This is a genomic window from Sinobaca sp. H24, from assembly GCF_023845525.1.
This window is the reverse complement of sequence record NZ_JALBWT010000001.1, coordinates 399425-457095: the sequence shown is the minus strand read 5'-3', so window position 1 is coordinate 457095 and position 57671 is coordinate 399425. Positions and strand designations below refer to the sequence as shown.

Annotated in this window: 50 protein-coding genes and 8 pseudogenes (2 of these 58 running past the window's edge); 46 read left to right on the top strand and 12 right to left on the bottom strand. The window is 44.2% G+C overall.

Going from position 1 to position 57671, the window contains the following annotated elements; translation table 11 throughout:
* The 11 genes and pseudogenes from sigW to MMY81_RS02480 all read left to right on the top strand — a co-directional run.
* Positions 1-365, top strand: a pseudogene (gene sigW, locus MMY81_RS02525) (RNA polymerase sigma factor SigW); it begins 201 nt to the left of the window's first position.
* A 21-nt stretch (positions 366-386) separates the two neighbouring features.
* Positions 387-452, top strand: a pseudogene (locus tag MMY81_RS34870) (hypothetical protein); the annotation flags it as partial.
* 114 nt (positions 453-566) lie between these two features.
* Entirely contained in the window at positions 567-1010 is a 444-nt protein-coding gene (locus MMY81_RS02520; protein WP_252311519.1) for a polymer-forming cytoskeletal protein, read from the top strand.
* A gap of 174 nt (positions 1011-1184) precedes the next feature.
* Complete coding sequence (gene cdaA, locus MMY81_RS02515) at positions 1185-1997, top strand: diadenylate cyclase CdaA (protein WP_252311518.1); 813 nt, start codon at positions 1185-1187, stop codon at positions 1995-1997.
* Between the two features lie 2 nt (positions 1998-1999).
* Positions 2000-3556, top strand: coding sequence for a CdaR family protein (locus tag MMY81_RS02510; RefSeq protein ID WP_252311517.1), 1557 nt, complete (start codon positions 2000-2002; stop codon positions 3554-3556).
* Positions 3549-4897 (top strand): annotated as a pseudogene (gene glmM, locus MMY81_RS02505) (phosphoglucosamine mutase). Before MMY81_RS02510 ends, glmM begins: the two are co-directional and overlap by 8 nt.
* A 143-nt stretch (positions 4898-5040) precedes the next feature.
* Positions 5041-5850, top strand: coding sequence for a zinc transporter ZupT (zupT, locus tag MMY81_RS02500; RefSeq protein ID WP_252311516.1), 810 nt, complete (start codon positions 5041-5043; stop codon positions 5848-5850).
* A 25-nt stretch (positions 5851-5875) separates the two neighbouring features.
* A complete protein-coding gene (locus tag MMY81_RS02495) occupies positions 5876-6688 on the top strand; it encodes an undecaprenyl-diphosphate phosphatase (protein ID WP_252311515.1) in 813 nt (270 codons plus the stop codon).
* Positions 6689-6927: 239 nt separating this feature from the next.
* Entirely contained in the window at positions 6928-8385 is a 1458-nt protein-coding gene (locus MMY81_RS02490) for an alpha-amylase (protein WP_252311514.1), read from the top strand.
* 429 nt (positions 8386-8814) lie between these two features.
* Positions 8815-10617 carry a glutamine--fructose-6-phosphate transaminase (isomerizing) gene (glmS, locus tag MMY81_RS02485; RefSeq protein ID WP_252311513.1) on the top strand — a complete coding sequence of 601 codons (1803 nt, stop codon included), beginning with the start codon at positions 8815-8817 and terminating at the stop codon, positions 10615-10617.
* A gap of 287 nt (positions 10618-10904) precedes the next feature.
* Positions 10905-12037: pseudogene (locus MMY81_RS02480) on the top strand (NADH-dependent flavin oxidoreductase).
* A 108-nt stretch (positions 12038-12145) separates the two neighbouring features.
* On the opposite strand, the pseudogene MMY81_RS02475 reads toward MMY81_RS02480, so the two are convergent.
* Positions 12146-12715: pseudogene (locus MMY81_RS02475) on the bottom strand (YdeI/OmpD-associated family protein).
* Between the two features lie 43 nt (positions 12716-12758).
* Here MMY81_RS02475 and MMY81_RS33245 point away from each other — a divergent pair.
* The 5 genes from MMY81_RS33245 (at position 12759) to MMY81_RS02455 (ending at position 14831) form a co-directional block, all read left to right on the top strand.
* Positions 12759-12893, top strand: coding sequence for a hypothetical protein (locus MMY81_RS33245; protein WP_256497840.1), 135 nt, complete (start codon positions 12759-12761; stop codon positions 12891-12893).
* 105 nt (positions 12894-12998) lie between these two features.
* Positions 12999-13328, top strand: coding sequence for a hypothetical protein (locus MMY81_RS02470; protein ID WP_252311512.1), 330 nt, complete (start codon positions 12999-13001; stop codon positions 13326-13328).
* On the top strand, positions 13325-13516 hold the full coding sequence (locus tag MMY81_RS02465) for a hypothetical protein (RefSeq protein ID WP_252311511.1): 192 nt from the start codon (positions 13325-13327) through the stop codon (positions 13514-13516). Before MMY81_RS02470 ends, MMY81_RS02465 begins: the two co-directional genes overlap by 4 nt.
* 507 nt (positions 13517-14023) lie before the next feature.
* Positions 14024-14323, top strand: a complete 300-nt coding sequence (locus MMY81_RS02460; protein WP_252311510.1) for an ABC transporter substrate-binding protein — start codon at positions 14024-14026, stop codon at positions 14321-14323.
* A gap of 142 nt (positions 14324-14465) precedes the next feature.
* Positions 14466-14831, top strand: coding sequence for a TroA family protein (locus MMY81_RS02455; RefSeq protein ID WP_252311509.1), 366 nt, complete (start codon positions 14466-14468; stop codon positions 14829-14831).
* A gap of 69 nt (positions 14832-14900) precedes the next feature.
* Here the strand turns inward: MMY81_RS02455 and katG are convergent.
* Positions 14901-17094: pseudogene (katG, locus tag MMY81_RS02450) on the bottom strand (catalase/peroxidase HPI).
* Positions 17095-17436: 342 nt separating this feature from the next.
* Positions 17437-18345, bottom strand: coding sequence for an alpha/beta hydrolase (locus MMY81_RS02445; RefSeq protein WP_252311508.1), 909 nt, complete (start codon positions 18343-18345; stop codon positions 17437-17439).
* A 145-nt stretch (positions 18346-18490) separates the two neighbouring features.
* Between MMY81_RS02445 and MMY81_RS02440 the strand changes: the two genes are divergently transcribed.
* Both MMY81_RS02440 and MMY81_RS02435 read left to right on the top strand, forming a co-directional pair.
* A complete protein-coding gene (locus tag MMY81_RS02440) occupies positions 18491-19297 on the top strand; it encodes an alpha/beta hydrolase (RefSeq protein WP_252311507.1) in 807 nt (268 codons plus the stop codon).
* 36 nt (positions 19298-19333) lie between these two features.
* The gene (locus MMY81_RS02435; RefSeq protein ID WP_252311506.1) at positions 19334-20560 is read left to right on the top strand and encodes an NADH:flavin oxidoreductase/NADH oxidase family protein; all 1227 of its coding nucleotides are present in this window, start codon (positions 19334-19336) and stop codon (positions 20558-20560) included.
* Positions 20561-20640: 80 nt separating this feature from the next.
* On the opposite strand, the gene MMY81_RS02430 is transcribed toward MMY81_RS02435, so the two are convergent.
* Both MMY81_RS02430 and hisD read right to left on the bottom strand, forming a co-directional pair.
* Positions 20641-21960 carry a GntP family permease gene (locus MMY81_RS02430; RefSeq protein WP_252311505.1) on the bottom strand — a complete coding sequence of 440 codons (1320 nt, stop codon included), beginning with the start codon at positions 21958-21960 and terminating at the stop codon, positions 20641-20643.
* Positions 21961-22033: 73 nt separating this feature from the next.
* Positions 22034-23311, bottom strand: a complete 1278-nt coding sequence (gene hisD / locus MMY81_RS02425; protein ID WP_252311504.1) for a histidinol dehydrogenase — start codon at positions 23309-23311, stop codon at positions 22034-22036.
* Between the two features lie 254 nt (positions 23312-23565).
* Here hisD and MMY81_RS02420 point away from each other — a divergent pair, with 254 nt between their 5' ends.
* The 6 genes from MMY81_RS02420 to MMY81_RS02395 all read left to right on the top strand — a co-directional run bounded on the left by MMY81_RS02420 (position 23566) and on the right by MMY81_RS02395 (position 30363).
* On the top strand, positions 23566-24567 hold the full coding sequence (locus MMY81_RS02420) for a LacI family DNA-binding transcriptional regulator (protein ID WP_252311503.1): 1002 nt from the start codon (positions 23566-23568) through the stop codon (positions 24565-24567).
* Positions 24568-24710: 143 nt separating this feature from the next.
* Entirely contained in the window at positions 24711-26117 is a 1407-nt protein-coding gene (gene glcD, locus MMY81_RS02415; RefSeq protein WP_252311502.1) for a glycolate oxidase subunit GlcD, read from the top strand.
* Positions 26114-27457 (top strand): (Fe-S)-binding protein, encoded by a 1344-nt coding sequence (locus MMY81_RS02410; protein ID WP_252311501.1) that lies wholly within the window; start codon positions 26114-26116, stop codon positions 27455-27457. The genes glcD and MMY81_RS02410 overlap by 4 nt, the downstream gene beginning before the upstream one ends.
* 25 nt (positions 27458-27482) lie before the next feature.
* Positions 27483-28592, top strand: a complete 1110-nt coding sequence (locus MMY81_RS02405; protein ID WP_252311500.1) for a CdaR family transcriptional regulator — start codon at positions 27483-27485, stop codon at positions 28590-28592.
* Between the two features lie 92 nt (positions 28593-28684).
* Positions 28685-29011, top strand: a complete 327-nt coding sequence (locus MMY81_RS02400) for an ArsR/SmtB family transcription factor (RefSeq protein ID WP_252311499.1) — start codon at positions 28685-28687, stop codon at positions 29009-29011.
* Positions 29012-29064: 53 nt separating this feature from the next.
* Positions 29065-30363, top strand: coding sequence for an NAD(P)-binding domain-containing protein (locus tag MMY81_RS02395; protein ID WP_252311498.1), 1299 nt, complete (start codon positions 29065-29067; stop codon positions 30361-30363).
* Positions 30364-30399: 36 nt separating this feature from the next.
* Here MMY81_RS02395 and MMY81_RS02390 read toward each other — a convergent pair whose 3' ends face one another.
* The gene (locus MMY81_RS02390) at positions 30400-30741 is read right to left on the bottom strand and encodes a YflT domain-containing protein (protein ID WP_252311497.1); all 342 of its coding nucleotides are present in this window, start codon (positions 30739-30741) and stop codon (positions 30400-30402) included.
* Positions 30742-30875: 134 nt separating this feature from the next.
* Here MMY81_RS02390 and MMY81_RS02385 point away from each other — a divergent pair, with 134 nt between their 5' ends.
* From MMY81_RS02385 to MMY81_RS02375, 3 genes and pseudogenes are all read left to right on the top strand, one after another.
* On the top strand, positions 30876-31190 hold the full coding sequence (locus MMY81_RS02385) for an ArsR/SmtB family transcription factor (RefSeq protein WP_252311496.1): 315 nt from the start codon (positions 30876-30878) through the stop codon (positions 31188-31190).
* A gap of 71 nt (positions 31191-31261) precedes the next feature.
* Positions 31262-31689 (top strand): annotated as a pseudogene (locus MMY81_RS02380) (DMT family transporter).
* Positions 31690-31702: 13 nt separating this feature from the next.
* Positions 31703-32170, top strand: a complete 468-nt coding sequence (locus MMY81_RS02375; RefSeq protein ID WP_252311495.1) for a DMT family transporter — start codon at positions 31703-31705, stop codon at positions 32168-32170.
* A gap of 50 nt (positions 32171-32220) precedes the next feature.
* Here the strand turns inward: MMY81_RS02375 and MMY81_RS02370 are convergent, their stop codons facing one another.
* Entirely contained in the window at positions 32221-32574 is a 354-nt protein-coding gene (locus tag MMY81_RS02370) for a carboxymuconolactone decarboxylase family protein (RefSeq protein WP_252311494.1), read from the bottom strand.
* 138 nt (positions 32575-32712) lie between these two features.
* Here MMY81_RS02370 and MMY81_RS02365 point away from each other — a divergent pair, with 138 nt between their 5' ends.
* On the top strand, positions 32713-33762 hold the full coding sequence (locus MMY81_RS02365) for a class I fructose-bisphosphate aldolase (RefSeq protein WP_252311493.1): 1050 nt from the start codon (positions 32713-32715) through the stop codon (positions 33760-33762).
* 63 nt (positions 33763-33825) lie between these two features.
* Positions 33826-34296, top strand: a complete 471-nt coding sequence (locus MMY81_RS02360; RefSeq protein ID WP_252311492.1) for a hypothetical protein — start codon at positions 33826-33828, stop codon at positions 34294-34296.
* A 43-nt stretch (positions 34297-34339) separates the two neighbouring features.
* Here the strand turns inward: MMY81_RS02360 and MMY81_RS02355 are convergent, their stop codons facing one another.
* Positions 34340-35194, bottom strand: coding sequence for an STAS domain-containing protein (locus tag MMY81_RS02355; protein ID WP_252311491.1), 855 nt, complete (start codon positions 35192-35194; stop codon positions 34340-34342).
* Between the two features lie 93 nt (positions 35195-35287).
* Entirely contained in the window at positions 35288-35737 is a 450-nt protein-coding gene (locus MMY81_RS02350; RefSeq protein ID WP_252311490.1) for a hypothetical protein, read from the bottom strand.
* 98 nt (positions 35738-35835) lie between these two features.
* Between MMY81_RS02350 and MMY81_RS02345 the strand changes: the two genes are divergently transcribed.
* Both MMY81_RS02345 and MMY81_RS02340 read left to right on the top strand, forming a co-directional pair.
* Positions 35836-36852 carry a serine hydrolase domain-containing protein gene (locus MMY81_RS02345; protein WP_252311489.1) on the top strand — a complete coding sequence of 339 codons (1017 nt, stop codon included), beginning with the start codon at positions 35836-35838 and terminating at the stop codon, positions 36850-36852.
* 100 nt (positions 36853-36952) lie between these two features.
* Positions 36953-38287 carry a solute carrier family 23 protein gene (locus MMY81_RS02340; RefSeq protein WP_252311488.1) on the top strand — a complete coding sequence of 445 codons (1335 nt, stop codon included), beginning with the start codon at positions 36953-36955 and terminating at the stop codon, positions 38285-38287.
* Positions 38288-38321: 34 nt separating this feature from the next.
* Here MMY81_RS02340 and MMY81_RS02335 read toward each other — a convergent pair whose 3' ends face one another.
* Entirely contained in the window at positions 38322-38765 is a 444-nt protein-coding gene (locus tag MMY81_RS02335) for a hypothetical protein (protein ID WP_252311487.1), read from the bottom strand.
* A gap of 145 nt (positions 38766-38910) precedes the next feature.
* Here MMY81_RS02335 and MMY81_RS02330 point away from each other — a divergent pair, with 145 nt between their 5' ends.
* Positions 38911-39813, top strand: coding sequence for a DUF5996 family protein (locus tag MMY81_RS02330; RefSeq protein ID WP_252311486.1), 903 nt, complete (start codon positions 38911-38913; stop codon positions 39811-39813).
* 41 nt (positions 39814-39854) lie between these two features.
* On the opposite strand, the gene MMY81_RS02325 is transcribed toward MMY81_RS02330, so the two are convergent.
* The gene (locus tag MMY81_RS02325; RefSeq protein ID WP_252311485.1) at positions 39855-40244 is read right to left on the bottom strand and encodes a tautomerase family protein; all 390 of its coding nucleotides are present in this window, start codon (positions 40242-40244) and stop codon (positions 39855-39857) included.
* 246 nt (positions 40245-40490) lie between these two features.
* Here MMY81_RS02325 and MMY81_RS02320 point away from each other — a divergent pair, with 246 nt between their 5' ends.
* From MMY81_RS02320 to MMY81_RS02270, 11 genes and pseudogenes are all read left to right on the top strand, one after another.
* The gene (locus MMY81_RS02320; RefSeq protein ID WP_374561187.1) at positions 40491-41855 is read left to right on the top strand and encodes an aminotransferase; all 1365 of its coding nucleotides are present in this window, start codon (positions 40491-40493) and stop codon (positions 41853-41855) included.
* Between the two features lie 226 nt (positions 41856-42081).
* Positions 42082-42972, top strand: a complete 891-nt coding sequence (locus tag MMY81_RS02315) for a nitrilase-related carbon-nitrogen hydrolase (protein WP_252311484.1) — start codon at positions 42082-42084, stop codon at positions 42970-42972.
* Positions 42973-42991: 19 nt separating this feature from the next.
* Entirely contained in the window at positions 42992-44368 is a 1377-nt protein-coding gene (locus MMY81_RS02310; RefSeq protein WP_252311483.1) for an NAD(P)-dependent oxidoreductase, read from the top strand.
* 27 nt (positions 44369-44395) lie between these two features.
* Positions 44396-45669, top strand: a pseudogene (preA, locus tag MMY81_RS02305) (NAD-dependent dihydropyrimidine dehydrogenase subunit PreA).
* Between the two features lie 15 nt (positions 45670-45684).
* The gene (hydA, locus tag MMY81_RS02300; RefSeq protein ID WP_252311482.1) at positions 45685-47103 is read left to right on the top strand and encodes a dihydropyrimidinase; all 1419 of its coding nucleotides are present in this window, start codon (positions 45685-45687) and stop codon (positions 47101-47103) included.
* A 46-nt stretch (positions 47104-47149) separates the two neighbouring features.
* Positions 47150-48619, top strand: a complete 1470-nt coding sequence (locus MMY81_RS02295) for an NCS1 family transporter (protein WP_252311481.1) — start codon at positions 47150-47152, stop codon at positions 48617-48619.
* A gap of 15 nt (positions 48620-48634) precedes the next feature.
* A complete protein-coding gene (locus MMY81_RS02290; RefSeq protein ID WP_252311480.1) occupies positions 48635-48853 on the top strand; it encodes a hypothetical protein in 219 nt (72 codons plus the stop codon).
* A 510-nt stretch (positions 48854-49363) separates the two neighbouring features.
* A complete protein-coding gene (locus MMY81_RS02285) occupies positions 49364-49915 on the top strand; it encodes an HTH domain-containing protein (RefSeq protein WP_252311479.1) in 552 nt (183 codons plus the stop codon).
* Positions 49916-50026: 111 nt separating this feature from the next.
* The gene (locus MMY81_RS02280) at positions 50027-51229 is read left to right on the top strand and encodes a BglG family transcription antiterminator (protein ID WP_252311478.1); all 1203 of its coding nucleotides are present in this window, start codon (positions 50027-50029) and stop codon (positions 51227-51229) included.
* A gap of 12 nt (positions 51230-51241) precedes the next feature.
* Positions 51242-52144, top strand: a complete 903-nt coding sequence (locus MMY81_RS02275) for a ketose-bisphosphate aldolase (RefSeq protein ID WP_252311477.1) — start codon at positions 51242-51244, stop codon at positions 52142-52144.
* Positions 52132-54093, top strand: a complete 1962-nt coding sequence (locus tag MMY81_RS02270) for a PTS fructose transporter subunit IIABC (protein ID WP_308215184.1) — start codon at positions 52132-52134, stop codon at positions 54091-54093. The genes MMY81_RS02275 and MMY81_RS02270 overlap by 13 nt, the downstream gene beginning before the upstream one ends.
* Before the next feature lie 108 nt (positions 54094-54201).
* Here MMY81_RS02270 and MMY81_RS02265 read toward each other — a convergent pair whose 3' ends face one another.
* The gene (locus MMY81_RS02265) at positions 54202-55812 is read right to left on the bottom strand and encodes a PucR family transcriptional regulator (protein WP_252311476.1); all 1611 of its coding nucleotides are present in this window, start codon (positions 55810-55812) and stop codon (positions 54202-54204) included.
* Positions 55813-56084: 272 nt separating this feature from the next.
* On the opposite strand from MMY81_RS02265, the gene MMY81_RS02260 reads away from it, so the two are divergent.
* The 3 genes from MMY81_RS02260 to MMY81_RS02250 all read left to right on the top strand — a co-directional run.
* Positions 56085-57164, top strand: a complete 1080-nt coding sequence (locus MMY81_RS02260; RefSeq protein WP_252311475.1) for an amidohydrolase family protein — start codon at positions 56085-56087, stop codon at positions 57162-57164.
* Positions 57164-57547, top strand: coding sequence for a Rieske (2Fe-2S) protein (locus tag MMY81_RS02255; RefSeq protein WP_252311474.1), 384 nt, complete (start codon positions 57164-57166; stop codon positions 57545-57547). Before MMY81_RS02260 ends, MMY81_RS02255 begins: the two co-directional genes overlap by 1 nt.
* Positions 57548-57660: 113 nt before the next feature.
* A protein-coding gene (locus MMY81_RS02250) for a CynX/NimT family MFS transporter (protein ID WP_252311473.1) crosses the window boundary here: on the top strand, positions 57661-57671 show its start. Its footprint extends 1192 nt past the window's final position; the window shows 11 of its 1203 coding nt (coding positions 1-11); the start codon lies at positions 57661-57663; the stop codon falls past the right edge of the window.

Sequence of the window (57671 nt, the reverse complement as noted above, 5' to 3'; positions counted from 1 at the left end):
AGAAAATTTTCAACCTGGCTTTTTCGAATTACCACTAACCTCTGCATAGACCGGCTCCGAAAGAAAAAACCGGACTATTCCCTTGATGCGGAGATTAAGGGAACCGAGGGACTGAGCGGCTATTCCCAGCTTTCTTCAGAAGATATTCTTCCAGAAGAGCAGGTGGTAGCTTTTGAAATGCAGGAATGGGTACAGGCTGAAATTGCAAAACTTCCTCCCAAATACCGCTCCGCCATTATTCTTCGGTATATTGAAGATCTATCGATAAAGGAAATCGGTGAAATTCTTGATCTTCCAGATAATACAGTTAAAACAACATTCATCGCGGAAGAGAAGCCCTGCGTAAGCGGCTTAAAAATATTTAAGAGGGGAGGGACTGTTATGGCCTGCCAAATAAAAGAAGAAAACGAATCGACCAGTATATAGACGGTGAACTAAATGCCGACGAACGAAAAGAGCTGTTAACCCATTTTGAAGAGTGCCCGGACTGTGCGGCACATTACCGGGAACTGAATAGAACCGTAATGTTTGTTCAGAGCACGTCCCATTTAGAGGCTCCTTCCCGCATGACAGATCAGATCATGCAGAACCTTCCTTCCAGAAAAAAGAAGCCCGGATGGAAAAAATGGGGCAGAGAGCACCCTATCATGGCAGCGGCAGCTATTTTTCTACTATTGATGTCTTCAAGCATGATGTCTATCTGGAATGATCAAAGCGGCGGGCAGATTGCAGTAGCCGGAGGAGAAAACGTAGAAATTGATCATGAAAACGGCAAGGTGATTGTGCCCGAAGGAGAAGTGGTTCATGGGGATCTGATGGTCCGCAACGGAGAGGTAGAAGTGCATGGAGAAATACAGGGGGATCTTACAGTTATCAATGGGGAGCCTTATTTAGCTTCAGCTGGCAGCGTAGCCGGTGATATTGAGGATGTGGACCAGGCTTTGGAGTGGATGTGGTACTACGCTAAGAAATTCACGACGGAAGCATTTACCTGGAATACGGAAGAATAAAATCGCATGTGCTATTTTTTCGTCGACAGTGAAACAAAAAAGGAACAAAGAACGTCTATACACACTTCAGAAAAGAAAAGACCACTGTCGTTTTCAAGAAGAACAATAGAGAACTTATGCTATAATGGATCTGTTGTTTTCTTTTTTCGTTAGACAAAAATGGAGGAAAAGCGCATGTTTTTTGGAGAGGATTTTAACCTGTTGCGAACCCTTGGCGCAGTAGTGGACATTGTGCTTGTTGCCTACGTAGTATATAAATTGATTACAGTAATCCGGGGAACAAGAGCAGTTCAGCTCGTTAAAGGGATCTTATTTATTCTTATTATATGGTTTTTAAGCAGTGTATTTGGTCTGAGAACATTGCAGTGGATTATGTCCCAAGCCGTTACATATGGGCTTCTGGCCATTATTATTATTTTCCAGCCGGAGCTTCGAAGAGCGCTTGAACAGCTTGGAAGGGGCAGGTTATTTGGCCGTGCTCTAATGGCTACAGAAGAGAGTTCACGGAAAACGGTGGATGCGATTACGAAATCTGTACGTTATATGTCCAAGCGTCGGATTGGGGCGTTGATTTCCATTGAAAAAGGGACGGGACTGAATGATTATGTAGAAACAGGTATTCCGATGAATGCCACGGTTACCTCGGAACTGCTCATTAATATTTTTATTCCAAACGCTCCTTTGCATGATGGTGCCCTGATTATGCGCAATAATGAAATTGCAGCAGCGGCCTGCTACCTGCCGCTGTCGGAAAATCCTTTTATCTCGAAAGAACTGGGAACCAGGCACAGAGCAGCTCTTGGCATTAGTGAAGTAACAGACTGCCTGACGGTAGTGGTTTCAGAGGAAACCGGCAGCGTGTCGGTAACCAAAAATGGAGAGCTTCACCGTAATTTAGACGAAGAAACGCTTCTCGCCATGCTGGAAAAAGAATTAATCTCCGATGATCGTAACAGCAGTGGTTTGTGGCAGTGGGGGAGGTCCTAATTATGATGGATAACATGTTTAGTAATAAATGGTTTGTCCGTTTCATATCCTTGTGCATTGCTATTATGCTGTTTATGATGATCAATATGAATAATAATGTGAGTAATCAGGCAAGCGTACTGCCTGATCAGGAAGACAGCACATTTGAACTAGAAGACGTAGAGCTTATCGTGGATTACGATGAGGAGAATTATTCTGCTACAGCTACGACGCCGGATGAGCTTGTCGTGCAGCTCTCCGGCTCTCAGACCTCCCTTACGCTGTTCCAGCTCTCCAATACTTCCTATGAAGTATATGTGGACGTAGAAGGACTTGGACCGGGGGAGCACCAGGTGCCTATCGAAAACAGAAATTTCCCGGCTGATCTTGAAGTCGCCGTCTCACCGGAGTATGCTACGGTAGTGGTCGAAGACCTGGAGAGCGTTTCTTACCCGGTAGAAATAGAACTGACCAATGAAGACGAAGCGGAAGAAACTTATCAGGCGGATGATTTTACAGTTACTCCCGCCAATGTTACTGTTCAGGCCGGCTCCAGCGTACATGAAAGTATAAATGAAGTTTCCGCATTCGTTGATGTATCAGGAGCTGCAGGTACGATTGAAGGCGAGAAGGATGTAGTCGCCTATGATAACCAGGGAAACGAAATGAATGTCCAAATCGAACCAGAGGCAGTAAATGTATCAATGGGAGAAGAAGGCACGTCAGCTGAAGTACCTATCACGTTAACGCGAGAAGGAACACCTCAGGACGGAGTGAGTGTTGCAGCTCTCAATCCTTCTCAGGAGGAAGCGCTGGTTTCGGCACCACAGGATGTTCTGGATAATCTGGATACTATAGAAGCACCTGTCGATTTATCAGGTATCGGCGAAGAAGGCGGGACGATTGAAGTAACTCTTCCAGTTCCTGAAGGAGCCGATGCTGTACAGCCGGAAACAATCGAAGTAGAAGTTGAAATTGGAGAAGGCGGGGCAACTTCCTTTTCCAATATTCCTATAAATATTGAAAATGTTCCAGAAGGACAAACAGTGCAGTGGGAGTCTCCGGCAGACGGAGCCATGAACGTATCAGTAGAAGGAGCGGCTGATTCGCTTGAAGGCCTTGATGCCGGGGATATTTCTTTGAGTGCGGACTGGCAGGAGGGCGGAAACACCGCTCCCGGAACAGCCAAAACCCTCACCCTGCAGGCGTCCGGCCCGGATAATATAAATGTTTCCCCAGCCTCATCTGAGGTGACCGTATCTACTGTAGAAAACGAAGCAGAATCAGGAGGAGCAGCTGAAGAATCGGAAGGTCCGGATGAAGCCCCGACAGCCCCTGAAACAGAGGAGGACGGGCAGGGAACTCCGGAAAACCCGGAGGAACCTTCGCCTGAGCCTTCCCCTGAACAGCCGGAAGAAGAAACGCCGGTGGAAGAATCCCCTGCAGAACCCGATAATACAGAAGAGCCGGACAATGATCCAAACGGTGTAGAGAGCAGTGAGAATGAGGAAGATACCACTGGAAGCGTGCAGACAAATCAAACAGATAATGAAAATGAAGGAGAGATAGATAATGGGTAAATATTTTGGAACGGATGGTGTTAGAGGTGTTGCCAATACGGAGCTTTCTCCTGAACTGGCATTTCGAATCGGCCGAGCCGGCGGGTACGTACTTACGAAAGAAACAGAAAACCCTAAAGTGCTTATTGGAAGAGATACGCGTATTTCAGGTGAAATGCTTGAGGGAGCACTCGTAGCGGGACTTCTTTCTATTGGAGCAGAAGTCATGAGGCTTGGCGTTGTGTCTACACCGGGAGTTGCTTATTTAACAAAAGCCTTAAGTGCTCAGGCTGGTGTAATGATTTCAGCTTCCCACAACCCGGTAGAAGACAATGGAATTAAATTCTTTGGTTCCGATGGTTTTAAGCTGACGGATGCTCAGGAAGCAGAGATCGAAGTGCTGCTGGACGGGGAAGACACCCTTCCGCGGCCAACTGGAAAAAGCCTCGGCGTCGTAAACGATTATTTTGAAGGCGGTCAGAAATATATTCATTTTCTCAAGCAGACGATTAACGAAGATTTTGCCGGTCTGCACGTAGCGCTTGACTGCGCACACGGAGCTGCTTCAGCACTTGCACCACATCTATTTGCAGACCTGGAAGCAGATATTTCTACGATGGGAAAAATCCGGACGGCTTGAATATCAATGATAATGTAGGGTCTACCCACCCTGAAGGTCTTGCTGCTTTCGTAAAAGAAAAAGGAGCAGACATCGGACTTGCATTTGACGGAGATGCCGATCGTTTAATCGCTGTTGATGAAAAAGGAACGCTTGTAGACGGGGACCAGATAATGTATATCTGTGCCAAGCACCTTAAACAGGAAAACAGACTTACCGATAACACGCTGGTTACGACAGTAATGAGTAATCTCGGCTTATATAAAGCATTAGAAAAAATTGGTATAGAAACGAAAAAGACAGCAGTTGGAGACCGTTATGTGATGGAGGAAATGCGGAAAAATGGCTTCACGCTTGGAGGCGAGCAGTCCGGCCATCTAATTTTCCTTGATCACATTACCACAGGGGACGGCATGCTTTCTGCGCTTCAGCTGGTTGATATCATGAAATCGACTGGAAAGAAACTGTCTGATCTGGCTTCTGAAATGGAAATTTTTCCTCAGAAACTTGTCAATGTGAGGGTGCACAATAAACATGAAGTAGCTTCCAATCCTCATGTAAAAGAAGCTATTGATAGAGCAGAAGAAGAAATGGCCGGCAACGGACGCATCCTGGTACGCCCTTCCGGAACGGAATCGCTTGTACGGGTTATGGCAGAAGCGGAAACAAAAGAACTGTGTAATCGTTACGTAGAGGAAATAGCAAGTGTAGTAGAAGAACACATGGGAACCCAAAGAGCATAAGCGCGTCTCTTCGAGCATCTTGGGCCTAATTGCCTGAGATGCTTTTTTTAGATTGGATTTCTTTTGTTGTGCCATTGTGTACTCCGTCCGTTTCTTGTTAATTGCTGGAAAGTCATATTTCACTTTTAAAGGAGGAACTGCATGTGCCGGAAAATGTTCTTTTTGCCCTTGCATTGACTCTTATGGCAGGTCTGGCTACCGGAATAGGAAGCTTTTTGGCTTTCTTTACTTCTACGACTAATACTAAATTTCTCTCCGTCTCGCTTGGGTTTTCAGCAGGCGTGATGATTTATATTTCAATGATCGAAATATACGTAAAAGCCCAGGAGTCTCTCGTAAGTGCTCTTGGGAATGCGGGAGGCCAGTGGTCGACGGCCGGTGGGTTTTTTGGGGGTATGCTTTTGATTGCGGCGATCGACAGGCTGATCCCAAAACAGGGGAATCCCCATGAATTAAAACGTGTGGAAGATATGGCTGTGGTCAACCGCTCCAGACAGGAGCCTGATTTGCTGAAAATGGGAACATTCACAGCGCTCGCGATTGCGATCCACAATTTTCCGGAAGGGATCGCGACGTTTGCTTCGGCTCTTGAAGATCCAACGCTCGGTGTGGCCATTGCTGTCGCGATTGCAATTCATAACATTCCGGAAGGCATTGCCGTCTCGGTGCCTATATATTTTGCCACCGGAAGCAAACGCAAAGCATTTAAGCTTTCGTTTCTATCCGGCTTATCTGAGCCGCTTGGTGCGATTATCGCTTTTTTATTTTTAATGCCCTTTTTAAACGATGTTACATTTGGTGTTATGTTTGCCGGAGTTGCAGGTATTATGGTGTTTATTTCACTTGATGAACTTCTGCCTGCTGCGAAGCGGTATGACGAAACTCATCTTCCTATTTACGGATTGATTGCCGGAATGGCGGTAATGGCTGTCAGCCTGCTTTTATTTATCTAATAACCTACAAAGGATGTTTAAAGACATGCAGGATATATGGACGCTTCTCAAATATTTGTTTTTAGGGCTTTTCCAGGGAATTACAGAACCCATCCCGATTTCTTCCAGCGGACACCTCGTTATTGTTCAGGAACTAATCGGTCTTGGCAATACAGGTCTCGAATTTCTGGTTCTCGTCAATTTTGGTTCGCTGATTGCAGTACTGGTTGTTTATTGGAATGATATTGTGAAGCTTGCCGGAAACGGGATCAGTTATGTTACGACGAGAAAAGAATCTGCGCGCGGGGATTTTGATTTTATTTTATACTTAGTAATCGCGACGATACCGGCAGGTGTTATCGGCTTGACGCTTGGAGACTTTATAGAGGCAGAGCTTGATAAAGTGTGGATTGTTGGAGCTACGCTTATCGTTACGGGATTTGCATTATGGATTATCCGTAATCTGCGAGGCAGCAGAAACGACGGCCAGCTGAACTGGAAAGATGCTGTTATTATCGGCCTTGCACAGGCTGTCGCGTTAATTCCAGGAATCAGCCGCTCCGGAGCCACGATTGTGGCCGCCATGCTGCTGGGAACAAAGCAGGAAACGGCACTTCGTTTTTCATTTCTGCTGTATATTCCTATAAGCATCGGTACAACTGTTCTATCTTTAGATACGATTTTAGGAGAAAATCTTCCGGATATGTGGGTGAATTATCTGGTGGCATTCATAGCTTCCATTATCGCTTCCTATATTTCTCTAAAGTGGTTTATGAACATCATGGCAAAAGGAAACTTGAAGTATTTTGCCATCTACTGTTTTATCGTTGGGGCCCTTGTTCTTATTTTTATCGGATAATTGATAGAAAATATACCAGAGAAAATGCCTGTAAGCACATGCTCACGGGCATTTTTTATCTGAGAGAGGTTTCGGAAGGCGCTGAATTAGGGTAATCTATAAAGATAGAATCATTTTTTTCTATTAAAACGGCAGCTGAAGCCGATGTCTGGTTTCAGCCCGTTTTATGGAGATGGATTCTTTTTTTAAAGGATTCAATAAGCTGTCTAATGGAAAAATTACTCATAGGAGAAGTGAACATGAAGAAAAATCACACAATGATGCAGTATTTTGAATGGCACCTGGAAGCAGACGGTGCTCATTGGAACAGGCTTAAAGAAATGGCTTCTATGCTGAAGGAAAAAGGAATCGATTCAGTTTGGATTCCACCGGCAGCTAAATCCGAAACACCTGACGATAATGGTTATGGAGTATATGACTTATATGACCTTGGGGAATTTGACCAAAAAGGATCTATCCCAACGAAATACGGCACGAAAGAAGAGCTTCTGGAAGCGATTGCCGCCTGCCATGAAAATGATGTCTGCGTTTATGCGGATGTAGTCATGAATCATAAAGCAGCGGCTGATGAAAAAGAAACATTTGAAGTGGTACGGGTGAACGAAGAAAACCGCCATGAAGACATAGGAGAGCCTTTTGAAATGGAAGGCTGGACGAAATTTACGTTCCCTGGACGCGGCGATACCCATTCAGATTTTAAGTGGAATCACACTCATTTTAACGGTACTGATTACAATGCGACCGATGATGAAGAAGGTATTTTCCGTATTCTGGGAGAAGATAAGGCCTGGAATGAAAATGTGGCAGATGAATTCGGGAATTACGATTTTCTGATGTTTGCAAACTATGATTATAACAACCCTGAAGTGAAGGAAGAAATGATTTCCTGGAGTCAATGGTTTACAGACACACTAGGAGTCGACGGCTTCCGTCTGGATGCTATTAAACATATAAACTATGATTTTGTGAAGGAATTTGCTGAGCAGGCGATGGAGCACGGCGGCGAAGATTTTTATATTGTCGGGGAGTTCTGGCTCTCTGATCTAAAAGAATGCCAGGCATTTCTGGATAACGTCGACTATAAAATTGACTTGTTTGATGTATCGCTCCATTTTAATCTGCATAATGCTTCCAATGCCGGTGCAGACTATGACCTGCGGGAAATATTCGATGACACGCTCGTTCAGTCGCATCCAATGCATGCGGTAACGTTTGTGGACAATCATGATTCCCAGCCCGAGGAATCATTGGAATCGTGGGTGGAAGAGCCTTTCAAGCAAAGCGCCTACGCGTTAATTCTGCTGAGAGAAGACGGCTACCCCTGCGTGTTTTACGGAGATTATTTCGGCATCAACGGACCTGCTCCGGAAGAAGGGAAAGCAGAAGAAATCGATCCGCTTTTGTATGTTCGTAAAAACAAAGCCTACGGCGAACAAGAAGATTATTTCGCAGAAGCTAACCTGATCGGCTGGGTCCGGCGTGGAATAGAAGAAATGAAGGGCTCCGGCTGTGCCGTTGTTATTTCCAATGAAGGGGATAACAGTTTAACAATGAATGTCGGAGAAGAGCATGCCGGCGAGGCATGGGTTGATTATACTCGTAACTGCAAAGACGAAATCATCATCGAAGAAGACGGCACGGCTTCTTTTCCTGTTATGGGAGAAAGCGTAAGCGTATGGGCAACACCTGACGAGTAAAAAGCAGAAGAATCCGGGAAAATTGCAGGAAACTGTAACCCGGATTCTTTTTTCACGTCTAATATAATGGGTTGTCATTACTTTACTTATTACTTCTTTTTAAAAAGATATTGCATTATATGGGAAAAGATAGTAAGATAACCATGATTCTATTTAAAGAACAGGAGGACGGAGAAAACCACATATACAGCGCCTGAACTGTTCCGTACGGAGAACAAACGAACAGTTGACGAGGAGGAGGTTCATCGAGCATCGGCGGATGCCTCCCGGTTGTCCGGTACAATCGTCAGCAGCAGGATTAAAACAAGGAGGCAACTCTTTGCACAACGTCCTTCTGCAAGCCGCTAAACTAATAAAAAGAAAAGAGCGGGGCACAGCTTGCAGCCCCGAGGCACATGCTGTGGCCCCGTCTTAGGAGGTCATGATTATATGTGTGGAATAGTAGGATATATAGGAAATGAACAGGCAGCAGATATTCTTTTAAAGGGCTTAAAGAAGCTGGAATACCGCGGGTACGACTCGGCTGGTATCGCTCTGGTAGGAAATGAAGGCATCGATTTATATAAGGAGCAGGGACGTATTGCTGTTCTGGAAGAGTCGGTCGGAACGAAAGCTCCCGGCACAATCGGCATCGGCCATACCCGCTGGGCAACCCACGGACCGCCAAGCCGTCTGAATGCCCACCCGCACCAGAGCACTTCTGAGCGTTTTACCATTGTTCACAATGGCGTTATTGAAAACTATAACGAACTTAAAAAAGAATTTCTGCAGGGTGTAACACTGGTAAGTGATACGGATACAGAAGTTATCGTACAGATCGTTGAATATTTTGTAAACGAAGGCTTGTCTACGGAAGATGCTTTCCGCCGTACTCTTTCTGTTCTTGAAGGCTCTTATGCAACGGCATTGATTGATAACGATGATTCCGATGTGATCTACGTTGGAAAAAACAAAAGCCCGCTTCTTATCGGAGTAGGAAATGGCGTAAACGTTATCGCGTCTGATGCAATGGCTATGCTTCATGTAACAAAAGAATTCATGGAAATCATGGACGGGGAAATTGTCGTGCTGACGCAGAACAGTGTGAAAGTAAAAACATTGGATGGTCAGCCGGTCAGCCGTGACACCTTCACAACAGATATCGACGAAAGCGATACTGAAAAAGGCACCTACTCGCATTTCATGCTCAAAGAAATCGATGAGCAGCCTTTTGTTATCCGTAACATTATCCAGAAGTACCAGGATGAATCCGGAGATATTAAGCTTGATGAAAATATCCGTGCCGCTATCAATGATACAGACCGTATTTATGTAATTGCTGCAGGCACAAGCTATCATGCCGGCCTGGTCGGAAAAGAAATGCTGGAAAAAGTAGCAAAAAAACCAGTAGAAGTCCATATTGCCAGTGAATTTCTCTATAATGAACCATTACTATCCAACAATCCGCTCTTTATCTTTATTTCACAAAGCGGTGAAACTGCAGATTCCCGCGGCGTTCTGGTGAATGCTAAGAAAAACGGGTATCGTTCGATCACGATTACAAACGTGCCGGGCTCTACGCTTTCCCGTGAGGCAGATTTCACGCTTCATACGTATGCAGGTCCGGAAATTGCTGTAGCGTCTACAAAGGCCTATACAGCTCAAATGGCGGTATTCTCTATTCTTGCCATGGACAGTGCACGTGCCCAGGGGATCCAGACGGACTTCAATGCGATCCAGGAGCTCAGCCTTATTGCAAACGCGATGGAAGTCCTGTGTGACCAGAAGGATGTCATGGAGCAGATCGCCCGTGATTATCTGCTGGAAACACGCAACTGCTTCTTTATCGGACGCTCTATGGACTACAGCGTCGTTCAGGAAGGTGCTTTAAAGCTTAAAGAGATCTCTTATATTCAGGCAGAAGGATTTGCCGGAGGAGAGCTTAAGCACGGAACGATTGCTCTTATTGAAGAAGGTACGCCGGTTATTGCGGTAACTACGCAGAAAGCCACAAATCTAAACATCCGCGGCAATGTTCGTGAAGTAGAAGCACGAGGCGCCAATGCGTGCATTATCAGCACCGAAGACACGAAGCAGGACGGCGATCGTATTGTTCTCCCAACAATCAACGAGCTGATGACACCGCTTGTGTCTGTTATTCCGCTTCAGCTGATTTCCTATTATGCAGCCCTTCACAGAGGCTGCGACGTGGATAAGCCAAGAAACCTGGCGAAAAGTGTAACAGTGGAATAAGAATGTAAATGAATTAAAATAATCTTTTGGATAAATAGTGAACCCCAAACGTTAGAGTAATATCTAATGTTTGGGTTTTTTTTCTTTGATAGAATAAAGTCATTTGTTCAGAAGTATCTCCAAACACCTTGTGGATACAGACGATTGGCTCAGAAATATGGGTTAACGTTGATGCACCTCATCTAAGCACTTTGGTTTGACATAGGAGGATACACCTTTAATTTGTATATATGCAACTTGCATATAATCGGCGAGGATACATGTAAATTACAGGAGGCATTACAGCAATGGATAAGAAATTCGCACCATTATTTGAAAAAGTAACGTTACCTAATAAAGTAGAATTAAGAAATAGATTTGTCTTAGCACCACTCACTCATGTATCTTCCAATGACGATGGTACCATTTCTGATGTGGAAATTAACTATGTGGAACAACGTTCTAAAGATGTAGGATTAGCTATTTCTGCAGCTAGTAATGTGACTGATTTAGGAAAAGCATTTCCCGGACAGCCGTCGGTTGCACATGATTCGGACCTTGATGGTTTAAAACGCTTAGCTGAAGCGATGAAGAAAAATGGAGCAAAAGCAATTGTACAAATTCATCATGGCGGGGCCCAGTCACTGCCGCGTTTAACACCAAACGGAGATGCAGCTGCTCCAAGCCCTATCACTTTGCAAAGCTTCGACGAAAAAGAAGAACATCATGCCCGGGAAATGACGAACGAAGAAATTGAACAGACCATTACAGCATTTGGTGAAGCAACACGTCGAGTAATCGAAGCAGGATTTGATGGTGTAGAAATTCATGGCGCCAACCATTATCTAATACAGCAATTTGTTTCACCATATTATAATCGTCGTAAGGATGAATGGGGAGAAAATAGATTAAAATTCCCAATCAAAGTCGTAGATGAGGTTGTTCATACGGTTAAAGCTTATGCAGATGAGAAATTTATCGTTGGTTATAGATTTTCACCAGAAGAAGCAGAAACTCCAGGTATAAGTATGGAAATTACAGAAGAATTGGTGAAACATTTAATTGAAAAACCGTTGGATTATTTACATGTTTCCCTAATGGATGTTGACGCTGAAACTCGTGAAGGCAAGTATCAAGGCGAAGGAAGAGTAAAATTACTTCATCAATGGATTGATGGCCGTATGCCGTTAGTTGTGATCGGATCCATATTTACTGCGAACAAGCACTGGAAGCTGTAGAATCAAAAAATGTTGAATTATTAGCTTTAGGCAGGGAAATTCTGCTGGATCATCATTTTATTAATAAAATTCAACATGGTAAAGAGGACGATATTATTTCGAAATTTGATCCTGACAGCGAAGAAAAACACGATTTACCCCCCAACTTGTGGAAACAATTTAATGAGGGTTTCTATCCACTGCCAAGAACGGATAGTAAGTAATACTGTAAAGCAAACGCCAAAAAACGGTGAGTCCTCTTTGTCTAACTATAGACAGAGGGGTTTTTTACATAAAAATATACATGATAAACTTAAAAATAAGCTGCGTTTTTAATAATCAGTCAGCCGGCCATTGTCATTCCACTGCCCGTACATTTTATTTTCTCTCGTGTTTTCAACAAACTTATCCAATCGTTTATAAAAAAGCGCAGGGTCCTTTTTAATACTTTGGATGGTGTCAATTCGAATTCTTCGGTACAGTTCAGGGAAATGAATGAAGTTTTGATATACCTGTGTCTCTTCTTTGAGGCGGCTTTCGATCTCTTCTTCAATCGTAAAAGATTCCGGCCGCATGTCGGGGAGAACCCTGCGTCCTTCTTTTTCATTAATCCAGCTTATCCAGTCTTCTTACTCTTTCTTTATTTAATTCCGTCCAATTGCTTTTCTTCCTTCGCGGAGAGAGCCTCTGTGCTGTTTCACCGGTATCCGGGAGTTTCTTTACGATACCGTCTATCCAGCCAAAACACAGGGCTTCCTCGACGGCATCCAGGTACAGAATGGCGTTGCTTTTTTACTCCTGCTTACAATGATCCAGCAGCAAGTTTCTTTAGTTGAATATTCTTCAAGCCACTTTCTTAATTCCGGTCTTGTTTTGACCTTGATTAAGTTCTCGACTTCCATGGAACACCTCCTTATATAGAGTTGTACAAGAAAGGATTTGTATATGAATAATAATGATGCATTAAAAGACAATATTCAATTTCAATTAGTATTTCCAGAAGCTTCTGGAATACCACCTTTCTTCGCTGGAACAGGAAGAATATATGTGGCAGCCGTCGAAAAGCAGTTTGTATATTAAAGAACAGATGGAATATGGTATGCAGAACTGCCTGAAACAGAGTCTTACGATATTGGTCCGCCAAGTATTGCTTGGACTTTATGGCACATTACTTTTTGGTGGGAAATGGTTTTTGATCATTCTTTTGGAAGTGGAAATTTAACAAAAGAGGATATAGAGGTCACGGCTGATGCTGCAAAAATAAAAAAGCATCTGCACAACCTGGCCGATAGATGGGAGGAAAAGCTGTCGCAGCTAACGGAGGAGGAGTGGACCAGCAGCCAGCTGAGTGCATTCCCTTTTAATAAAGAAGTGGAATTTCATAAATTAGCCTCATGGTTGAACCTGGAACTGATGAAAAATGCTTCTGAAATTGGATACGCCAGGTTCGATTACGCGGCTGATGTGGAGCGGTTAAATGCAAATACCAAAGCAGCAAAGGGGTCTGACTTATGAAAGATATATGGATTGTTCCGTTAGTAGTGTTTATTTCAGTAGCTGCTGCTTCATTAATTATGAGCTACGCGGCTCCTGGCATAGGCGGGGGTATTCGTACCATTATAATTGTTACTGTCGCTGCTCTATCTGCTTTCCTGGCACAGCGGATTTTTAATAAAAAACAAAACGCTGCTCAAGGAAAATAAACGGTTCGCTTTTTCGAGACCATGTGTTATATAGAAAACGTATAAAAAGCTCTGCACTGGGTGTGTCCGGTTCAGAGCTTTTACGTATGATACTAATGTTCTATTTCACGAAGGAAGCGTTCATCTTAAAAGAATCATTGACTAAAAGAAAGATATAGAGATAAAATGATAATGATTATCAATATCATTTGATTGTATGTTTTTATTATACATATGATGCTTTGGAAATGGAAAGGTCTCTAATAAAACGTAAAAAGGAGGTAATCAGCAAAAGCGATCTATAAAGCGATAGAAACAACCCCTTATTAATTTTGTTTATTGAAAACTGGAGGACAGTCATGCAAACGTTAAGATCCCATTCGTTTTTTTCCATATTCGCTCATAATAAGTGCACTTATTTTAGTACTATTCATAGCTGGATGCAGTACAAATACAGCTGAGGAAACAAACGCTGAATCTGAATCTGCTGAAGGTGCAGAGGAGAACTATCATGAAATCACCCATGAAATGGGCGTAACAGAAGTACCGGATGAGCCCAAAAGAATAGCGGTGCTTAGTCCTAACTATGTTGATAATTTGTATGTATATGATGTAATTCCTGTGCTGGCAGCTGAATCCTCGCTCACGAATGAAAAGGTATCGTCACATCTGCCTCAGGAATTATATGAAGATGTTCAGTTTATTGGAGGAGATGATTTTAACTTAGAAGCAATCCTGGAAGCTGAGCCGGATTTGATTATTGGCCAGGATAAAGCCGGGAACTTACGACGACTTTCCAGTATTGCTCCTACAGTTATTGGGAAATGATGAATGGCGTGAAACACACGCTGCATTTGGAGAAATTTTAGGTATGGAAGAAGAATCTAAGTTTGGCTCGATCAATATGAAGATAAAGCGACAGAAGCCAAACAAAGATTACTGCATCTCTTGGAGGGAGACAGTTGCTTTCATGAGGGTACTTCCAAAAGAATTCCGCATTCATGGTACAACAGATCAGCGGTTCATTGACGGTACGCTTTATCAGGATTTAGGACTGAATCCATCTGAAGGAGTGCCGGAGGAAAGAAAAGCGATCTCGCTTGAAGGAATAGCCACAGTTAACGCTGATCATTTTCTCCTTGAATACAATACAGCGTCCCAGCAGGATAACCAGGCAGAAGAGAGGTATCATGCGTTAATGGAAAGTGGTGTCTGGCAGCAGATGAAAGCAGTGAAACAGGATAATGTCCATACTGTCCTGATTGGTTTATTCAGGTTGGTCACATATGCCAGAACAATGGCCATTGATTACGTAACAGAAACATTAGTAGAGTAATAACACAATCCTAATGCTTTGTACAAAAAAACAGGCTCTCCTGCAATAACAGGAAGCCCGGTTCTATTTTTATTTATTTTTTAACATCGAACGGTCTGCGTCCATGATCTTAACCCAGGCCTTAATAAAGTCTTTAACAAATTTCTCTTCGTTGTCGTCCTGCGCATACACTTCAGAGTGAGCGCGGAGAACGGAATGAGAACCGAAGACAAGGTCTACTCTTGATCCTGTGCGGACAAGTTCACCTGTTTTGCGGTCATATGCTTCATAGATGCCGTTGTCGGTTTCTGACGGCTTCCAGTCTACACTCATATCCATAAGGTTCACGAAGAATCGTTGCTTAGAACGCCGGGACGGTCTGTATAGACGCCGTGCTTCGTACCTTTGTAGTTTGCGTCAAGAGCGCGCATACCGCCGACTAATACAGTCATTTCATGAGCGGAAAGCCCAAGAAGCTGTGCTTTATCGACAAGAAGCTCTTCAAAAGAAACAGTATACTCTTTCTTTTGATAGTTGCGGAAGCCATCTGTTTCCGGCTCAAGCGCTTCAAAGTTTTCTACATCTGTCTGCTCCTGCGTCGCGTCGCCGCGGCCGGAGTAAATGGTACTTTCACGTCAAAGCCTGCTTCTTTCGCAGACTTTTCAATAGCCGCGCTTCCGCCAAGGACAATCAGATCAGCGATGCTGACGTTCTTGTCGAGGCCTTTTTGAACTTCTTCCAATTTGCTGAGCACTTTGGAAAGTTCTTCCGGCTCATTTACTTCCCAGTCTTTTTGTGGAGAAAGACGGATACGTGCACCATTTGCACCACCGCGCTTATCGGACTGGCGGAATGTGCTCGCAGAAGCCCATGCCGTTTTAACAAGCTGGCTTACAGAAAGGCCGGAGTCAAGAAGCTTTCCTTTAAGCTCTTCAATTTCTGTTTCGTTGAGTTCGTAATCTACTTCTGGTACAGGATCCTGCCAATAAATACTTCTTCCGGTACTTCCGGTCCAAGGTATCTGTCGCGTGGTCCCATATCACGGTGAAGAAGTTTGAACCAGGCGCGTGCGAATGCATCAGCAAACTCGTCCGGGTTTGCATAGAAGCGGCGGCAGATCTTTTCATATTCCGGATCTACACGCATAGCCATATCAGCTGTTGTCATCATTGTTTTTACTTTCTTATCAGAATCACCAGCGTCTGGCGCAAGGTGGTCTTCATCAGGAGAAACAGGCTCCCACTGATAAGCACCGGCCGGACTCTTTGTTAATTCCCACTCATAGCCGAACAGCATATCAAAATAGCTGAGGTCCCATGTCGGGAGTAGGCGTCCAGGCACCTTCAATACCGCTTGTGATCGTGTAAGGACCGTTTCCGCTTTCATACGTGCTCTTCCAGCCAAGGCCCTGGTTCTCTAGCTGAGATCCTTCTGGATCAGCACTTACGTGAGATGGGTCACCTGCGCCGTGGGCTTTACCAAACGTGTGGCCGCCGGCAGTAAGGGCTGCTGTTTCTTCATCGTTCATTCCCATTCTTTTAAACGTTTCACGGATATCACGTGCGCTTCCTGCAGGATCCGGCTTGCCGTTTGGACCTTCAGGGTTTACATAAACTAAGCCCATCTGCACAGCAGCTAAAGGATTCTCAAGCTCGCGCTCGCCGGAATACCGCTCATCGCCGAGCCAGTCTTTCTCCGGTCCCCAGTTTACATCTTCTTCCGGGCTCCAGATATCAGGACGTCCGGCACCAAATCCAATGGTTTTTCCTCCCATAGATTCAATGGCTACGTTTCCTGCGAGCACTAGAAGATCAGCCCAGGAAATTTTGTTTCCGTATTTCTGCTTGATTGGCCATAAGAGGCGGCGTGCTTTATCAAGGTTACCGTTATCCGGCCAGCTGTTTAAAGGTGCAAAACGCTGAGAACCGCTTCCGCCGCCGCCGCGTCCGTCGGCTGTACGGTATGTTCCGGCTGAGTGCCATGACATACGAATGAAAAATGGACCGTAATGTCCGTAGTCTGCAGGCCACCAGTCCTGGCTGTCTGTCATGAGATCAAGAAGATCCTTCTTCATCGCGTCATAGTCCAGCTTTTTGAATTCTTCAGTGTAATCGAAATCTTCTCCAAGTGGATTGGTTTTCGCGTCGTGCTGGTGAAGTACATTCAGGTCGAGAAGACCCGGCCACCAATCTTTATTTGTTGTTCCTTTTGTTCCGCTTACTGGTTTGCTTGGAGCGCCCTCGCCCATAAATGGACACTGGCCGCCGCTGCCGTTATCTGACATATTATTACATTCCCCTTTCTATTTTAAAAAGTAAAACAGCGAAAATGTTCAGCCTCTAATGATACCTGCTGAAAATAAGAAGAGGCTATAGTAATTCTTACATTGTAATTATAATAAATTATAGCGTAAATAAAAAGTAAAAAGAAGGATTTTCAAAAAATTACTTCAAAAGCCCGAAAAAAAGCACGGTTTATTATTTGAATGCCCTGGAGATGGATTATTTAAACCAGTTGTCATAAAAGATTTGACCGACAGCGTCCTGCTTCCTATAAACCAGCCTGGAAAAGAGCGTCCGGAGCATTATAACAGGAAGAATCAAATGAGAATGTCTAAGCTGGATTATCACTTGTTTTCGCTGATAGAAGATAATAAATGAAGCCGAAGTGTCTTAATAATAAGATTCCATGCCTCATACGCGGATTCTTTTTTGCCATTATGGGTAAAAGCGTGAAAGGTGCCGGGAAACGTATGGAAAGATGCAGGGGTACCGGCTTTTCTTAAACGGGCAGCATAGTCATTCGCTTCGAGGGCGAGCGAATCAAATTCCGGCGTGAATAAAAGTGCAGGAGGAAGCTCTTCCAATGACTTTGCGTAAAGAGGCGAGATGTAAGGGTGACGGCGGTCCTGAGAGTCTTTTAGGTAGCTTGCAGCAAACAAGTCTGCCACCGCTGCAGGAATTGCACCGGAAACGGCCGGCTTGCAGCGGGGGTTCGTATGTAAATCAAGAATGGGAGAATCCAAAATCTGAACACGGGGTAAAGGCAGACCTGTGTCTCTTAGTAATAATACAGTAGCTGCCGCCAGGTTGCCGCCCGCACTGTGGCCGCCAAGCGAGTAACTTCCCATATCAAGTCCGAGTGTAGAATTGTGCTCATGCAGCCATAATAGAACATCACGGATTTCGAAAAGAGAGTCAGGGAATTGTGTTTTTGGAGCCAGGTGGTAATCTACGTTTACAACGACGCATGGGGTCTCTGCAGCAATATATTTTCCCCATTTTTCATCATCCTCAGCCTGCCCCATAAAAAATCCGCCGCCGTGAAGATTTACAAAAACGGGAAGTGAAGTATGCAGGTCTTTTTGCGGATAGTAGATATAAACAAGGGTAAACCCCGCGGTTGTTTCCAGCAGATAAGAGATATCTGCGGTGTCGGCTGAAGGCGGTTCAATATGAAAAGGAGAAAACCGGCTGAGCGGTTTTTGGAGCCCGCGAAGCAAAGCAGTATATAAATGCATTTTCCATGTATGCATATCGAGCCCTCCTTATTAGGAATAAAAATGATACATGTATTATATCAAACAGGAAAAAAGGGATAACAGCCTGCTTTCCAGAATATAGAGAATAATTGAAGAGTAAGTGGATTGATTACCCTGAAAAATAAACGGAGGAATGAAGATGGCAGAGAAACGCACGCTTATCACATTTGATGGAACAGAACTATTCAGCAAAAAGAATACGGCCGAGCAGCCAAAAGCGGCTGCAGTGATTGTCCATGGGCTGGCAGAGCATATGGATCGCTATGAGGCACTGACAGAAAAGCTGGTAGAGCATGGGATAACGGTGTACCGCTATGATCAGAGAGGGCATGCCCGTTCGGGAGGCAGACGCGTCTATTTCAGTGATTTCAATGAAATGCCGGATGATGCAAAAACGATGGTGGATACCGCGAAGGCGGAGCATCCGGAGCTGCCGGTGTTTTTAATCGGCCATAGTATGGGGGGCTTTACAGCAGCAGCTTTTGGAACAAAATATCCGGGAAGCGTGAAAGGAATTGTTTTATCAGGGGCGTTAACAAGATACAATAAAGAAATTTTTGGTCCGCTTCCTATCGACAAGCCGGATGATTTTTATTTCGATAATGAGCTTGGAGATGGGGTTTGCAGCGATCCGGAAGTCGTAAAGGCCTATGAAAATGACCCTCTGGTGGAAAAGAAAATTTCCGCCGGGCTGCTGAATGCCTTTCCTCCTGGTATTGAATGGCTGACACGCCAGGCTTCCGACTTCACGGACCCCGTTTTTGTACTTCATGGAAATGAAGACGGATTGATTGCAGAAAAAGACTCCAGGGACTTTTACTCGGATATCTCCTCAAGGGATAAAACGTTGAAAATTTATGCTTTTTTGATGCATGAAATATTCAATGAGCCTGTAAAGTACGCTATCTATAATGAAGTTATCGATTGGATCCACGATCGCGTATAATAAAATGTGAAGACAAGCCGGCAGGGAGCAAATAAAATGAACGAAGTAACGATAAACGACACCTTTTCGATCAAACAGACTGTTTTCAAAAACAGGCTCGTGAAATCAGCCATGAGTGAAGCAATGGCTGGCAGGGATCATCTGCCAACAGAAAAACTTTTTACCTTATATGAAACGTGGGCAAAAGGAGGAAGCGGTCTTGTCATAACAGGTAACGTTATGGTAGACCGTCGTGCGTTGGGAGAACCAGGGAATGTCGTGCTGGAAAATGCAGACAATCTTTCTGTTTTTCGAAAATGGGCGGAAGCCGGAACCAAACATAGCACGCAGCTGTGGATGCAGATCAATCATCCCGGCAAACAGGTCATTAAAGGAGTAGCAGAAGAAGCGGTAGCGCCTTCTGCTGTTCCTTTCGAACCCTCTCTGCAGCGATTCTTTCCCATGTGCCGGGCATTGGAGGAGAAGGAAATTCTGGAAATTATCCGTAAGTTTGCCCGCACGGCAGAGCTGGCAAAACAGGCCGGCTTTACAGGCGTTCAGATTCACGCGGCGCACGGGTATTTAATCAGTCAGTTCCTTTCGCCGCGCCACAACGAACGCACGGATCAGTGGGGAGGGCCGATAGAAAACCGTTTCCGCTTTCTCCGAGAGATATATACGGCTGCTCGTGAAAAGACAGGACCAGATTTTCCGATCGGCGTAAAGATTAACAGCGCCGACTTTATGAAAGCCGGATTTTCAGAAGATGAATCGCGCTATGTGATTGGCGAATTGGACCGGCTGGGCGTAGATTTGATTGAAATTTCGGGAGGGACATACGAGCGGCCGGAAATGACAGGAAAAGGGGTGAGAGCCTCAACGGCAGAACGGGAAGCCTATTTTCTTGAATATGCCGAAGCGCTGAAGCAAAAAAGCAATGTGCCGCTTATTGTGACGGGAGGGTTCCGGACCCTGCATGGAATGAATGAAGCCCTCCAGAAGCAGGCGACCGATTTTATCGGTATCGCCCGTCCGCTTGCGGTGTATCCGGACTATGCCAATCAGCTGCTTCTGGGCAGAGCCTCGGATTTTTCCATTAAACCGATTAAGACAGGAATCGCTTTTATCGATTCCAAAGGTATTCTGGAGCTGACCTGGTACGCACAGCAGCTGCACCGCCTCGGAAGCGGTGAAAGGACCAGGCCGTCTTTTTCGCCGCTGCTGTCGCTTGGGTTGACGGTATGGAAAAATGGAAAAGGTGTATTGATGCAGCGGCGGGCCTGATAGAATAAAAACAAACAGGGGCATCGATGCCCCTGTTTGTTTATTATTAATAGCGAAGTGTTTATAGATCGCTTACAATATTAAATACCAATTCCCATGGAAAATAAGATTATGGAAAGTACAACTCCCAAAAGCGGCACAATAACGGTAACTGCTCCTACAGCTGGATATGCTGTTTTATGCGTTTCTCCGCAGATCACACGGATAGTCGTTACAGTGTACCCGCCATGTGGAAGAGAATCTAAAGCTCCGGAGGAAAGAGCTACTATACGATGCAGTGCTTCAGCATTAACCCCTTGCTCCAAGAACTCGGGACCAATAATAGGAAGCGCTATTTCCTGGCCACCTGATGCTGAACCGGTTAGGCCTACAATGGAAAGAACAGCAATAGCCGCTCCTACTAACGGATATCCTGGTATATCTGTCATAACGCTGACAGATGTTTCAAAAGCTTGGGTCGCCTGAGCAACGGTTCCAAATCCAACTACTGCTGAAGTGTTTGCTATTGCAATCAACGCTCCAAATGTTCCGTTGGAAGCAGAAGTCCATACGTTTTCCAAATAGCGTCTGTTTAAAATCCAGGCTGTAAAAACCCCGCTGGACAGGGCAATAATAAGAGCTGACTGTTCCAGAGTATCATGGAAAATGAACGCAATAATAAGCACGACAAGCAGTGGAATGGCAGAGAGAAGAGGGTTAGGAAGCTCTCTTTCTACTTCTACTGGATCTCCTTCCCTTTCATCAAATTTTTCCCCATTTTTGACTGCACGGTTAATCATCCACTTCAGCCAAATATATCCTGTGACCATCATAAATAAAGCAACGATAAGACTAACTTCCCAACCGGCATAAGCGCTGGTGCCGAGGTGGGGAATAGGAATCCAATTCTGGATTTCCGGAGAACCGGCTGACGTCATCGTAAAAGTGACGGACCCAAAAGCCAATGCAGCTGGTATAAACCGCCGGGGAAGATCGGCCTGTTTAAATAAACTGAGAGCTAAAGGAAATACAGAAAAGCCGACAATAAATAAGCTTACGCCGCCGTAAGTTAAAATAGCACAGGCGCCAACAACTGCCATAACTGCATACTTAACTCCTAAACGGTCAACAACCCATTTAGATACACTGTCAGCAGAACGGCTGTCCTCCATCACTTTTCCAAAAATAGAACCAAGAAGAAACATTAAGAACCATGAGGCGACAAAGCCTGAAAACCCATCCATATAATCGCCTACATAGTTAGCTTCACCTTCACCAGCAAGCTGTGGGAAGATAGGAAGCCCGCTTAATACTGCAAGAAATAAAGCACTCAATGGAGCAGCTATTAATAAGTTCATTCCCCGCATTGTCAGGGTAATAAGAATAGCCAGTCCTCCGAGTAAACCAATCATACTGAGCATATAAACTCTCCTTTATCGTATCCGCTTTCATAGTAAAAGAAGGAAAAGAGCCGACAGCGGCTCTTTTCTGCAGTTACTTCTTTTCGTAGCGTCTTACTCTAAGCGAAGCCTGCTCTTTATGGCCCATAAAACCTTCCAGCTCACAAAGCCTCTCCGCGTATTTTCCGATTTCCACACTTGCTTCTTCCGTAACACGCTGATACGTGCAGTTTTTAAGAAATTTACCGACCCAGAGGCCGCCGGTGTATTTTGCTGCCTGTTTTGTAGGAAGGGTATGATTGGTGCCGATTACTTTATCTCCGTAGGCAACGTTTGTTTCCTGACCAAGAAACAGACCGCCGTAATTGGTGAGGTTCTGAAGGAAATAATCGGGATCTTCGGTAAGCACTTCGACATGTTCATATGCCAGCTTATCTGCCTCCACTACAGCTTCCTCCAGCGTATCTACTAAAAGGATAGAACCGTGGTCTCTCCATGCAACTTCCGCTATGTCGGCAGTGGAAAGCGTCTGCAGCTGTCTGGCGATTTCCTCTTCCAGTGATTCAGCTAGAGAGCGGGAGGTGGTAATAACCGCTCCCGGTGAAGTCGGTCCGTGTTCGGCCTGTCCGAGTATATCGGTAGCAACAATTTCTGCATCAGCGGTATGATCAGCAATAACGAGTGTTTCTGTGGGACCAGCAAGTAAATCAATACCGACCTTACCGAACAGCTGTCGTTTTGCTTCGGCGACAAACGCGTTTCCGGGTCCGACAATCATATCGACCGGTTCAATACTTTCTGTGCCGATTGCCATTGCCGTCATAGCCTGGACGCCACCAAGAAGATAGATTTCATCTGCTCCTGCCATGTGCATTGCGGCAATAGTTGCTGCTGGTACTTCGCCATTGCTTGGGGGCGTGCAGGCAATCACACGTTTTACTCCCGCCACTTTGGCAGTAAGGATGCTCATATGGGAGGATGCGACCATAGGGTAGCGTCCGCCGGGAATGTAACAGCCTACGCTGTTTACAGGAATATTTTTATGTCCGAGAAACACGCCGGGTCTCGTTTCCACCTCAATGTCCTGAATGGAGCCCCGCTGATGCTCTGCAAAATTTTTAATCTGATCCTGAGCGAACTGTATGTCTTCAATCACCTGCTCCGGGAGTCTCCCAATAATGGTTTGTATGTCTTCCGATGATAGAAGAAAGCTCTCCGGACTCCATTTATCAAATTTTTCGGAAAGCTCTCTAACGGCAGCGTCCCCTCGATCCTCTACGTCTTTAATAATGCCGTTTACCGCCTGCTCCACTTTTGTGCTGGCTTCCTGCTTCTGTTGATCCGACTGACCTTCTTTTATATAAACTGCCATTTTACATCCGCCCTTTACGTTTATTGTGAATACGTAGTCATTATAGAATGTAAACGCTTCTATGTAAATAGTGTTTTTATAAAAAGAAAAATGGTATATTCAAAAATTTTTTGAAAACCTGGTATTTAAGCTTTTTAAAAGAAATAAAATTATTTAGTTGGTTTATGCAGAGCGGATTTCAATTGACAAACGCAGGCATAAATTTTATTATATTTATGAATACGTATTAATTAAAATGAGCGGGGTATGTAAAAATGGCTTCTTCCAAAGATGTAGCAAAAACAGCCGGTGTTTCCCAGTCCACGGTATCGCGCGTGCTTAACGATCCGTCAAAAGTAAATGCAGATACAGTGGCAAATGTACAAAAAGCAATGAAAACATTAAATTACCGTCCTAATTTAATTGCACGCAGCTTAAAACAGCAGAAAACTAAATCGATCGCTCTCATTACGGGACACTTACATAATCCTTTTTTTGTCGATACAACGATGGCGATCGTTGAATATGCCAAGCAGCAGGGATATCATACGTTAGTATATTTTGAAGACCAGGGGGACAATGTCTCCGTGTATGAAGAGGTGTTAAAACAGCAGGTAGACGGGATTATTTTATCTTCCATCTTTTTTAAAGATCCGATATATAAAGAATTGGAGGCGTCAGGCGTTCCGTTTGTGATGTTTAACAGACGTCATGAGGCAGGAGGCAGCTTTGTAGAAATAGATAACGAAAAGGCGGGTGCACTGGCGGCAAATCATTTGCTGAAGCTCGGTCATACGAGGATAGCCTGGATTGGAGGCCAAACGTTCGCTTCGACTTTTCAAGGACGTCTGGAAGGGTATAAAAAAGCCATGAAAGCTGTCAATCATCCTGTAGACCCGGAATGGATCAAAGAAACCGAGACCACAGAAGCCTCGGTGATGGAGGCGGTCGACAGCCTTCTGCTTTTAGATAATAAACCAACAGCTATTTTTGCAGCTACAGATTCGATGGCGCTTTTCTGCCAGAACTACTTAATGAAAATGGGGTATACGATTCCCGATAACTTCAGCATCTGCGGCATGGATAATATTGATATTACGGCGCATGCAGGGATTCAAATGACGACCATTACACATGATTCAAAGAAACCGATGGGTCTTCACGCAATAGAGCATCTTATTTATATGATGGAAAAAGATCAAGAGCCTATTCAGGAAATGGCGCTGACCTTACAGCCGCAGTTAATTATTCGTCATACGACAGGTCCAAAAAGATAACCTTTCCTATAGGGAAAGGTTTTTATTGTATGTTAATATAACATTATATATGTAAACGCTTTAATTTTGTATGTTCATCTATATCTATTAGAGGCTGATCGTATTAGGATAAAGGAAACGAGCGGTGAAAGGGTGAAACAGCGATGGTGAATGAGAATATAAAAAAACGATTTATGGAAATTGTAGGGGAAGATAATTTTTTTGATTCGCCTTCGGAAATGCTGACCTATTCTTATGATGGCACCCCGGAATTTCAGTCGATGCCGGATGGAGTTATTGCGCCTAGAAGCACCGAAGAAATAGCGGCAGTTGTAAAAATCTGCAGTGAACAGGAAATTCCTATCGTTCCAAGAGGTTCCGGCACCAATCTTTCAGCCGGCACATGTCCGACTTCCGGGGGCATTGTCCTTCTTTTCAAACATCTAAACCAGATTAAAGAAATCGATGAAGATAATTTAACGGTTACCGTGGAGCCCGGAGTGATTACGCTTGATATGATTCATGCCGTTGAGGCAAAAGGGCTTTTTTATCCGCCGGATCCAAGCTCTATGAAGATTTCCACCATCGGCGGGAATGTAAGCGAAAATTCGGGAGGACTGCGCGGCCTGAAGTATGGGGTCACAAAAGACTATGTTCTCGGTATGACTGTGGTCGTAGCTAACGGAGATATTATCCACCTTGGCGGGAAGCTGACAAAAGATGTAGCGGGATATGATTTAAAGAGTCTGTTTGTAGGAGCCGAAGGAACGCTTGGAATAGTAACGGAAGTGATTTTAAAACTGATTCCAATCCCGGAAACAAAGCAGACGGTGCTTGCCGTGTACGACGATATTCAAGCCGCAGCTGATTCGGTATCAGCTATTATTTCCAATAAAATTATCCCGGCAACGCTGGAGTTTCTCGATCAAGGAACGATCCGTGTCGTGGAAGATTTTGCGCACGTCGGGCTGCCAACAGAAGCGAGCGCAATTTTATTAATTGAACAGGATGGACCGGCGGCAGTCGTAGCCTCTGATATAGAAAAAATTACGGCAGTCTGCAAAGAAAATAAAGCCGTATCGGTTCAGGCAGCGGCGACGGAAGAAGAAGCAGAGGGTCTTCGTACAGCAAGAAGATCAGCGCTTGCTGCCCTGGCACGCCTGCGACCGACTACGATTCTGGAAGATGCGACCGTTCCCCGTTCGATGGTGGCTCCGATGGTGAAAGCGATCAACGATATTGCGGAAAAGCACCAGGTAACGATCTGTACATTTGGACACGCAGGCGACGGCAACCTGCATCCTACCTGTTTGACGGATGCACGTGATAAAGAAGAGATGGAACGTGTAGAAAAAGCATTCGCTGATATTTTCCAAACGTCTATTGATATGGGAGGCACAATTACCGGCGAGCATGGGGTAGGCGAAATGAAAGCGCCATATCTTCATTTAAAACTCGGCCAGGAAGGGATTGCCGCTATGCAGGCTATCAAAACAGGCCTGGATCCTAAAAATATTATGAATCCTAAAAAGATATTCGGAGAAGTAAAGCCGAAGGAGGTGACCTCATGAGTACAGAATCCAAAAAGCAGGAAATGATTATCGACTGGCAAAAGCGGATGGATCAGGATGAAATGCTGAACTGTATGCGGTGCGGTTTCTGTCTGCCGTCCTGTCCAACGTATGAGGAATCCGGATTTCAGGAATCCCAGTCTCCGAGAGGTCGGATTGCGCTTATGAAAGGGGTCGCAGACGGGATAATAGAGCCGGATGAAAAAGTAGAGGAGTCTTTAAATCAATGTCTCGGATGCCGTGCCTGTGAACCGGTCTGTCCTTCCGGGGTCAAATACGGTCATCTGCTCGAAGAAGTACGTGATGTAGTGAACCAAAATAAAACGCACAGCCTTCCGGAGAAAGTAATTCGCCGCGGCGTATTCTATGAACTGTTTCCCCACCAGAACCGCATGAGAATGGCGGTCGGGTTTCTAGGCTTATATCAGCGCACCGGCCTGCAGAAAATCGTTCGTAAAACAAAGCTGCTGAATAGGCTTCCCGAACCAATGGGTACGATGGAAAAGGTACTTCCGCAGGTGCCGAAAATGCGGGATATGAAGAACCGCCCAATGCATTATCATATGGAAAATCCACGGAAGCGCGTGGCATTTTTTTCCGGCTGTTTAATGGATACGATGTTTATGAGCACAAATGACGCAACAGCGATGCTTCTGCAGAAAGCAGGATGCGATATTGTGATCCCGGAAAGCCAGGCTTGCTGCGGAGCCCTTCACGGCCACAGCGGCGAGAAGGAAAAAGCAAAGGCAATGGCGAAACGTAATATAGAAGCATTTGAAGAATTAAATGTGGATTATATTGTGACGAATGCCGGCGGCTGTGGGGCCTTTCTTATTGACTACGGTCATCTATTAAAAGAAGAACCAGAGTGGGCAGAAAGAGCAGAAGCATTTGCCGGCAAGCTGAAAGATATGTCGACCGTGCTGATGGAACTTGATTTTCCAGGGCAGGGCTACCGACTGCCGGAGCAGGTAATTACGTACCAGGATTCATGCCATCTTAAAAATGTTATGCATACGACAACAGAGCCGAGACAGCTGCTTCAAAGCATTCAGGGAACAGAGTATAAAGAAATGAAAGACGCCGGGCGCTGCTGCGGTTCAGCCGGTATTTATAATATTGTTGAATCAGAGATGTCGATGAAGATACTTGATTCAAAAATGATCAATGCGAAAGCAACTGCGGCGGCGACAATCGTCACAACGAACCCGGGCTGCCTCCTTCAGATGAAACTGGGAATAGAAAGAGAAGGGCTCACGGGTCAGGTCAGAGCTGTTCATCTGGCAGATCTGCTTTTAGAAGCAGTCGAATATGAAGAAAAAGAAACGTCTTCTGTATAAGGGGAAATAAGACGAGGTGGCTAATGTGAACGTGAACACAGCACTGGCAGAAAATATTGTAGAAGAAGTAAAGCGGGTTATCAAAGAAGATGTTATTTTTATTGATGATACAAGCACAATTATTGCTTCTACGGATCCAAGCCGAAAGGGTACTCTCCATGAGGGTGCCCAGCTTGTGCTGCGGACAAAGCAGAAGCTGTATATTGATGACTCCAACCTGGGGACATTAAAGGGAGTGAAACAGGGTATTACAATGCCTTTGATCAATCATGGCAGTGTTGTTGGGATTATAGGTATCACAGGGGCTCCGGAAAAAGTAGAAGCGTTCGCTGAGCTGACAAGGCGCTTAACCGAGCTGATGATACATGAAGCCTTTCTGCTGGAAGAGCAAAAATGGCAGGATCGAAGTATCGAAGTATTCTTCAACGAGTGGATTCGTTCGGAGAACGTTGATCAAGAGCTGATGAATCAAGGAATGAGACTGGGAATACCGTTGGACCGTCCGTACTTATGCTGTCTTGTAGAAGCCAAAAGCCCAAAAAGCCAGCCCGCACAGGCTGAACGCTATACGAGGTCCGCGTTTCATTCCTGTTTCCCGCGAAAGCAGAATTTCTTTGTGAGGTGGGGGGAGGATTTGTTCTTACTGATGATTGAAGTAAGCGGTCTCCGACAGCAGAAGGACCTTTCGAATAAACTGGAATCCTGCCGGAAAGAGATGGAAAAGCATTACGATGGAATGGTCCGGATTGGAATAGGTTCCAGCCAGGATAATATTGTAATGGAAGAAGCCTACAAAAACGCGAAAAAAGCACTGCAGGCAGCGACGCAGGATAAACGTTTAATTTTTTACGAAGAGCTTTCGATTGAGCTGGTGCTGAGCGATGTGTCCGGTGAAGCCAAAAGTACGTTTCTCACCCGGGTGATCGAGCCGCTTCAGCAGAAAAGAGAATTGGTGCAGACGCTTGAAATGTACCTGCACTGCAACCAATCTGTAAAAGAGACGGCTGGAATCATGCATATTCATATTAATACGCTGCATTACCGCTTAAAACAGATTAAAGAATGTACAGGTATTGATCCGAGGACGACAGAGGGTATCGTTGCCTTTTATCTTGCCCTGGAGTTTTTAAAGTAGAAAAACGATAGAGTACTTGCTTATATGTCGTTTTTCTTTTATGCTTAGTATACATCAAAAAAAATTGATATATACTAAAGGGGGAGAAAAAGATGAAGCCGATAGATTTTCGTACCGGTACAACAGCAGAGGCAGTCGACTTTACTTCGTATGAAACAAAGTTCAAGGCCCTGGCAGACAATACCCGTTTAAAAATAATGTATGAACTTAACCAAAAATCCTCAGTCTGCGTGTGTGACCTTACTGATCTGGTTGATCTTCCCCAGTCGAAGCTTTCTTATCATTTGAAAATTCTGCTGGATGCCGGTCTGATAGAAAAAGAAAAAGTAGGAACCTGGAACTATTATCATTTGAATAAAGCTGAAGTGAAAAACCTTTTGTCTGAAGAGCTTTGCTGCATTTTTTATCCTTCTTCTTAATTTTTATCCTATACATCAAAAAAAATTGATATTAAAAAAAAGGAAGATTCATTATGACAAAGCATCTGCCTGTCGTTATCGTTGGGGGAGGCCCGGTAGGACTGGCTGCCGCCGCAGAGCTGTATGAAAAAAATGAGAAGTTTGTATTAATGGAAGCCGGAAACGGGCCGGGAACAAATTTTCTGGACTACGGTCATGTGCGCCTTTTTTCTCCCTGGAAGTACAATATAAATAAAGCGGCTGAACGATTATTAAATAAGCACGAGCTGCCGCTTCCTGATCCGGAAAAGCTGCCGCTGGGAATGGATATCGTGACCGAATATTTGCAGCCGCTCGTCGATCTTCCTGAAATAAAACCGAACATTTTTTTTGGCAGCAGAGTGGTTCATATTTCGAGAAAGGGATTTGATAAAGTAAAATCAAAAGGCCGTCATAACGCTCCTTTTCAAATAATGACAGAGGGGGTCGATGGAAAGCGAAGCACAGTCGAAGCCAAAGCTGTTATTGATGCAACCGGTACGTGGAACCAACCCAATACACTCGTACCTGGTGGAGATATGGCAGCGGAAGGGAAGCTGAGCCGGCTCTCTTACAGCATTCCTGATGGAAAGAACGGCAGATCTTCTATGTATATAAATTCCAACACTGCTGTAGTAGGAAGCGGACACTCTGCGATGCAGTCGATCCTGGAATTGTTGAAGATACAGGAAGTGTATCCGAAAACGACCATTTCGTGGATTCATCGAAAGTCCAGCACAGTAGATGCGCTTGGAGGCGGCAGCCGGGACCAGCTGCCGGCAAGAGGCGATTTAGGAAGCCGAATCAAGGAAGCCTGGAACAGTGGAAAGATTATCTTATATGAAGCGTTTGATATTGAGCTGGTAAATGAGACAGAGGAGCAGCTGATTCTTTCAGGAAAACAAAATAATGAACCAAGTGAAAAAGGTCCATTTGATTACATTATCTGCAATACAGGCTCACGGCCTTCTTTTCACTTTTTGGAAGAAATCCGCTGGGACAGAGATGCAGCGCTTGAATGCGTGCCGGCCCTTGCTCCGTTGATTGATCCCAATATACACAGCTGCGGAACTGTAAGACCGCATGGAGAAAAGGAGCTGCGCCAGCCTGAGGAAAATGTATATATTATTGGAGCAAAAAGCTATGGAAGAGCCCCGACGTTTTTATTGGCAACCGGCTATGAACAGGCAAGGTCAGTAGCAGCCTATATTGCAGGAGATAAAGCAGAAGCCGCGGAAGTCCACCTCGACCTGCCGGAAACCGGGGTGTGCTCGACCGCATCAGCAGGTGCCCGCCCGCTGACGATTGCCGTCTCAAACAGCTGTTGTTCCTAACAAAAAAAGACCGGAATATTCCCGGTCTTTTTTATGTTAAAATTTCACTTTTTCCTGGTTGGTAACGATAAGTAGAATTTTTCCTTTTTCCAGTTCTACACGGAGCTTTTCTGCCTTTTCAGCGTCAAAACCAATTCTTTTAAGCTTTACTTCCACTTTTGTCTGGCGGCCCCGGAAAATATTTTTGAGTACGGTTCCGACACCCATTTCTTTTCTGCCGATTTTTTTGGCGTCTGTATTTTTTTTGTTTCGGCGGGTACGTCTGCGGTCAAAAGAAATAACGTATAAGTCCTCTCCGCTGACACCTGCTTTAGTCAGCTTGCCAACCGACTTTCCTAGTGATTCATCGTTGTGAAAAAGCTTAAACTTAGGATCCAATGTCTTTCCTCCTTTGAATGTATACAATGGTTCTATTGCATATTATCAACCTTTACCCTAAATAATGCGGGCTTAATCTTCATGATGAAATAGAATGTTTGACATATCGAATATATTCGATATACAATGTGCACATGAATAACATCGATCTTTTTAAAGCACTGTCAAACGAGACCAGATTGAATATTCTTATGTGGCTTAGGGAACCGGAGAAGCACTTTCCAAAGCAGCAGGCTCATCTTCCAAAGGAAGTAAGCCTGGAAGGCGGCGTATGTGTGGGGGACATTCAGGAAAAAGTAAATGCTTCCCAGTCTACCGTATCCCACTATTTGAATATGATGCAGAAAGCAGGGCTTTTGGAATCCATTCGTTACGGCCAGTGGACCTATTACCGCCGGAATGAGAAGACGATTAAAGAGCTTGCTTTATTTCTCGAAACAGAGATCTGAATAAAGATTTCTGTTTTTTCTTTGCTTATTAATATCGATCATTCTAGATATCTAGATTAAGGAGTGGGAACATGAAAATAATTGTATACGCCCTGGCTTTAATAGCAGGCATGTCATTAAGCCTGGAAGCAGCAATAGGAGGAGCATTAGGAGAAAATATTGGTGAACTGGAAAGCACTTATTTTATTTTTATTATTGGAGCGATGGCTACATTTCTCATAGCACTTTTTTTCGGTAAGGGAGATATTAAGCAAATAACAAATGTACCGAAATGGCAGTTGATTGGCGGCATATTGGGCGTCGTATATCTGGCTTTTCTTATTATCAGCGTCAATTTGGTTGGGTGGGAATAGCGGTCACTACTGTTATTATTGGACAGCTTGTAATGAGTATGATTGTTGATCATTTCGGCTGGCTTGGCGCCCCAAAAGCCCGGTTTAATTTAAATCGTCTTATTGCAGGGGCACTTTTGATCACATCATTATTTTTAATATTATAGGAGGATTATTCATATGCAAATAGCAAGTTTATTAATTCCATTAATGGCAGGAATAGGACTGAGTCTGCAGTCTGCGGTGAATGGAACGCTTGGCAATAAGATTGGCACGATTGAAAGCGCGTTTCTTACTTTCTTTACAGGGGCTATCATTCTAACAATTGTTATACCGTTTTTCGGCGGCGGCACCATACTTGATGTTTTTCAGGTTCCGACCTGGCAGCTCGTCTGCGCGGTATTTGGCTTCTTGTATTTATCTTTAATGGTATTCTCCGTGCCTCGCATCGGTGTTACTGTAGCTGTCGTCAATGTAATTGTCGGCCAGCTGGCAGCTAGCATGGCTATTGACCATTTTGGATGGTTTCATACGCCGGTGCAGACATTTGATCTGCAGCGTTTTATAGGCGTATTACTCCTGCTGGCTGCACTATATTTATTATTTAAAAAAGATAAAAAGAAAACAGCAGTTGAAACAACCGTTTAACTGGTATGTACAGGTAAAGAACCGGAATGGATATCTCCACTCCGGTTCTTTTATTTGTCTTCTTTCAGCTGGGCATAAGCTTCAAGACCAGCTGTCACGGCACTGCTCATGGCTGCGCCGCCGCCGAATGCAGCTGCAACCGCCATCGTTTCTTTAATCTGCTGTTCCGTACAGCCGTGGTGTATGCACTGATCCATATGATAAACAATGCACGTATCATCGGCGTCTTTAATACTGATAGCCAAAGCGCTTAGGTGCTTCTGTGCAGCGGAAATTTCGCCATCTGCAAAGCAGCTTCCTGTAAAGTGATTGTATTGGGAAGCAATTTCCGGGAATGTGCTGCTGAAGCTGTCTACGCCTTCAAGGTACTGTTTTCTGATTTCTTTTGCATCTATTCTAGCCATTACAAAAACCTCCTTATAATCTTCTAAGCAGATTCCCCTTATCCTCCTTTTTAAACATGTGGAAATATTTGTTTATGAAGTACAGCGATCAGGGAATGAGGATAAAAGAACGCTCAAATTCAGTAAGGAGGTCGTGAAATGGCAACAACAGAAGAAGTACTGGGCCGGGACGCAGAATACTTACTAGGACATGAGAGCAAAACCGTATCAAAAGAGGATCTTCATGTACCGGGGCCGGATTTCGTAGACCGTGTGTATAAGTCTACGGACCGCTCCCCGATAGTGCTGCGCAATCTGCAGAGTTTGTTTGATCATGGGCAGCTTGGAGGAACAGGGTATCTATCGATTCTTCCAGTGGACCAGGGTATTGAACACTCTGCCGGCGCTTCATTTGCACCAAATCCGATTTATTTTGATCCGGAGAATATCGTTAAGCTGGCTATTGAAAGCAGGTGCAACGCAGTCGCATCCACAATTGGCGTGCTGGGATCCATAGCGCGGGATTATGCACATAAAATCCCGTTCATCGCGAAAATTAATCATAATGAATTGTTGACGTATCCGAATACCCACGACCAGATTATGTTCGGCTCTGTAGAACAGGCGCACAAAATGGGGGCGGCAGCCGTTGGGGCTACTATTTATTTCGGCTCCGAGGAAAGCGGCCGGCAGATCCAGGAAGTAACGAAAGCCTTCGAAAGGGCGCACGAGCTTGGAATGGCGACTATTCTGTGGGCATATCTCCGTAACCCCGGTTTTAATAAAGATGGAACGGATTATCATACATCTTCCGACTTATCCAGTCAGGCCGTTCATCTATCGGCAAGCCTGCAGGCGGATATTGTAAAACAAAAGCTTCCTACGAATAACGGGGGCTATACAGCTGTCGGGTTCGGGAAAACCCACGATAAAGTCTACTCCAACCTGACAAGTGATCACCCGATTGATCTTACCCGCTATCAGGTTGTCAATTCCTTTATGGGGAGAGCCGGTCTGATTAATTCGGGCGGCGGTTCTGCAGATAATGATTTTGCCGAAGCAGTCAAGACGGCTGTTATTAATAAACGCGCCGGCGGTATGGGACTGATTATGGGACGAAAAGCGTTCCAGCGTCCGATGAAAGAAGGGGCCGAAATTATTCAGGCCGTGCAGAGCGTCTATGCTGATAAGTCAGTGACGCTGGCTTAATATAAATAAGGCGCCTGGATTTTCCAGGTGCCGTTTTATTTTTTTACATAGAAGGAGCCGTCTATGCATAATAAACCTGAAAAACCGAGCATAAAGAGAATAGCAGCTGATTTACTTGTCGTTTTGGGGGCAGGTCTTTTTTGTTATTTCCTCATTTATGAAGGAACATTTTTCCCTGGAGCTTTTAATTACGAGGAGCACGGAGAAGTGCTTTCGATTCAACAGGGCATGATGGGACAGAATGAAACCACTTTTTATTCAACCGGAAGTGATTCTTCAAAAGAGCTGGATCTGGCTATGCTGAAATTGGACATCCGCCTCCAGCAGAATATGCTTCTCACATTAAGTACCTTTCTTATTACTATGTTAGTGGCTTTTCTTACAAATCGCCGCTATAAGCAGCAAGGATCTGAGAAAAAATACATCAATCTGGCTATTTTTTTATTTTATGCCGTATCCATTGCCGTCATTTCTTTTATGTATACAGAGAAAACACAGGAAATTATGGCTGAGATTAATAGACTGACATCATAAAGAACCGGCTGCTCTTTAAGGAGCACCCGGTTCTTTACGTATTTTACTGTACAGGGACCTGATTGATACGAAGCGCCTGAGGAAGGTCCGATACGACTTGTACATGTTTAAAAGAAATGCCGAGCTGTACCGCCTGCTGAGCCATATAAGGCCGCATACCGGATAAAGTGGTATTAATACCAAGTAACTGCAGGGCTGAAATAAGCTGCTTGATTTTTTCAGCTACTAACGCATTAATATGCAGTACGCCGGATAAATCAATGTAAAGCCGATCCATTTGTTTAAGAGCACACTGCTTTAACGTGTTCTCGACAATGGCATCGCCGCGTTCTACATCGATATTGCCAACGAGCGGCAGCAGGCCGATGCGAGGCTGCAACAGAATGACAGGAGCGGTGAGCTCCAGGATCATATTCTCCTTATCTTGTATTTCTTCATCCATATGAAGAAGAGCCTGCTGCATAAAAGCACTGCTGGCATAATCAAACGCGCGGAGTGCCTTGCGCTGCCATTCCAGAACATGTTCAATTGGAACCGAATCGTTGTACTGCTTAATAAAGTACTCTATATGATCAAGAATGATTTCTCTATATCTGGTAAACTCTTCCTGGACAAGAAGAAGCGGCTTCCATATATCGCGGCTTTCCTCGACCACTTCCTCAATCTTAGCCTGGAAGCGATTATAAAAGCTGGTTTCATCATCTTGAAATACATGAAGAAGTTCTACAATAAAATGATCCTTCATTTCTTCGAGTTTCTCAGCAATAGTAGTGTTGGGCATATAAATGATGTGATTCTTTTCTTTTGAGGACTCTTTCCATGACTCTTTCATTGTGTCCAGATTTTCGGACAAGTATAGATGCAGGGACTTATTTATTTGATCTTTATCGTAATACATCCTTCATTTTCCCCCACTGTTGATAATGTAGTTCTTAATATAGTATAGAACTACGGGGGTAATAGCACAAGAAATATTGACAAAACAGGATCATCAGGCTTTTAAAACGACTTGAATTTTCTTATTTTCTGTGTAAAAGGTATCGATTTTTCCGACAGGAATATACTGCATTTGTTTGATTACTTCCATATGAAAGCCGATCAAATCTCCCTCAATGGAAAAGTAAGGCGGGCGGTTAAATAGTTTTTTATGAATCCAGGAAGCATCCAGCGGGGCTGTCCGCCTTAGTCGAAAATAGATCGTACGGTCTTCGGTGTGTGCCGGTTCTAAATAGATAGAATATTTTACAGGGACGCGCATTTTCGTAAACGTTCCATCAATACGAATCATCTGGTCCATGATACTGGCGTGGGTTACTTCGACCTGCTCGACCTTTTTTATTTGAAGCAGCTTCAAAAGCATCGTTTCGTTGATGGGTATAGTGATCCCATTTTCAGCGTATTGCTGAACTTTCTTTTTCATATCATTTAAAAAACGATCCATAGGGCATCCTCCTTTTATTTAACAGCCTTTCATTGAATATTATCGTGGTCCGGACAAATATGATACATTTCCTATAGAAGAAAGGGGATAGAATGAAAATGAATAATAAAGAAATGGAACAAATACAGGCACTGCAGAAGGAAATAACTTTTTCCGGCGCTTTTTCTGCAAGAGGAAACCATAAACAGGGAAGCGGCAGCAGCGGCTTTGCGAACCAGTCTGAAAAGCTGGAAAATCAGGTGTCGACAAGATTTAATATGGCTTCCGGCAGTCAGGTTTTTACAGCTGTAGCTGTATGTCATCTGATAGAAGAGGGAAAGCTTGAATTTGATACGTTATTAAAAGACTGCCTGGATATTACATTCCCTTATTTTGACGAAGATATTACTGTAAAACACCTGCTTCTTCATACGTCGGGCATTCCTGATTACTTTGAAGAAGAAACCGTGAGGGCATATGAAGATATGTGGATTCAGAAGCCAATGTACCGGATGAGAAAAGCGAGCGACTATCTGCCGTTATTCCAGCAGAAAAATATGGTTTCTCCGGTCGAGGCTATGTTTCATGCCAATCACGCCGGCTACATTCTGCTGGGATTAATTATTGAACAGGTATCCGGCATGGAATGCAGCGATTATATAAGCCAGCATGTATTACAAAAAGCCGGTATGAAAGACACGGGCTATTTCAAACTGGACGAGCTGCCAGAGAGAACTGCTGCCGGTTATATAGAAACAAAAGAGGGCGGCTTTAAAACGAACCAGTATTCGATACCTATTAAAGGCGGGCCGGATCGCGGAGCCTATACGACGGCGTCTGATATGGTACTTTTCTGGGAAATGCTGATGGGTTATAAACTGCTGTCAGAGGAAATGACAACGGCGTTTCTGGAGCCCCGGGTATCCCTCTCAGAATATATTTCGTACGGATATGTTGGATATATCGAAAGAAAGGAAACAGAAGTAGTAAAGTACATTTTAATGGGTTATGATCCAGGCACGAACTTCCGGTCTTTCTATAGACTCGATCAAAGCCTCGCGGTGGCTGTGTGCTCCAATAAAGAAGAAGGAGCTCACGAGATGATAAAAAAAATAGAAGAGGTTTGTATAAAATAATCAAAAGGAGAGGGAGAGTAAAACACTTCCTCTCTTTCTTGCTATATTGTGAAAGCGTGTTCATAATGATGATAAATAATTTAAAGGAGGCGATCTATTTATGCCGCTTTATAAAAGAAAAGAAGGAGAAGAACAGCCGTATTGGCCGCTGGGTCCCTTTAAAGTAAGACTTCCTTTCATCCATTATAATTTAGAAAGTGCGGAATTTATTCAGGCACTGATTATGTTTGTGGTCAGTGTAAGTATGATCCCATTGATTCAAGAATATTTAGGAGCCCCTTATGAAGTGGCTCTTGCTTTTGTCGTAGTCTGTGGTATCGGCTATCTGCTTCCGGCACTCCTTGGGACCCCGTTTATTCCCGGATGGATTACTCCGGCTATTCCTCTTGTACTGCTGTATCTCGGTGATTTCGAACCGGGACCGGAGGCTATTCAAGCGTTAGTAGCGTTGCAGTTTCTAGTTTTTCTAATCTTTTTTATTCTGGGAATCACCAGGTTAGGCAGTAAAATTGTACATAATGTTCCCAACTCTCTTAAAGCCGGCATTATTATTGGAGCAGGGCTGGCTGCATTTTTTGGAGAAATAGAAGAGGGCGGAACCGTAATGGAAACGCCCATTTCATTAATTATCGGCGGACTTCTCACCGCATACTTTATGTTTTCTTTATCGTTTCGGCAGCTCCGTGAGAAATATAGGACTGCGGCCCTCATAGCAAACTATGGAATGGTGCCGGGACTGATTATCGCTGTTATTATAGGATGGACGATAGGAGAGTACCCGCTTCCTGCAATTGAATGGGGAATTACGTCACCGGCTTTTTCGGAAATGTGGGCATACCTGCCTTTTACAGTAGGGTTTCCAAGTTTGGATATATTTCTGCTGGCCATCCCGACCGCCCTTATCGCATACATTATTGCTTACGGTGACATTATTGTAGGAACGGCATTGATTGAACGAACTGATCGCATTCGAGAAGATGAAAAAATTGATAATGACATTGACCGCGTTCATTTGATTACAGCTATCCGTAACCTGATCCACACCTTTTTCGCTCCATATCCAGGTCTTTCCGGTCCGATATGGACGGCAGTTACGGCTACTCTTGCCGAAAGATATACAAACGGAAGAAAAGCAATGGACTCCATTTATGGAGGAGCAGGAACTTTCTATATTGCGGCTTTTATCGCTTTATTTATCCTGCCGCTCGTCAGCCTGTTCGAGCCTGTACTTCCTATTGCTCTTTCGCTCACCCTGCTGGTTACAGGCTACTTATGTGTCCAGATCGGTATCCAGCAGGTCAAAACGTCTTCCGAACGGGGGGTTGCCGGGGTGACGGCGGTTGTGCTGGCAGTACATGGCGCAGCCTATGGGCTTCTTGCCGGGGTAGTGATGTATTTATTGATCGAAAAAACGTTCAAAAAGAAAGATAAATAAGAAAAGCAGCCGGCTTCGGCTGCTTTTTTGTGTATTAGAGTTTTAATTTTATGTGGACTTTCCGATTCTCAAAATAATAGGAGTCAAACTGGCCGACAGGAATATACTGCAGCTGCTTTACGGAATCGAGGTGGAAGCCGACCACTTTTCCTTTCATCGTCATCATTGGAGGCTGATGAAAGACTTTTTTCCGCAGCCATTTTGCGTTAATGGGACAGATTTTTTTAATCTTAAAAAAGATGGAACGGTCAATCGTGTAAGCGGGGCGCAGCTGGACGTTGAAATGAACGGGAATATGCATTTTCGTAAACGTCCCATCTATTCGAAGCTTACGTTTTTCTACGGTGACGTTTGTGATTTTAACATTGTCGATTTTTTTAACATTCATCAGCTTAAGAAGCATTTCTTCGGTTAATGTAATCGTCATCTTTCCCTGGGCGCCTTCTTTTACTTTGTCTTTAATAGTAGATAAATCCAAAATCGATGTCCTCCTTCAAGATCTTTCTTATCTCTTCCCTTTTATCGTGTAAAGAAAAACCTTATCCGGCAGGAAGATCAGCCGGCATGGAGAATCTACTACAATACAGGTCTTATTAATACACAATGGAAGGGAAGAACGTGCTGTGAGTATAATAAAGCATTCCGACTGGAAAGATACAAAGCGCACCCTGCACCTGCTTTCCCAGATTCTTGGGAAAATCAGGCTGGAACTGGCTGCGCAGGAACCGCAGTGGGCCCACGTTATGCTGTCGTTAACACCCGGCGGCTTTTCTACCGGTTTATTGTATCATGGCAGTCATACTGTGCAGGTGGACGTGGATATCAGACGGAATCAAGTCATTGTTCATGTGGATGATCAGCAGGAAACCACTGCCCTGGAGAACGGAAAATCAGTTAAAGAGTACTATCATTGGATTTTCCAGACCTTGGACAGACACGGTGCTTCTGTTTCTATTTATCCAAAACCGCAGGAAATGAAAATCGACGCGATGCTTCACGAAGATACTATTAACCGGACTTATCGTCAGTCAGAGGCATTAGAGGGGCTTGCCCTTTTCCAGATGGCTCTGCGCGAACAGCGGGCTTTCATCAGTTCGATGCGCTGCCGCAAAGTAATGCCGGGCTTGTTCTGGGGAACGTTCGATGTTTCCACGCTGATTGTGAGCGATATTCCTGAACCCTTTCCGGAAGACAAGCCTATTGAAAAAGCGGCATTTGATGAGCAGTTTATTGAATACGGCTTTTGGCTCGGCGACGACGCAGTAGATGTTCCTTCCTTTTTCGTACTGCCGTATCCTTTTTTAAACAAAACGCTTAAAGACAGCTCGCTGGAACCGGAACAGGCGTATTACGATAAAGAACTGAGTGAATTTTTCCTGAAGCTGGATACAGATAAACCTGCCAGTGAGCCAATTCAACGCTTTTTTCATACGACGTTCGATATTTTAACAGAAGAGCTCGGCTGGGAGGGCTGTGACTATTATAAGAAACCGCTGTTAATGAAAAAGCAGCCAACCGTTGAATAGAACGAACAAAAGACGCCTCGGAAGGCGTCTTTTTTGTGCTGTTACAGCTTTCCTGTTAAGAATTGGGCTTCCCCCATGCCAAAGCTCCAATCAGCATCGCCGTTTGACGTAATGGAAATCATAATGTCTTCTTTGGAGATGCCGCACTGTTCATGAAGTTCTTTGACGAGATGATGATAAAGTGCCTTTTTCTGTTCTTCTGTACGCTGCTTGCTTGTCACGCTGATCAGCACGACATCCTTACTGCGCGTAAATCCGAGGCCGGTGTCCTCAATGATCATTTCTTCCGGCGCGTGCTGGTGAATGATCTGGTAGCGGTCCTTTTCCGGAACCTCAAATGCGTCAACCATTCCCCGATGGGCGGCATCAAGCATTGCTCTCAGGCTTTCTTTACTTCTTCCTTCTATTACATCAAATCTCATGAGCGGCATCGTCATTCCTCCAGTAGTATAAAATCTGCTTCCGATAGAAGCGTTCAGCTACTTATTGTATAGATCCCTCTTCGCGCTGGCAAGTTATCATGTAAGCAAATGTATCAGATTATTCATCCGCCTTCTTGTCTGAGCGGTGCACTTTACTTTCTGTTAAATAGGTGAGAAATTTCCTGCACATTATGTGTAGTGAATATTCTGACAAATAGGTGCTATCATTAACACCAAACAAAGGAGGCGGAGATCATCGAAAAAATAGGACAGATTCAGGATGAAAAGCAGGAACTGCTGGAAAAAGACCGGCAGTATTTATGGCATCATATATCCCCTCACAATGAAAACCCAGTTATTTTTGAAAAAGGGCAGGGGAGCTGGATTACAGATATTGATGGAAAGGAGTATATCGATGCGATGTCGGGCCTCTGGTGTGTAAACGTTGGTCATGGCAGAGAAACGATAGCTGAAGCGGCAATGACGCAGATGAAAAAATTAGGGTACGTCCCGCTGTCGAATTCTCATGCACCGGCTGCCAATCTGGCTGCGGAATTAAACGACTGGCTCAAGGAAGAGTACCGCTTCTTTTTTTCGAATTCCGGATCGGACGCAAACGAAGTAGCCTTTAAAATGGCGAGACAGTATCACCAGCAGAAAGGCAGCTACGGTAAATATAAAATTCTTTCCCGGTACAGGGCGTATCATGGAAACTCAATGGGAGCTATGGGAGCAACCGGTCAGGCGTCGAGAAAGTTAAAGTATGAGCCGGCGGGAGAGGGCTTCAAGCATGTGCCGCCTCCTTACTGCTACCGATGTCCATTTGGAAAAGAGCCTGACAGCTGTTCGCTCGAGTGTGCCTCTGCTATAGAAAACATGATTGAATGGGAGGGAGAAGCGTCGGTGGCAGCAGTCATCGTAGAACCTGTGATTACAGGAGGCGGAATGATCGTGCCGCCGGATGGTTATCTTCCGGAGCTTCGCGCTATCTGCGACAGGCATGATGTGCTGCTTATTGTAGATGAAGTAATCTGTGGATTTGGGCGCTCAGGAAAACCATTCGGCCACCGGAATTTTGATGTGGTGCCTGATATGGTGACGATGGCTAAAGGAATTACGAGCGCCTACGCTCCGCTTTCTGCCACTGCCGTGCGGCAGGAAATGTATGAGGTATTTAAACAAGATGAAGCGATGAGCCACTTCCGTCACGTGAATACATTTGGCGGTAATCCTGTCTCCTGTGCGGTCGCTCTGGAAAACCTGGCTCTCATAGAGGAAGAGAGCCTGGTAGAAGCGGCGGACGGGATGGGAGCGTTTTTAGCAGAAGAACTAAAGGTATTTTGGGACTTCCCAATTGTAGGTGATATCCGCACGTTTGGCCTGATGGCAGGGATTGAACTGGTGGAAGACCGCTCATCTAAAACACCCCTTTCTCTGGAAAAAATGAATCAGGTGCTGGCATACTGCCGGAAAAAAGGCGTCATTGCGGGAAAAAATGGTGACACGGTTCCAGGGTTTCAAAATGTCCTTACTATTGCTCCTCCTTTTATTATTACAAAAGATGAAATCCGTCAGATACTCGCGGTATTTAAAGAAGCTTTAATCGATATAGCAGAATAAAAGAAAGCTGCCTTCTCTTTAAAAGAGAAGGCATTTTTATTAATAAAATGAATTTTCAGAAATTTAAAGAGAGGAAATCTGACATTAGAAAAGCCCGCTGCAGCAGTTGATTTAACAAATTGTTAAATGGAAAGCGTAATTCTGCCACATCCTGTTAATGCGAATCGACTGTTCAATCTTTAATATTAGCTTCAATCATCATTACATTTTACGAGGAGGAAGAGAAATGAGTGATCAAGTACGTGTTGGGCTGATTCAGGCCTCAAATGATGTAGACGGGGCAGAACCGGTTGTCCTTCATAAAGAAAAAGCGATTGAAAAACACATTCGGATGATTGAGGAAGCCGCAGAAAAAGGCGTACAGATTGTCTGCCTGCAGGAAATATTCTACGGGCCTTACTTTTGTTCGGAACAGAACTCCAAGTGGTATGAAGCCGCAGAAAAGGTGCCGGACGGCCCAACGACAAAGCAGTTTCAGGAACTTGCCAAAAAGCACAGCATGGTAATCGTGCTTCCTATATATGAAGTGGAAGGCATTGCCACGTACTATAATACGGCGGCAGTTATCGATGCAGACGGATCATACTTAGGAAAATACCGTAAAAATCATATCCCTCATGTCGGCGTCGGTGATAACGGCTACGGGTTCTGGGAAAAGTTTTATTTCAAACCGGGAAACATGGGGTATCCCGTGTTTGATACCGCGTACGCCAAGATCGGCGTGTATATCTGCTACGACCGGCATTTTCCGGAAGGGGCAAGGCTGCTTGGTCTGAACGGTGCGGAGATTGTGTTTAATCCATCAGCTACTGTAGCCGGCCTGTCTGAATATCTCTGGAAGCTGGAGCAGCCGGCCCACGCCGTTGCCAACGGATACTTCCTGGCAGCTATAAATCGGGTGGGTACAGAAGGGCCCTGGAATATGGGTGAATTTTATGGCCAGTCTTATATTGTAGATCCACGCGGTCAGTTTACGGCAATGGCAAGCCGGGACGAGGATGAAGTGCTCGTAGGAGACGTAGACAGAAAATTAATCCGCGAAGTCCGTGACACCTGGCAGTTTTACCGGGACCGCCGCCCGGAAACATACGACGAAATGATTCAGCAGATTCCATAATACAAAGGAGGACGATGTAATGGCTACGAATCAATCAGAATCATGGATTTCAGTGGAGGATATTAAAGCAAACTTCTCTGAAGCTCATCCAGCTTTGAAACAGAAGGATGCGATTGATGAAGCAAACCGCTGTTTATACTGCTATGATGCGCCCTGTATCACCGCCTGTCCCACAGATATTGACGTCCCGGGCTTTATTAAGAAAATTGCTTCCGGAAACATAAAGGGATCGGCGGTAACAATTATGGATGCCAACGCATCAGGGGCAAGCTGTGCCAGAGTATGTCCGACAGAAGAGCTCTGCGAAGGTGCCTGTGTACTTAATCATGCTTCTACTCCGATAATGATCGGCGATCTGCAGCGTTATGCCACCGATTGGGCAATTAAAAATGAACAGGTTCTTTTTAAAAAAGGCGAGGACACGAAACAGCATATCGCAATCGTCGGCAGCGGTCCGGCCGGACTCTCTGCGGCAAGGGAATTAGCGCGTTTCGGGCACCGGGTAACAATTTATGAAGCGTCGGCTGAGGCAGGCGGTTTAAACACTTACGGGATTGTCTCGTTCCGACTGCCAAAAGAGATTCCGGCCTGGGAAGTCAAACAGGTAAAAGATCTGGGTGTGGAAATTAAAACGAATACAGTCATTGGAAAAGATATAAGCGCGGCTGAACTTACCGAGAAGTACCATGCCGTTATTATTGCTGCCGGTATGGGCCGGGTTCCGTCTCTTGGCATTGATGGGGAAGAGCTTGAAGGAGTCCGGGATGCTATTGAATTTGTAAAAATGACGAAGTCCGGTACATGGGAGGAGAATCTCAGCGGCAAAAAAGTAGCAGTCATTGGAGCGGGTAATACAGCGGTCGATGCGGCGACCTGTTCAGTAAGGCTCGGCGCAGAGAATGTGAAAATGGTTTACCGGCGCACGGAAAAAGAGATGACGGCCTATGCGTTTGAGTATGAATTTGCCAAGCAGGACGGTATTGAGTTCAAATGGCTGTCGGCACCGGCAAAAATAGAAGGAAACAGCAAAGGCGAGGTAACGGGCCTGCTAGTGAACCAAATGAAGCTGGAAGCCGCAGGAGAAGACGGACGTCAGAAGGTAAAAGCAATAGAAGGCGCCACGGAAACGCTGGACGTAGATCTGGTGATTAAAGCGATCGGCCAGGAACGGCTGAACCCTCTCATTGAAGCATTCGACGTAACACATTCCGACGGTGTGATTCAAATAGATGAAACGACGTACAGCACGTCAAAAAACGGCGTGTACGCGATTGGAGATATTATTTTTGGAAAAGGCCAGGGAGAAGCAATGGTCGTCTCCGCCGCCCAGCAGGGCAAAAAAGCCGCATGGGCTATTCATTCAGAGCTGACGGAAAACGCCGTCCACTCTGCCTAATACGAAACAACAAAGGAGAGATTTGATATGGCAAACCTCGAAACATCGCTCGCAGGCATCCGCTCTCCCAATCCGTTCTGGCTTGCTTCGGCTCCGCCGACAAACAGCGGATATCAAGTACAGCGTGCATTTGAAGCCGGATGGGGCGGCGCTGTCTGGAAAACGCTCGGTGACCCGATTTTAAACGTATCCTCCCGTTTTGCCGCCACCTCTTTTAACGGCCAGGCTGTAGCAGGATTCAACAATATTGAATTAATTACCGACCGGCCGCTCGAAGTAAACCTGCGGGAAATAGAAGAAACGAAAATCAAATACCCGAATCATGCGATTATCGCTTCGTTGATGGTCGAGCCGAACCAGGAAAAATGGCATGAGATTGTAAAAATGGTGGAAGCCGTTGGCGTTGACGGCCTGGAACTGAATTTCGGCTGTCCGCACGGTATGGCTGAGCGCGGCATGGGGGCGGCATCCGGACAGGTGCCTGAGCTTGTGAAGCAGCAGACCGCCTGGGTAAAAGAAGTAGCACAGACTCCGGTTATTGTTAAGTTGACACCGAACATTACGGATATCACCTTTACAGCAAAAGCGGCCGTAGAGGGCGGTGCGGACGCTGTCAGTATGATTAATACGATCAACAGTCTGGCCGGGTGGACCTGGACAGCTGGAATACCGTTCCTAATGTCGCCGGGAAAGGCGCCCACGGCGGATACTGCGGTCCTGCAGTAAAGCCAATTGCGCTGAATATGGTAGCTGAATGCGCAAGGCGACCAGACATTAATGTTCCTATTTCCGGTATGGGGGGAGTATCCTCCTGGAAGGAAGCGGCGGAGTTTATGCTGATGGGTGCCTCCAACGTGCAGGTGTGCACGGCTGCGATGCATCATGGTTTCCGCATTGTAGAGGATATGATCGATGGGCTGAATAATTATTTAGATGAGAAACAAATAGGCAGCGTAGCCGAACTTGTCGGCCAAACGGTGCCGAAGTATTCCGACTGGGGCGAACTGGACCTGAATTACCGGGTCGTGGCACAGATTGATACAGAAACCTGTATTAACTGCAATAAATGCTATATTGCCTGCGAGGATACGTCGCATCAGTGTATTGATATGCTCAAAGACGAGCAGGGAAATGATTTTCTCCGGGTACGGGAAGATGACTGTGTAGGCTGCAACCTCTGCTCTATTGTCTGTCCTGTGGACGGAGCCATTGAAATGGTAGAAGCACCGAGAAAAACCGGTGAAGAGCCGATGACATGGAATGAAAGACAGTCACTGGTTTCCATGATGGGAACTAAATAGAAGGGAGCGGGATGAATGGATACCACGATAATTAAAAATGGAACGATTGTAACCGCAGGCGAAACGTACCAGGCTGATATTTTGATCAAGGGGGAAACAATTTCCCAGATTGGACATGATTTTCCGGAGGACGGGGCAGATGTAATTGATGCGTCCGGACGTTATGTGTTTCCGGGAGGAATTGATCCGCATACCCACCTGGAAATGCCATTTGGCGGCACAGTCACAAGAGATGATTTCGAAACGGGAACGATCGCCGCTGCCCATGGCGGCACAACTACGGTCATTGATTTCTGCCTGACGGGAAAAGATAAGCCGCTAGAAGACTCTATTCAGGAATGGCACGATAAATCAAAGGACAAGGCCGTCGTGGACTACAGCTTTCATTTGATGATCGGAGAAATGAATGAGACCGTTTTGAAACAGCTGCCGGGTATTATAGAAAAGCATGGTATTACTTCTTTTAAAGTATTTATGGCGTATAAAAATGTATTCCAGGCAGATGATGAAACGCTGTTCGAAACGCTGCTGGCCGCGAAAGATCTAGGGGCTCTTGTCATGGTGCATGCAGAGAATGGCGATGTCATCCATTACTTAACAGAAAAGGCGCTGGCAGAAGGCAAAACCGAGCCTATTTATCACGCATTGACAAGACCGCCGGAGATCGAAGGGGAAGCAACAGGAAGAGCAGCACAGCTGACGGCTCTTGCCGATTCCCAGCTTTATGTCGTGCATGTCAGCTGCCAGGAGGCAGTAGAGAAAATTGCGGATGCGAGAAGAAAAGGGGCCGCGATATTTGGAGAAACATGCCCGCAGTACTTAATGCTCGATCAGACGTATATGGAGAAGCCGAATTTTGAAGGGGCCAAGTATGTCTGGTCGCCGCCGCTCCGGGACAAGAAAAATCAGGAACTGCTATGGAAGGCGATACAGAGCGGAGACCTGCAGACAATCGGATCCGATCAGTGTTCGTTTGATTTCCATGGCCAGAAAGATCTGGGAATTGACGATTTTACGAAAATACCGAACGGCGGGCCGATGATTGAAGACCGGTTCAGTATTATTTATTCAGAGGGCGTGGCAAAAGGCCGGATCTCGCTGCAGAAATTTGTAGAGATCACCTCTGCCAGAGCGGCTCAGCTGTTCGGCCTGTCTCCTCAAAAAGGAGCAGTTGCTGTAGGAAGCGATGCCGATCTTGTGATCTTTAATCCCGGTGTAACAAGAACGATCAGCGTGGACACCCATCATATGGCTGTTGATTATAATGCATTTGAAGGAATGGAAGTGCAGGGAGAAGTAGAAACGGTTCTTGTACGTGGTAAAGCAGTTGTCAGAAACAAAGAAACCGTTGGGAAACCCGGAAGCGGCCGGTATATGAAACGAAAGACCTTTCAAAGTACGGCGGCTCCAGCAAAAGCAGAAACCATCATTTAATCAATACAAGAGAAGCTGGATAAAAAATATGTAGGAGGATACATGAATGAGCCAAAAAGACCGTTATCTAAAATCGCCTGATCTGCTGCCGGTGTCTCATTCCGGCAAAAAGATCAGCACTTTTGGTTTTGCTGTGATGTGGGTCGGTATGGCCGTTGTGCTTGCTGCTTTTGCGATCGGCGGCGATGGTGTATTGTCGCTTCCTCTTGGCTGGGTTGTACTGGCTTCTCTGCTCGGTTCTCTTGCCATTGGTATTTTCATAACGATTGTAGGAGATATTGGAATTGAACACGGGTTATCCTTCCCCGTTTATATGAGGGCGCCATTTGGAACGGTCGGTACACACATTCCTTCGTTAACACGCGGAATCACCGCCTCGATCTGGTTTGGTATTAATACCTTCTTTGGTGCTACCGCGATTAACGGCATACTAAATATTATGATGGGATTCGATAACTGGCTGCTCTGCTATGCTTTATTCGCGACAGCCCAGCTTATTAATACGGCAATAGGCATCAAAGCCGTCGAACGCTTTGCAGACCTGGCAGCTCCTATTATTATTATTATTTCGATCTGGATGTATTATGTGCTGACATCCACCGCTGCAGCCGGTGGCACTAATGTGTGGAACAGTGTTGAAGCACCAGTATCCGGAACGACGGCGGTCAATGCATTTCTGATCGTTCTTTTTGCCAACATGGGCTTCTGGGCAACACTGGCAGCCGATATTCCTTCTATTTCCAGATTTATTAAAGCGCCTCAGTATGAAAGAAACTGGTGGAAACGAAACAAAGGGACGCTGGTAGGAAGCGTTATTTCTCTGCCGCTTGTTCAGACGTTTATGGTATTAATCGGCGGTGTCTGCTATATTGCCCTCGGAAACTTCGATCCGGTCGTTGCCCTGCAGGAAACAGCTACAGGGATAGCGCTGGCCGTTTTATTATTGATGATCGTATTTGCCCAGTGGTCGACGAATACGTCAGCGAACGTTATTCCGGCAGCGACGATTTTTTCCAATACAGGAGGCCCTAAGGTTCCTTTTTATGTAGGTGTGTTCCTGGCAGGCCTTGTCGGAACTGTTGTTCAGCCCTGGCTTCTGTTTGAAATTCTTGTTCCCTTTCTCTTAGTAGTCGGCGGCATCCTATCGGCTATTGTCGGTATATTGATTGTTGATTATTACATTTTAAGGAAAAGACGTGTGAATGTTCCCGATTTGTATCGTCATGACGGTCAGTACCGCTATTTTAAAGGCATTAATGCAGCTGGGTTCATTTCCTGGATCATAGGTGGCGTCAGCGCCTACGTAATGATGGACTATTCCTTTTTAGTCGGCTTTGTTGTTGGAGGCGGAAGCTATTATGTATTAGGTAAATTCTGGTGGTTTCCTAAATACAAGCAGGCTGAAATAGAAGATCCAAGTGATGAAAAGTATCTGGGTATTACAGTCGGACGTGACTGGACGATTAAGGAGGAAGAAACAGCCAAACGTGAAGTAGCGAGTACTGAATTTAAATAATGGAGGCGGACATTAATGCGGGAGCATGCAGAGTTTATACTGGAAAAAGAAAAAATTGATGACCTGATAAAAGAAGGCTATGCGATAACAGCAGTACAGGAAAATCTGGAAGGGGCGTTCGTGCAGTTCTCAAAGGAGGATAAGCAGGCTCATCTGCACATAGAAAGCGCGGACGCACGAAAATACTTTTCGTTCCTGTTGAAGAAACAGAAAGAAGAAACTGCTTCTACTTAAATGAGCCAGACTGTTGAAAAAGACAAAAAATACGTATTTTTATGAAAGTACCTGTACAGGGTACGCTTTCCGCAGGCCGAGCCTTAAGCTAAAGAGGAAAAAAATGTTCTCTTTATCTTCTCCTATGGCTGTTCTGCCGGAGTCGACCCTGTATATTTTTCTTTCATTCTTAACGCAGATTAAAAAGTACTCAAGATTATGTATGAATATACAAGAAGAGATCGTTTATCGATAACTTATGACCCAGCCGGTGATTCGGTTGGGTTTTTTATTGTTTGCATTTTTATACAAGTATTTCAAATCATATTTATAATAGAACTGGTATAGAGGCTAAAATATAATTAATGACCATAAGCGCCGGATACTGGGAAGGGGAAATTGCCTTTTTGCTTATGAAGAATGCCTAACAGGATATTAATAGATAATCATTTCCTAACCATTAGGAAGAAGTATAGTGTTGTTGGAAGATAACGCTTACATTATATTGATACGTAGGAGGGAGGAATAATTGTGCATCAACGCTACAAGGAGTTGTTGCAGATATTAAAGCAATCCACTTCTAATTTTGTAAGTGGTAAAGACCTGGCTGCGGCACTAAATGTTACAACAAGAACTCTGCGAAATGATATAAGGGATTTAAATGAAAACTATTTAAAAGAAACATCTATTCAGGGCGATAATCATAAAGGATATACGTTGCTCGAAGGGTCATTACTACTACAACAGCAGGGACAGACGGACATTAAAGAAAGAATGTTCCGAATTATAAAAACTATGATGTCGCATCATTCGTTTACAACTTATGACTATCTTTCGAAAGAGCTGTATTTTTCATCGCAAACAATTAGAAAAGACGTGCAGAGAATTTTTCAGTTGATCAAAACAGAGAAAAGAAATATCCATATTGAAGCTATCGTTTTTCAGGGAGTGAAGCTGGAAGGATTGGAAATTGATAAGAGGTTATTTTTAGAAAGCTTACTGCCGGCTGACATTTTCGGGGAAGAAGAAATGAAGAACAAATTGTCTATTATTTCGAAAATTGGATTGAAAATATTTCGATAAAAGAAATGATTGCCAGCATCAAGTTACAATTTTCCAAGTATCGAATTACAGGAAATGCCAGAGAAGTATTTATGGTATGCTACTATCATTATTGCTATGAAGAGGTTAGAAATGAACCAGCCTCTCACGAGAAAAGATATGAAATTGGAAAACTGTTCATTTGAAGAATACAGGCTGGCAGAGGACATCTTAACGCAGGCAGCTTCTCTGAACCCTAATATTATTTTTGATGAATATGAGAAGCAATACGTCACTTATTTATTGATAAGTCTTCAATTATGCCAAACTTCAAATGAAGATTATTCTTCTGTAGAACTGCCTGTTGAAGTGAAATCAAAGATAAATACAGCTTTCGAAACTATTTTCAAGCAATATGGGTTTCATTTAGAGGATGATCATCAGCTCTTTGATGAATTGACTGGCCGGATTTCAAAATCTATTGGCCCGTTGAAATACAATTTCCCTGTTGAAAACCCTTTTATCGGTCACATAAAAAAAGAGTATATGACAGCCTATGATTTAGCGGTTGCTTTAGCAAAAGAATTGCAAAGCACACTGAAGGTCCATATTCCTGAAAACGAAATAGGTTATTTAACGCTGCACATTGTTCATTATTTAGAAAAATACCAGGAAAGCAAACAAAAAGTCGCGATTGTCTATGAAAAAAACAAGTTGATTGGGAATTTACTGGAGAGGAAAATAGCTCAATATTTTCCGAATATAAGTCCAGAGGGGGCTTATGCTGTTAATGAAATGGAACACATACCTTCAGATGTTAAAACGATAATTACAACCATACAAATACCAAAAAAAATGAATAACAGAAAAATTATTTTCATTAGTTCCGAGGTAACTAATGAAGACATCAGAATAATTTCGAGTCATCTAAAACGAGGCCTTTTAGAAAATTATTTAAAAGAAGAAGATTTCTTTTTCCTGCAGGCAGCTTCCCAGCACGAATTATTGAAAACGGTAACATATCAATCCGGCTTGGAACCGCTATTGGAAAGCATTATAGAGCGTGAGCAGATGTCCAGCACGAACATAGGAAATAATGTGGCTATGCCGCATCCATTTGAGGCAGGTAATAATTTAGATTTGCGCGTGGTCATTGCTGTTAACTCCCAGAAAATTAAATGGGGCGAAAAGATGGCTCAGATTATTTTCTTGTTTGTCCCTCCAGCTGTGAACAAGAAACAAAGTAACGATTTTTTCATAGGTATTCATGATATCTTAAACGATTCTGCTATAACTAATAGGTTAACTGAGGCGGAGTCTTTTGATCAATTTTTAAAAATATGGAACAACAACTAAAGGTGGAATATTATGTTATTAAATATGAAAGAACTATTAAACACTGCGTACAATAATCAGTTTGCTGTCGGATCATTTAATGTAGCGAATAGTGAATTTGTAAAGGTTGTTATCGAAGCGGCGGAAGAAAATAATTCTCCGGCCATTATTCAAATTCATCCCAATGAAATTGATCTATTAACGGATCATTTTATAGCCTATGTATTAGAAGCAGCTAAAATGGCAAAAGTGCCGATTGTTATTCATTTGGATCATGGAGATACAATGAAAGACATCACAAGAGCGATAAGAAACGGATATACATCCGTTATGATGGATGCTTCACACTATTCATTTGAAAAAAATATTGAATTAACGAAGAATGCTGTAGATATTGCGCATCTTGTCAATGTATCGGTTGAAGGAGAATTAGGAACGTTAGGTACTAATGAGGGCAGTTCGGAGAAAGGAAGCGACAACGTATTCTATACAAATCCGGAACAGGCAAAAGAATTTGTCGACAGAACGGGAGTTGATACTCTTGCCGTTGCAGTTGGAACAGCTCATGGCATCTATCCTAAGAATGAAGACCAATCCATTAAAATTGATCGGTTAATGGCTATAAAATCGAATGTTGATATACCGCTGGTTTTACATGGTGGTTCCAACAACGCGGATGAAGAAATTAAAGAGTGCCTGAAACATGGTGTCGCTAAAATTAATTTATCTACAGATATGAAACTTGCGTTTTTTAATAGACTTAGAGAAATGCTCGCAGAAAATCCTGGAGCCTATGAACCTGACGTTCTCTACCCAGAAGCAACTAAAGCGGCGAAAGAATTAGTTAAGAAGAAGATGGATTTGTTTGAGTCTACTGGTAAAGCTTCACTTTATAAAGTCGAAAAAGGCGAGGAGGATTTAATTTGGACCTTGTAAACATGTTGAAGGTTGAAAATATTATTCTTGATGCAGACTTTTCCAGTAAAGAGGAATTAATCGATAACATGATAAACGTTTTATCCATTAACGGTTATCTTAAAAATGAAAGTGCTTTCAAAAAAGACATTTGGAAAAGAGAAAATGAAATTTCTACAGAAGTTGGATATGGAGTAGCGCTGCCTCATGCTAAATCGAGTTCTGTAAAGACACCAACTATTGTTTTAGCAAGATCGTTAAAAGGGTTAGTCTATGATACAGAAAGATGCCACTTGTTTTTTATGATTGCTGCCAATGAAGATGCAACAGAAGAACACTTGCAAACATTATCCAGGCTGTCTTCTTTATTAATGGATGAAGTATTCCGGGCTAACCTTATTTTAGCCGCATCCTCGGAAGAAATAATGGATTTATTTAAGCAAGCAGAAGAAATTGAACTTAAAAAAGATAACTCAAGCTCAAAAGCGTATGAAGGTAAAAAAATAGTTGGTATCACAGGCTGCCCTACTGGTATAGCACATACTTTTATGGCTGCTAAATCTCTGCAGAATCAAGCTGATAAATGGGGAATCGAAGCTAAAATCCAGACGAATGGATCTTCAGGAGTTTCAAACAAGCTGTCTTCTCAGGATATAGAAGAAGCAGACGGGATTATAATTGCCTCTGATATTAAAACAGACATGGAGTTATTTGAAGGCAAAAAAATCATCACAGCTTCTACTAGAGAAGCTATCCATTATCCTGAAAAGTTAATAATGAATTCTATAGAAGATAAGGGGGAAGTATACGGGGGTAAAGAGGAGCGTTTAAAGCAGGATAAAGAAAAAACGAGAATGAAGCAGCCAAAGATATATACCCATTTAATGAATGGTGTTTCCTTTATGATTCCCTTTGTCGTTGCAGGCGGTATTTTTATAGCTATATCCTTCATGTTTGGTATTAACGCTGCCGATCCAGACAGCCCGCAATATAATCAGTTTGCTGCTTTCCTGGGTACTATTGGGGGCGATGCAGCTTTTGCTTTAATCGTACCTATACTGGCTGGATATATAGCCTACAGTATTGCGGATCGACCTGGTTTAGCACCGGGAATGATTGGAGGCATGCTGGCTTCTATAGGAGGATCTGGATTTTTAGGAGGAATGATTGCCGGTATAGTCGCTGGTTACGCTGTTTTGTGGTTAAAGAAAGTATTTAAAAACCTGCCGGAAGCACTTCAAGGACTTAGTCCTGTTCTAATTCTGCCCTTGCTGGGAACATTTATTACTGGTTTAATTATGTTTTACTTAGTAAATGCTCCGTTATCCTGGGTAAACACTTCTCTTCAAGAATGGCTGAGCGGATTAACTGGAGCAAACGCTATACTATTAGGTGCTCTACTGGCAGGAATGATGGCATTTGATATGGGAGGGCCTATTAACAAGACCGCTTCTGCTTTTGGATTAGCCATGTTTGCAAGTCAGGTTTATGAGCCTTCTGCAGCCCTTATGGTAGGTGGTATGGTTCCTCCACTAGGAATTGCTTTAGCTACTACGTTATTTAAAAATAGGTTTGATACAGAAGAACGAAATGCTGGAAAATCGGCGTATATTTTAGGTGCAGCTTTTATTACAGAAGCAGCCATCCCATTTGCCGCTAAAGATCCTCTAAGGATAATTCCGGCTAACACAATAGGTGCAGCAGTTGGAGGGGCGATATGTATGGGATTAGGGATATCACTTCAAGCTCCTCACGGAGGGATATTTGTTATTCCAATAGCTGCGAGCAGTCCATTGCTTTATATACTGAGTGTAGTGATAGGGGCTGTTATAACTGCTTCTATTATAGGATTGTTAAAAAAGCCTCTTTACATCAATGAAACGAATAAATCTAGTGTTTCATCTTTTAAAAATTCACCTGTACCAGAATCACAAGTTTCTGCTTTATCGTACGAGAATGCAAAAAAATAATCTGGACGGTAACTGAATATAATTGATAAAGAGATCAAAAGAAGAAACTGCTTCTACTTAAATAAACCCAGCCGGAACAACCGGCTGGGTTTATTTTTTTCTATGACGTTACATAGTTCCTGCCTGGTACTCGTAGGCGTGAAGCGCAAGCTCGATGGAAAGGCGCTTCGGGGAAGAAAATAAATCGTCTCCCATCAGTTCGCTGATTTTATCAAGCCGGTGGTATAAGGTCTGGCGGACGACGTACAGCTCCTTTGCTGCGTCCTGCTTGGATCCGAAGCACTGAAGATACACTTTTAACGTTTGTATCAGCTGGCCCTGTCGATCCTCATCAAAGCGCAGCAATTCTCCCAGATGTTCATCAATGAAGTCCTCCAGGTCGCCTTCTTCTTCCATTTTAAGAACCGTGCGGAAAAGGTGAAGGTTTTCATAAAAAGGAAGAGCAAGAGAGGGGACACGGCTTTTCACTTTTTCCGTTTCTTTGGCAGTTTGGTAGCTTATCGGTACATCGCCTGCGGCTTTTACTGTTTTTCCAAAAACAAGATGTTCAAAGAAAGGAAACGTGCCTCGTTGATCCTCCTTTACTAATGACTGATAGCCCGAATACAGGCGCTCCCGGAAAATAGAGGCCTGAAGGCTGCCCGGATAAAGCAGAATAAACACATATGCGTGAGGCATCGATGTGGCTAAAAGGGTTACTCCTCGCTCTTCAAAAACAGAACGGGCCAGCATCGATTTCTGAATAAACAGTCCTTCTCTGTTTTTATGGGAAGGAAGAAGGTGGTTTTTGGAAATAAGCGCAACCGCCATAGAATGAAAGGTGCCTTTTTGCAGCTGTTGGAGCTCGCTGCTTACCTCCTCCTGATTGTTTTCGTTGTTTATCCAATCGTGCATCCAGCGTTCTTCCTGCTGTCTGCGCCGTTCTTCCATATAAGTGGTCCGCATGACTTCCTGGGCAATGGCAGTGGCACATCGATCAAATGCCAGTTCATCAAATTCACTGAAAGCCAGGCCGTCTTTATAAGCAATTAAATCGGCGAAGTAATGAGTCAGCACCATAATAGGACGTGACGTGTGCAGGCTCTGCTGGTGCCATGTTTTGTGCTCGACCCATTCCTTCACCCGTTTTTCCTGTTCCGCTAACGAAAGGGCCGGATAGAAATAGCTGTCTCCCTGAATAGGGAGATAACAGACATGTATTTTTGTCCGGCGGTGGAACTCATACAAAATCTCTTCAATTCCTTTGCCGTTCAGTAGAATGTGGTTAAAGGAAGAAGAAAGGTCTTCGAGTTCTTTGACCATCTGGTAGTGCTGATGGATGAATAAACTGTGCAGGTCCTGGGTGATATCGATATAGCGGACTTTTTCATGAAAAAGAATAAGCGGAAAATGATGATTCCTGGCATATTCGATCATCGAAGCAGGGAGGGAAGGTGTGTAGGTGCCAAGTTCAATACAGAGGCCGGAAACATTGTTATGGATAAGCTGCTTTAAAAAAGAAAGCGACAGCTCTTCGTTCTCGTACCAGCCAACTCCTGTGGTCAGCACAAGTTCGTTTCCGTTTAACAATTCGTCCAGCTTAGTAACTTCAATAATATGAACCCAGGTGACTGTCCGGTTAAGAGAAGCCTCATCTCCTATAACGACAGCTTCCTGAAAATGCGGACGTTCTAGAATATGGCGGATCGTTGTATGAATGACAGGGGTGTGGACGGGCATAAAATCACCTCCATTAAAATGGACAATATGTAAAATGAATCTATTTCTTTTATTGTATAGGAGGTGCTGTATTTTACATTAGGTTTGGCAGGTTCTTTCACATACATTCGAATAAAGCAGTGAATATGATAAACAGTCACTCATGTCCACTGAAGCTCACTGAGCATCACTCCTGCATGTCACCTGCTTTAAAGGCTGTTAATTCAATTTGTTATAAAAGGTAAATGAATGATACCCTTAGTATATAAACGTATACTAAGAGGAGGGTTTATTTGAAAGACTTTGATGAAAGAACTTGTAAGCTGATTGATGCGGATATTCATGAGAAAGTAACGTATGCCGATTTGCTCCCTTATCTGGCGCAGCCTTGGAATCGGTATATTGCAGATGCTAACTGGGTTCAGGAAAAGCATATGCCCTATACCCAGCCGGCGGTAGCCGGGGTAAACCGGGCCGACGCGATGCTCCCGGACGGACGGGACGCGGGTTCTGATCTACCCTTTATGAGAGAGCAGCTGCTGGATGCCTGCGGACACGACATCGGTATTTTAACAGGCGCATTGGATCCTTCCCCTTCTTCCATGCATGGCTGGTACGAAATGGCTGCTGCACTGGCCACAGCCTATAATGACTGGCAGATCGAACACTGGCTCGAAAAAGATGATCGACTGTACGGCTCTGTTCATATTGCAGCCCAGGATCCAAAAACGGCAGTAGAAGAAATTGAACGTATCGGTAATCATCCCAAAATGCTGCAGGTCCTTCTGCCTATTGATGATATTGCCTGGGGAGACCCGATGTATCATCCAATCTATGAAGCAGCGGAAAAGCATGATCTGATGATTGGGATGCATCATAATGAGCCGCCTGTCCAATTTGGAAAGTGGCCCCGTTATTTTATCGAGTGGCATACGCTTATTCCAACGTCCCACATGGTACAGGTAACCAATATGATATTGAACGGCGTATTTGAAAAGTATCCAAAGCTGAAAGTAATGATGATCGAAGGCGGTTTTACGTATGTGCCGTTTTTAATGAAGAAGCTGGATCAGCAGTACAAAGATCTGCGCCATGAGGTACCGTGGGTTACCAAAATGCCAAGTGAAACGATAAAAAACCATTTTTGTTTTACAACGCAGCCCCTCGAAGAAATGACAAAGCGGGAGTGGAACAATCTGGTTGAACAGATGGGCACCGATGATATTATCGTGTTTTCCACCGACTATCCCCACTGGGACTATGACTCTCCTGATCAGGCGCTTCCCAACGGACTAAGCGAGGAGGTCCGCCATAAAATCATGGTGGAAAATGCTCTTCGTTTTTATCCCAAGCTGAAAAGGAGGGAGACGTAATGGAAGAAAAAGTATGTACCATTCAGGACCTGAACTCAAAAGGAATGATTGAACGGACGTTTTCCGGAAAGTCGATTATTATCTGCCGATCGGGGGAAGGTATCTATGCATTTCTTAACCGCTGTCCTCATCAAGGGGCTCCTTTATCGAAAGGGAAAATCGGAGGGTCTCCTGTAGAAACCCAAAATCTGGGCGAATACTGTTTTAAGCGGGAAGGAGAAATTCTCCGTTGTCCCTGGCACGGAAGAGAATTTGATATTACAAACGGGGGAAATACACTGACGCCCGACCGCAGCAAGCTGAAAGAATTCACGATCAAGCTTGAGGGAGAAGACGTAATTGTCTCTACGGAAAAAAAGAAAATAAAAACAGCTCAGCATTAGATTTGGAAAAGTTAGGAAAGCACCGGAGAAATCCGGTGCTTTTTGTTATGATAAGAAGTATATTGCCGAATATAAAATAGAACTCAGTTTGATGAGAAAAAGCGGGGAACATCATGTCATTAGA

Coding starts and splice junctions, on each gene's coding strand:
- MMY81_RS02520 (WP_252311519.1), top strand. CDS start 567: ATGACAGATCAGATCATGCAGAACCTTCCTTCCAGAAAAAAGAAGCCC.
- cdaA (WP_252311518.1), top strand. CDS start 1,185: ATGTTTTTTGGAGAGGATTTTAACCTGTTGCGAACCCTTGGCGCAGTA.
- MMY81_RS02510 (WP_252311517.1), top strand. CDS start 2,000: ATGATGGATAACATGTTTAGTAATAAATGGTTTGTCCGTTTCATATCC.
- MMY81_RS02495 (WP_252311515.1), top strand. CDS start 5,876: ATGCAGGATATATGGACGCTTCTCAAATATTTGTTTTTAGGGCTTTTC.
- MMY81_RS02490 (WP_252311514.1), top strand. CDS start 6,928: ATGAAGAAAAATCACACAATGATGCAGTATTTTGAATGGCACCTGGAA.
- glmS (WP_252311513.1), top strand. CDS start 8,815: ATGTGTGGAATAGTAGGATATATAGGAAATGAACAGGCAGCAGATATT.
- MMY81_RS33245 (WP_256497840.1), top strand. CDS start 12,759: ATGAATAATAATGATGCATTAAAAGACAATATTCAATTTCAATTAGTA.
- MMY81_RS02470 (WP_252311512.1), top strand. CDS start 12,999: ATGGTTTTTGATCATTCTTTTGGAAGTGGAAATTTAACAAAAGAGGAT.
- MMY81_RS02465 (WP_252311511.1), top strand. CDS start 13,325: ATGAAAGATATATGGATTGTTCCGTTAGTAGTGTTTATTTCAGTAGCT.
- MMY81_RS02460 (WP_252311510.1), top strand. CDS start 14,024: ATGGGCGTAACAGAAGTACCGGATGAGCCCAAAAGAATAGCGGTGCTT.
- MMY81_RS02455 (WP_252311509.1), top strand. CDS start 14,466: ATGAGGGTACTTCCAAAAGAATTCCGCATTCATGGTACAACAGATCAG.
- MMY81_RS02445 (WP_252311508.1), bottom strand. CDS start 18,345: ATGCATACATGGAAAATGCATTTATATACTGCTTTGCTTCGCGGGCTC.
- MMY81_RS02440 (WP_252311507.1), top strand. CDS start 18,491: ATGGCAGAGAAACGCACGCTTATCACATTTGATGGAACAGAACTATTC.
- MMY81_RS02435 (WP_252311506.1), top strand. CDS start 19,334: ATGAACGAAGTAACGATAAACGACACCTTTTCGATCAAACAGACTGTT.
- MMY81_RS02430 (WP_252311505.1), bottom strand. CDS start 21,960: ATGCTCAGTATGATTGGTTTACTCGGAGGACTGGCTATTCTTATTACC.
- hisD (WP_252311504.1), bottom strand. CDS start 23,311: ATGGCAGTTTATATAAAAGAAGGTCAGTCGGATCAACAGAAGCAGGAA.
- MMY81_RS02420 (WP_252311503.1), top strand. CDS start 23,566: ATGGCTTCTTCCAAAGATGTAGCAAAAACAGCCGGTGTTTCCCAGTCC.
- glcD (WP_252311502.1), top strand. CDS start 24,711: ATGGTGAATGAGAATATAAAAAAACGATTTATGGAAATTGTAGGGGAA.
- MMY81_RS02410 (WP_252311501.1), top strand. CDS start 26,114: ATGAGTACAGAATCCAAAAAGCAGGAAATGATTATCGACTGGCAAAAG.
- MMY81_RS02400 (WP_252311499.1), top strand. CDS start 28,685: ATGAAGCCGATAGATTTTCGTACCGGTACAACAGCAGAGGCAGTCGAC.
- MMY81_RS02395 (WP_252311498.1), top strand. CDS start 29,065: ATGACAAAGCATCTGCCTGTCGTTATCGTTGGGGGAGGCCCGGTAGGA.
- MMY81_RS02385 (WP_252311496.1), top strand. CDS start 30,876: ATGAATAACATCGATCTTTTTAAAGCACTGTCAAACGAGACCAGATTG.
- MMY81_RS02375 (WP_252311495.1), top strand. CDS start 31,703: ATGCAAATAGCAAGTTTATTAATTCCATTAATGGCAGGAATAGGACTG.
- MMY81_RS02370 (WP_252311494.1), bottom strand. CDS start 32,574: ATGGCTAGAATAGATGCAAAAGAAATCAGAAAACAGTACCTTGAAGGC.
- MMY81_RS02365 (WP_252311493.1), top strand. CDS start 32,713: ATGGCAACAACAGAAGAAGTACTGGGCCGGGACGCAGAATACTTACTA.
- MMY81_RS02360 (WP_252311492.1), top strand. CDS start 33,826: ATGCATAATAAACCTGAAAAACCGAGCATAAAGAGAATAGCAGCTGAT.
- MMY81_RS02355 (WP_252311491.1), bottom strand. CDS start 35,194: ATGTATTACGATAAAGATCAAATAAATAAGTCCCTGCATCTATACTTG.
- MMY81_RS02350 (WP_252311490.1), bottom strand. CDS start 35,737: ATGGATCGTTTTTTAAATGATATGAAAAAGAAAGTTCAGCAATACGCT.
- MMY81_RS02345 (WP_252311489.1), top strand. CDS start 35,836: ATGAATAATAAAGAAATGGAACAAATACAGGCACTGCAGAAGGAAATA.
- MMY81_RS02340 (WP_252311488.1), top strand. CDS start 36,953: ATGCCGCTTTATAAAAGAAAAGAAGGAGAAGAACAGCCGTATTGGCCG.
- MMY81_RS02325 (WP_252311485.1), bottom strand. CDS start 40,244: ATGCCGCTCATGAGATTTGATGTAATAGAAGGAAGAAGTAAAGAAAGC.
- MMY81_RS02315 (WP_252311484.1), top strand. CDS start 42,082: ATGAGTGATCAAGTACGTGTTGGGCTGATTCAGGCCTCAAATGATGTA.
- MMY81_RS02310 (WP_252311483.1), top strand. CDS start 42,992: ATGGCTACGAATCAATCAGAATCATGGATTTCAGTGGAGGATATTAAA.
- hydA (WP_252311482.1), top strand. CDS start 45,685: ATGGATACCACGATAATTAAAAATGGAACGATTGTAACCGCAGGCGAA.
- MMY81_RS02295 (WP_252311481.1), top strand. CDS start 47,150: ATGAGCCAAAAAGACCGTTATCTAAAATCGCCTGATCTGCTGCCGGTG.
- MMY81_RS02290 (WP_252311480.1), top strand. CDS start 48,635: ATGCGGGAGCATGCAGAGTTTATACTGGAAAAAGAAAAAATTGATGAC.
- MMY81_RS02280 (WP_252311478.1), top strand. CDS start 50,027: ATGAACCAGCCTCTCACGAGAAAAGATATGAAATTGGAAAACTGTTCA.
- MMY81_RS02275 (WP_252311477.1), top strand. CDS start 51,242: ATGTTATTAAATATGAAAGAACTATTAAACACTGCGTACAATAATCAG.
- MMY81_RS02265 (WP_252311476.1), bottom strand. CDS start 55,812: ATGCCCGTCCACACCCCTGTCATTCATACAACGATCCGCCATATTCTA.
- MMY81_RS02255 (WP_252311474.1), top strand. CDS start 57,164: ATGGAAGAAAAAGTATGTACCATTCAGGACCTGAACTCAAAAGGAATG.